This is a genomic window from Streptomyces lancefieldiae, from assembly GCF_031845825.1.
Taxonomy (GTDB): Bacteria; Actinomycetota; Actinomycetes; order Streptomycetales; family Streptomycetaceae; genus Streptomyces; species Streptomyces lancefieldiae.
In genome coordinates this window covers 170,594-228,264 of record NZ_JAVRFH010000005.1, presented here as the reverse complement: position 1 = coordinate 228,264, position 57,671 = coordinate 170,594, and the positions used below count along the sequence as shown (strand labels likewise).

At 72.7% G+C, this 57,671-nt stretch carries 35 protein-coding genes (2 of these 35 running past the window's edge); 24 read left to right on the top strand and 11 right to left on the bottom strand.

The genetic code is table 11. The annotated features are described in order from the left end of the window. The 9 genes from RM812_RS07345 to RM812_RS07305 form a co-directional block, all read left to right on the top strand. A protein-coding gene (locus RM812_RS07345) for a non-ribosomal peptide synthetase (protein ID WP_311571584.1) crosses the window boundary here: on the top strand, positions 1 to 10,241 show its 3' portion. It extends 10,111 nt beyond the left edge of the window; the window shows 10,241 of its 20,352 coding nt (coding positions 10,112-20,352); the start codon falls outside the window, past its left edge; its stop codon occupies positions 10,239 to 10,241. A gap of 264 nt (positions 10,242 to 10,505) precedes the next feature. After that, the gene (locus RM812_RS07340; RefSeq protein ID WP_311571583.1) at positions 10,506 to 11,780 is read left to right on the top strand and encodes an MFS transporter; all 1,275 of its coding nucleotides are present in this window, start codon (positions 10,506 to 10,508) and stop codon (positions 11,778 to 11,780) included. A 77-nt stretch (positions 11,781 to 11,857) separates the two neighbouring features. Continuing rightward, entirely contained in the window at positions 11,858 to 14,134 is a 2,277-nt protein-coding gene (locus RM812_RS07335; RefSeq protein ID WP_311571582.1) for an MMPL family transporter, read from the top strand. A gap of 5 nt (positions 14,135 to 14,139) precedes the next feature. Continuing rightward, the gene (locus tag RM812_RS07330) at positions 14,140 to 14,775 is read left to right on the top strand and encodes a DUF4097 family beta strand repeat-containing protein (protein ID WP_311571581.1); all 636 of its coding nucleotides are present in this window, start codon (positions 14,140 to 14,142) and stop codon (positions 14,773 to 14,775) included. Between the two features lie 238 nt (positions 14,776 to 15,013). Beyond that, positions 15,014 to 15,805, top strand: coding sequence for a thioesterase II family protein (locus RM812_RS07325; RefSeq protein ID WP_311571580.1), 792 nt, complete (start codon positions 15,014 to 15,016; stop codon positions 15,803 to 15,805). Further along, positions 15,805 to 16,017: an MbtH family protein gene (locus tag RM812_RS07320; RefSeq protein WP_311571579.1), complete on the top strand. Its 213-nt coding sequence runs from the start codon at positions 15,805 to 15,807 to the stop codon at positions 16,015 to 16,017. The genes RM812_RS07325 and RM812_RS07320 overlap by 1 nt, the downstream gene beginning before the upstream one ends. Before the next feature lie 36 nt (positions 16,018 to 16,053). Continuing rightward, entirely contained in the window at positions 16,054 to 19,260 is a 3,207-nt protein-coding gene (locus RM812_RS07315) for an amino acid adenylation domain-containing protein (protein WP_311571578.1), read from the top strand. Continuing rightward, entirely contained in the window at positions 19,257 to 25,178 is a 5,922-nt protein-coding gene (locus RM812_RS07310; RefSeq protein WP_311571577.1) for a non-ribosomal peptide synthetase, read from the top strand. Before RM812_RS07315 ends, RM812_RS07310 begins: the two co-directional genes overlap by 4 nt. Positions 25,179 to 25,413: 235 nt before the next feature. Continuing rightward, entirely contained in the window at positions 25,414 to 28,329 is a 2,916-nt protein-coding gene (locus RM812_RS07305; protein WP_311571576.1) for an AfsR/SARP family transcriptional regulator, read from the top strand. Between the two features lie 78 nt (positions 28,330 to 28,407). On the opposite strand, the gene RM812_RS07300 is transcribed toward RM812_RS07305, so the two are convergent. Beyond that, complete coding sequence (locus RM812_RS07300; RefSeq protein WP_311571575.1) at positions 28,408 to 28,623, bottom strand: hypothetical protein; 216 nt, start codon at positions 28,621 to 28,623, stop codon at positions 28,408 to 28,410. Between the two features lie 292 nt (positions 28,624 to 28,915). On the opposite strand from RM812_RS07300, the gene RM812_RS07295 reads away from it, so the two are divergent. Then, complete coding sequence (locus RM812_RS07295; protein WP_311571574.1) at positions 28,916 to 30,682, top strand: AfsR/SARP family transcriptional regulator; 1,767 nt, start codon at positions 28,916 to 28,918, stop codon at positions 30,680 to 30,682. 12 nt (positions 30,683 to 30,694) lie between these two features. Here the strand turns inward: RM812_RS07295 and RM812_RS07290 are convergent, their stop codons facing one another. Then, entirely contained in the window at positions 30,695 to 31,204 is a 510-nt protein-coding gene (locus tag RM812_RS07290; protein ID WP_311571573.1) for a GNAT family N-acetyltransferase, read from the bottom strand. A gap of 68 nt (positions 31,205 to 31,272) precedes the next feature. Between RM812_RS07290 and RM812_RS07285 the strand changes: the two genes are divergently transcribed. Then, positions 31,273 to 32,076 (top strand): exodeoxyribonuclease III, encoded by an 804-nt coding sequence (locus RM812_RS07285; protein WP_311571572.1) that lies wholly within the window; start codon positions 31,273 to 31,275, stop codon positions 32,074 to 32,076. Here the strand turns inward: RM812_RS07285 and RM812_RS07280 are convergent. Continuing rightward, complete coding sequence (locus tag RM812_RS07280) at positions 32,064 to 32,747, bottom strand: MerR family transcriptional regulator (protein WP_311571571.1); 684 nt, start codon at positions 32,745 to 32,747, stop codon at positions 32,064 to 32,066. The genes RM812_RS07285 and RM812_RS07280 overlap by 13 nt on opposite strands. A gap of 142 nt (positions 32,748 to 32,889) precedes the next feature. On the opposite strand from RM812_RS07280, the gene RM812_RS07275 reads away from it, so the two are divergent. The 4 genes from RM812_RS07275 (at position 32,890) to RM812_RS07260 (ending at position 36,513) form a co-directional block, all read left to right on the top strand. Continuing rightward, positions 32,890 to 34,419: a flavin-containing monooxygenase gene (locus RM812_RS07275; RefSeq protein WP_311571570.1), complete on the top strand. Its 1,530-nt coding sequence runs from the start codon at positions 32,890 to 32,892 to the stop codon at positions 34,417 to 34,419. Further along, a complete protein-coding gene (locus RM812_RS07270) occupies positions 34,416 to 35,354 on the top strand; it encodes an alpha/beta fold hydrolase (RefSeq protein ID WP_311571569.1) in 939 nt (312 codons plus the stop codon). Before RM812_RS07275 ends, RM812_RS07270 begins: the two co-directional genes overlap by 4 nt. After that, positions 35,351 to 36,244 carry an SDR family oxidoreductase gene (locus RM812_RS07265; protein ID WP_311571568.1) on the top strand — a complete coding sequence of 298 codons (894 nt, stop codon included), beginning with the start codon at positions 35,351 to 35,353 and terminating at the stop codon, positions 36,242 to 36,244. Before RM812_RS07270 ends, RM812_RS07265 begins: the two co-directional genes overlap by 4 nt. 86 nt (positions 36,245 to 36,330) lie before the next feature. Then, complete coding sequence (locus RM812_RS07260; RefSeq protein ID WP_311571567.1) at positions 36,331 to 36,513, top strand: hypothetical protein; 183 nt, start codon at positions 36,331 to 36,333, stop codon at positions 36,511 to 36,513. A 90-nt stretch (positions 36,514 to 36,603) separates the two neighbouring features. On the opposite strand, the gene RM812_RS07255 is transcribed toward RM812_RS07260, so the two are convergent. After that, entirely contained in the window at positions 36,604 to 40,281 is a 3,678-nt protein-coding gene (locus RM812_RS07255; RefSeq protein WP_394816427.1) for a S41 family peptidase, read from the bottom strand. A 182-nt stretch (positions 40,282 to 40,463) separates the two neighbouring features. Here RM812_RS07255 and RM812_RS07250 point away from each other — a divergent pair, with 182 nt between their 5' ends. The 5 genes from RM812_RS07250 to RM812_RS07230 all read left to right on the top strand — a co-directional run bounded on the left by RM812_RS07250 (position 40,464) and on the right by RM812_RS07230 (position 45,265). Continuing rightward, the gene (locus tag RM812_RS07250; RefSeq protein ID WP_311571625.1) at positions 40,464 to 41,066 is read left to right on the top strand and encodes a TetR/AcrR family transcriptional regulator; all 603 of its coding nucleotides are present in this window, start codon (positions 40,464 to 40,466) and stop codon (positions 41,064 to 41,066) included. Positions 41,067 to 41,197: 131 nt separating this feature from the next. Then, on the top strand, positions 41,198 to 43,444 hold the full coding sequence (locus RM812_RS07245; protein ID WP_311571565.1) for an MMPL family transporter: 2,247 nt from the start codon (positions 41,198 to 41,200) through the stop codon (positions 43,442 to 43,444). A gap of 125 nt (positions 43,445 to 43,569) precedes the next feature. After that, positions 43,570 to 44,082 carry a YbaK/EbsC family protein gene (locus RM812_RS07240; RefSeq protein ID WP_311571564.1) on the top strand — a complete coding sequence of 171 codons (513 nt, stop codon included), beginning with the start codon at positions 43,570 to 43,572 and terminating at the stop codon, positions 44,080 to 44,082. Further along, positions 44,079 to 44,933 (top strand): DMT family transporter, encoded by an 855-nt coding sequence (locus tag RM812_RS07235; RefSeq protein ID WP_311571563.1) that lies wholly within the window; start codon positions 44,079 to 44,081, stop codon positions 44,931 to 44,933. The genes RM812_RS07240 and RM812_RS07235 overlap by 4 nt, the downstream gene beginning before the upstream one ends. A gap of 56 nt (positions 44,934 to 44,989) precedes the next feature. After that, on the top strand, positions 44,990 to 45,265 hold the full coding sequence (locus tag RM812_RS07230) for a DUF1876 domain-containing protein (protein WP_311571562.1): 276 nt from the start codon (positions 44,990 to 44,992) through the stop codon (positions 45,263 to 45,265). A 9-nt stretch (positions 45,266 to 45,274) separates the two neighbouring features. Here RM812_RS07230 and RM812_RS07225 read toward each other — a convergent pair whose 3' ends face one another. From RM812_RS07225 to RM812_RS07210, 4 genes are all read right to left on the bottom strand, one after another. Then, the gene (locus RM812_RS07225; protein ID WP_311571624.1) at positions 45,275 to 46,486 is read right to left on the bottom strand and encodes a serine hydrolase domain-containing protein; all 1,212 of its coding nucleotides are present in this window, start codon (positions 46,484 to 46,486) and stop codon (positions 45,275 to 45,277) included. A gap of 77 nt (positions 46,487 to 46,563) precedes the next feature. Next, the gene (locus tag RM812_RS07220; protein ID WP_311571561.1) at positions 46,564 to 47,367 is read right to left on the bottom strand and encodes an energy-coupling factor ABC transporter ATP-binding protein; all 804 of its coding nucleotides are present in this window, start codon (positions 47,365 to 47,367) and stop codon (positions 46,564 to 46,566) included. Next, on the bottom strand, positions 47,355 to 48,116 hold the full coding sequence (cbiQ, locus tag RM812_RS07215) for a cobalt ECF transporter T component CbiQ (protein ID WP_311571560.1): 762 nt from the start codon (positions 48,114 to 48,116) through the stop codon (positions 47,355 to 47,357). Before cbiQ ends, RM812_RS07220 begins: the two co-directional genes overlap by 13 nt. Position 48,117: 1 nt before the next feature. After that, entirely contained in the window at positions 48,118 to 49,179 is a 1,062-nt protein-coding gene (locus RM812_RS07210) for an energy-coupling factor ABC transporter permease (protein ID WP_311571559.1), read from the bottom strand. Positions 49,180 to 49,344: 165 nt separating this feature from the next. Between RM812_RS07210 and RM812_RS07205 the strand changes: the two genes are divergently transcribed. Then, positions 49,345 to 49,740: an SsgA family sporulation/cell division regulator gene (locus RM812_RS07205; protein WP_311571558.1), complete on the top strand. Its 396-nt coding sequence runs from the start codon at positions 49,345 to 49,347 to the stop codon at positions 49,738 to 49,740. Positions 49,741 to 49,768: 28 nt separating this feature from the next. Here RM812_RS07205 and RM812_RS07200 read toward each other — a convergent pair whose 3' ends face one another. The 3 genes from RM812_RS07200 to RM812_RS07190 all read right to left on the bottom strand — a co-directional run bounded on the left by RM812_RS07200 (position 49,769) and on the right by RM812_RS07190 (position 55,173). Beyond that, positions 49,769 to 51,433 (bottom strand): penicillin-binding transpeptidase domain-containing protein, encoded by a 1,665-nt coding sequence (locus RM812_RS07200; protein ID WP_311571557.1) that lies wholly within the window; start codon positions 51,431 to 51,433, stop codon positions 49,769 to 49,771. A 220-nt stretch (positions 51,434 to 51,653) separates the two neighbouring features. After that, positions 51,654 to 53,276 carry a penicillin-binding transpeptidase domain-containing protein gene (locus tag RM812_RS07195; protein WP_311571556.1) on the bottom strand — a complete coding sequence of 541 codons (1,623 nt, stop codon included), beginning with the start codon at positions 53,274 to 53,276 and terminating at the stop codon, positions 51,654 to 51,656. 151 nt (positions 53,277 to 53,427) lie between these two features. Then, the gene (locus tag RM812_RS07190; protein WP_311571555.1) at positions 53,428 to 55,173 is read right to left on the bottom strand and encodes a dolichyl-phosphate-mannose--protein mannosyltransferase; all 1,746 of its coding nucleotides are present in this window, start codon (positions 55,171 to 55,173) and stop codon (positions 53,428 to 53,430) included. 402 nt (positions 55,174 to 55,575) lie between these two features. Here RM812_RS07190 and rsmI point away from each other — a divergent pair, with 402 nt between their 5' ends. From rsmI to RM812_RS07175, 3 genes are all read left to right on the top strand, one after another. Further along, positions 55,576 to 56,424 carry a 16S rRNA (cytidine(1402)-2'-O)-methyltransferase gene (rsmI, locus tag RM812_RS07185; protein WP_311571554.1) on the top strand — a complete coding sequence of 283 codons (849 nt, stop codon included), beginning with the start codon at positions 55,576 to 55,578 and terminating at the stop codon, positions 56,422 to 56,424. A 159-nt stretch (positions 56,425 to 56,583) separates the two neighbouring features. Further along, complete coding sequence (locus RM812_RS07180) at positions 56,584 to 57,006, top strand: hypothetical protein (protein ID WP_311571553.1); 423 nt, start codon at positions 56,584 to 56,586, stop codon at positions 57,004 to 57,006. 55 nt (positions 57,007 to 57,061) lie between these two features. Further along, positions 57,062 to 57,671, top strand: partial view of a TatD family hydrolase gene (locus RM812_RS07175; RefSeq protein ID WP_311571552.1) — the 5' portion only. The gene runs 281 nt beyond the window's last position; the window shows 610 of its 891 coding nt (coding positions 1-610); it begins with the start codon at positions 57,062 to 57,064; the stop codon falls past the right edge of the window.

Below are 57,671 nucleotides of genomic sequence, written 5' to 3'. Positions count from 1 at the left end.
TCGCCGACGACGGCTGGTGGCTGGGGCTCACGAGGTCCCACATGGTGACCGAGGGCTGGAGCCAGCACTCCACGCTGATGGAGCTGATCGGCTGCTACCGCGCCCTGCGTGACGGCCGCAGCCCCGCGGCGCACGTCCCGCCGCAGGTCCGCTTCGCGGACACGGTGGCGGCCGAACTCGCCGCGCTCGCCTCCACGGAGGACCGCGCCTACTGGGACGGCGTGGTGAACGGGCACACCCCGTTCGCCCTCCCGGACAGCTGGGCCGACGAGGCGGGTACGGCATCGGAGGCGTACAGCATCACAGTGCCGCTGGCCGACCTGGAGCAGCCGCTGCGGGCGCTGGCCGCCGAGGCGCGGGCATCGGCGAAGAGCGTACTGCTCGCCGGCCATCTGAAGGTGATGAGCCAGCTCACTCACGAAGAGGCCTTCCACACCGGCCTGGTGTGCGACACCCGGCTCGAAGTCCTCGGCGCGGACCGGGTACACGGCATGTTCCTCAACACGCTGCCGTTCGCCCACCGACGCATCGCCTCGACCTGGGGCGAACTGGTCAAGCAGGTCTTCGACACCGAGGTGGGGCTGTGGTCGCACCGGCGGTTCCCGCTGCCGGAGGTGCAGCGGCTCGCGGGCAGCGCGGACCGGCTGATCGACGTGATCTTCAACTACCAGGACTTCCACAACCTGGACGAGGAGCAGATCGATCTCGCCGCGGGCTTCGGCTCGGGCTCGAACGAGTTCGCCCTGACGGTCACCACGTCCGGTGGCGGTCTGACGCTGAAGACGCACACCTCGGTGCTCTCGCGGGTGCGGGGGGAACGTCTGGCGGGGATGTACCGGGCGGTGTTCGAGGCGATGGCGCTCGGTGGTGGGGGTGACGCGTCGGCGGTGTTCCTGCCGGAGTCGGACTCCGGGGTGCTGAGTGGCTGGGAGGCTGCCGGCGGGGGTGCTGTGGCCGGTGATGTGCCGGTGCCGGTGGTGTTCGCCGGGCGTGCGGCGCTGGTTCCGGATGCGGTCGCGGTCGAGGGTGCGGGTTTCTCGTTGTCGTTCGGTGAGCTGGACGCGGTGGCGAACCGGTGGGCCGCGTATCTGGGTTCGGTGGGTGTGGGTCGTGGTTCGGTGGTGGGTGTGCTGCTGGGGCGGGGGGTGGATCTGCATGCGGTGATGCTGGGTGTGTGGAAGGCGGGTGCGGCGTTCGTGCCGTTGGATCCGTCGTTCCCGCCGGCCCGGGTGGCCGGGATGCTCGCGGATGCCGGAGCCGCGGTGCTGGTCACGGAGCTGGCGCTTGCTCCTGAGGGGTTCGGGGGCCGGCTGGTGTCTGTGGACGATCCCGAGATCGTGGACGCGGTCGCGGCTGTCTCCGACGCGGCTCCTGAGAGGGTTCCGGATCCGGATGAGCTGGCGTATGTGATCTATACGTCGGGTTCGACGGGGCGTCCGAAGGGGGTGGCGGTCACGCATCGGGGTCTGGCCAATCATCTGGGCTGGGCGGTGCGGGATCTGCTGGGTGCTGGTGCTGGTGCTGGTGCTGGTGCTGGTGCTGGTGGTGGTGCGGTGTTCTCGTCGGTGGCGTTCGATCTGGTGGTGCCGAATGTGTGGGCGCCGTTGCTGGCGGGCCGGCGTGTGTATCTGCTGCCGCAGGATCTGGATCTCTCGGAGCTGGGCGGGCGTCTGGTGGAGGCGGGTCCGTTCGGTTTCCTGAAGCTGACTCCGGGTCATCTGGAGGTTTTGGGGCAGCAGCTGGATGACGAGGAGATCGCCGGCTTGGCGTCGGTGGTTGTGGTGGCGGGTGAGGCGCTTCAGGGGTCGCTGGCGTCGCGGTTCGCGCGGGTGCTGGGTGAGGGGCGTCTGGTCAATGAGTACGGGCCGACGGAGGCGTCGGTGGGTACGTGTGTGTATCCGGTGCCGGTGGATGCGGGGCCGGGTGTGGTGCCGATCGGTGTGCCGTTGCCGGGCATGGTGATGCGGGTGCTGGATTCTTCGTTCCGGCGGGTTCCGGTCGGTGCGGTGGGTGAGCTGTTCGTGTCGGGTGTGGGGGTGGCGCGGGGGTATCTGGGTCGTCCTGGGCTGACGGGTGAGCGGTTCGTGCCGGATCCGTATGGTGCGGCGGGGTCGCGGATGTATCGCACCGGGGACCTGGCGCGCTGGGTGGAGCCGGGTGTGGTGGAGTTCCTGGGCCGTACCGATCATCAGGTGAAGGTCCGTGGCTACCGGATCGAGACCGGGGAGATCGAAGCGGTCCTCCACGACCACACCCACATCGCCGAAGCACGGGTCCTCGTCCACGAGGACACCGACGGAGGCAAGCGCCTGGTGGCCTACCTGGTCGGCGCCGAGCAGGCCGATCCGGCCGAGCTGGCGGCGTACTGCGCCGAGCACCTGCCGTCGTACATGGTCCCCTCGGCCTATGTGCAGCTGCCGGCTCTCCCGCTCAACGCCAACGGCAAGCTGGACCGCGCCGCCCTGCCCGCCCCGGACGAGGACGCGTCCCGGACCGAGTACCTCGCCCCGGGCACCCCGGCCGAGCACGCCGTCGCCGAGGTCTGGCAGCGCGTGCTCGGCATCGAACGGGTCGGCACCGCCGACCGGTTCTTCGACCGCGGAGGCGACTCCATCCGTGCCGTCGGCGTCGTCGGCGCCCTGCGCGGCCGTGGCTACGACCTGTCCGTACGCGATGTCTTCGAGCAGCGCACCGTCGCCGCCCTCGCGGAGCTGATCGACAGCCGCACGCGGGTGTCCGGACAGACCGCGGCCACCGAGCCGTTCGCGCTGATCAGCGCCGCCGACCGGTCCCTGGTGCCGTCCGGTGCCGCCGACGCCTACCCGCTGGGCCAGGTCCAGCTGGGCATGGTCGCCGAGCTGATGTCGGGCAGCGGCCGGAACAGCTACCACACGGTGATCTCCAAGCGGATCAAGGACGACCGCCCCTTCGACGAGGCGGCACTGCGCTCCGCCGTCCGGGCGGTCACCGACCGGCACGACTCGCTGCGCACCTCGGTGCACGTGACGGGATACTCCGTTCCCCTGCAGGTGGTGCACCGCACCGCCGAGGTGCCCGTGGCGGTGTACGACTACCGCGGCATCGACGTCGTCGAGGGAGAGAAGGAGCTCACCGCCCGGGTGGACGAGGAGCGTGCCGCGCTCTTCGACCTGCGGACCGCCCCGCTGCTGCGGGTCGCCGTCTATCTGGAGAGCGACGGCGCCTGGTGGCTGACCCTCACCACCTCGCACGTGATCATCGACGGCTGGAGCACCCACACGCTGGACATGGAGCTGGTGCACACCTACCGGGAGATCCGCGACACGGGTGCGCCCGCCACCAGCACCGCGCCGCCCGTTCGCTACGCCGATGTCATCGCGGGCGAACTGGAGTCGCTGGACAGCTCCGCCGACCGCGTGTTCTGGCAGGACGTCGTCACCGGCCGGCCGCGGCTGCTGCCCCCCGCCTCCTGGGCCGGGGACGGCGTGCCGGAGAGCTACGGCGTGGACGTGCGGGTCGCCGACCTCGCCCCGGTGCTGCGCACCCGCGCGGCGGAGGCGGACGTGCCGTTCAAGACGCTGATGCTCGCCGCCCACCTGGAGGTGATGAGCCGGCTCGGTGGCGAGGACGCCTTCCACACCGGAGTGGTCTTCCACACCAGGCCGGAACTGACCGGCGCCGAACAGGTGGTCGGCATGCACCTCAACACCCTGCCGTTCCCGCACGAGCGCGGCGCCCGCACCTGGCGCGAGCTGCTCACCCGGGTCTTCGGCCGGGAGACCGAGGTCTGGGCGCACCGCCGCTATCCGCTGCCCGCGATCCAGCGGCAGCTCGGCACGGGTGAACGACTGGTCGACGTGTTCTTCAACTACATCGACTTCCACCAGGTCGACGCCGACCTGATCGACACCGGTACGGGTGTCAGCCAGGCACCCAACGAGTTCGGCCTCGCCGTGCACGCCTACGGCGACCAGAAGATCGGCATCCGTACGGGCACGGGTCTGGTGGCCCGGGACCGCGGGGACGAACTCGCGGTGCTGTACCGCGAGGTGCTCGAGGCCATCGCGGCAGGGCTCGACGGCGACACCAACGGCCGAGTCGTCAACGGCCGATCCAACGACGACACCGAGTCGCGGAACACCGAGGGGCCGGCCGCCGGCACCTCGGAGGAGCGGCACCTGCCTGAGGAGACGGGCTTGACAGCACACGAGTTGTTCGAGGCGCGGGTGGCGGAGACACCGGACGCCGTCGCGGTGACCGCCGGCGGCCAGGAGCTGTCGTACGCGCAGGTCAACGCCCAGGCCAACCGGCTCGCCCGGCACCTGCGGGCGCTCGGTGCGGGGGCGGAGGACCTGGTCGGCGTCCACCTGGAGCGCGGCGCCGAACTGATCCCCACCCTGCTCGGCGTACTCAAGTCGGGAGCGGCGTACCTGCCCCTCGACCCGGCGAACCCCGCCGAGCGCCTCGGCTACGTCCTGTCCGACGCCCGGGCGGACATCGTGGTGACCACGAGCGAGCTGGCGGCGGGCATCTCCGAGGTGTACGACGGGACGCTGATCGTCCTGGACGACCCGGAGACCGCCACCGAACTGGCCGGGTGGGCCGCGGACGACCTGCCGAAGCTCTCGGGACCGGACAACCTGATCTACACGATCTACACGTCGGGTTCGACCGGCCGCCCCAAGGGAGTGGCGCTGACCCACCGCAACGTGGTGCGGCTCCTGGAGACCGCGCAGGAGCACTACGCCTTCGACGAGACGGACGTCTGGTCGATGGCCCACTCCTACGCGTTCGACGTCTCGGTGTTCGAGATGTGGGGTGCCCTGGCCCATGGCGGCCGCGTGGTGGTCGTGCCGCACGCGGTGACCCGTTCCCCGGAGGACTTCCTCGATCTGCTGGTCGAGGAAGAGGTGACCGTTCTCAGCCAGACCCCCACCGCCTTCCGCTCGCTGGTGACGGCGGTGGCCGAGGGAGACCGGCGGGTCAAGTACCTCTTCCTCCGCGCGGTGATCTTCGCCGGGGAGAAGCTGGAGACGGCCGAGCTCAAGCCGTGGGTCGACCGGGTGGGTCTGGGCCGGATCTCGCTGGTGAACATGTACGGCATCACCGAGACCACCGTCCACACCACCTACCACCGCCTGACCAAGCGGGACTTCACGCCCGAGGCCGGAAACCCGATCGGCCGCCCGCTGGCCGACCTCACGGTGCACCTCCTCGACCCGGAAGGCCGTCCCGTGCCGGACGGAACCGAGGGTGAGATACATGTCGCGGGTCCGGGTGTGGCCCGTGGCTACCTCGGCCGTCCCGCGTTGACGGCGGAGCGCTTCGTGCCCGACCCGTACGGTCCGGCCGGCAGTCGCATGTACCGCAGTGGCGACCTGGCCCGCAGGCGCCCGGACGGTGGGCTCGACTTCCTCGGCCGTATCGACGACCAGGTGAAGATCCGTGGTTTCCGGATCGAGCTGGGTGAGATCACCGCGGCGCTCTCGAAGGAGGCCGCGGTGCGGCAGGCCGTCACCGTGGTGCGTGAGGACGCCCCGGGGGACAAGCGGCTGGTGGCGTACGTCGTGCCGGCCGAGGGTGCGGTGGTCGAGCCGCGTGCCCTGCGGGCGGCGCTCGCGCAGGACCTGCCGGACTACATGATCCCGGCGGCGTTCGTCGAGCTCGGGGCGATTCCGCTGACCACCAACGGCAAGCTCGACAAGAAGAACCTCCCCGCCCCCGAGGCCGGACAGCTGCGCAGCGCCGGCGAGTTCACCGCCCCGCGCACCCCGCTGGAGGCGCATGTCGCCGAGATCTGGCAGCAGGTGCTCGGCGTAGACAAGGTCGGCGTCCACGACAGCTTCTACGAGCTCGGCGGCGACTCCATCCGCGCGGTCATCCTGGTCGGCACCCTGCGCGACGCCGGCTACCGGACCGAGGTCCGTGACCTCATGGAGCACCCCGTCCTCGAACGCCTCTGCGGTCTGATCGCCGCACGCGAGGGTGGCGACTCCGCCCCCCGCCGTCGTGCCGAACCGTTCGCCCTGATCCCGGAGGCGGACCGGGCGCTGCTCCCTGAGGGCCTCGACGACGCGTACCCGCTGACCCAGAGCCAGCTGGGCATGCAGATCGAGATGCTGTCCGACCCCGAGAACCCGGCCTACCACATGGTGAGCAGCCTGCGGATCCGCGACCAGCGGGCGTTCGACCCGCGGCTCTTCCAGGAGGCGGTGGACACCCTCGTGGCCCGGCACGACGTGCTGCGCACCGGGATCAGCCTCAACCGCTGCTCCGTACCCCTGCAGCTGGTGCACAGCACGGTGCGCACCGAGGTCAAGGTCGTGGACCTGACAGCGCTCAGCGACGAAGGGGCCGAGGCGGCGGTCAGGGAGTACGCGGACCGGCTGTCCCACGCGCCGCTCGACCCCGAGTCCGTGCCGCTGGTGCGGTTCACCGTGCATCTGTGCGCGGGCGGCAGCTGGCAGCTCACCGTGGTCAACTCCCATGTGATCCTGGACGGCTGGAGCACACGGCAGTTGTTCACCGAGCTGTTCCAGACCTACCACGGACTGCTCGCGGGCGAAGCCCCCGCGTACGAGCGGCCGGCCCTGCGGTTCGCCGACACGGTCGCCGCGGAGCTCGCGGCCCTGGAGTCGGCCGGGGAACGGGACTACTGGCGGACGCTGGTGACCGGTACGGAACGGTTCACCGTCCCGGCCGGCTGGGGGTCCGAACAGGAGGAGGACGGCGGGCTGTACGTCCTGAGCGTGCCGTACGCCGATCTGGAGACCGAACTGCGCCGGCTGGCCGTGCAGTCCGGGGCACCGTTCAAGAGCGTGCTGCTCGCCGCGCACCTCAAGGTGCTCAGCCAGCTCACCCCGGAAGAGGCGTTCCTCTCGGGTCTCACCCACCACGTACGCCCCGAGGCGCCCGGTGCGGACCGGATCGCGGGCATGTTCCTCAACGTGCTGCCGATCCCGCACCACCGGACGGCCCGCACCTGGCGGGACCTGGTCGCGCAGACCTTCGCCACCGAGCGGACCACCTGGACCCACCGGCACTTCCCGATGCCGGTGATCGAAGGGGAGTACGCCGGTGGCGGCCGGCTCATCGAGGCGTACTTCAGCTTCCACGACTTCGAGGGGGCCGAGGAGGCGGCAGGCGGAGCCATGGTCGACTCCACCGCGGCCCTCGGGTCGAGCACCAACGAGTTCGGCCTGGCCGTGTCGACGGCCCCCGGACGACTGCAACTGCGGTGCTCACCGCGGCTGGTGTCGCGGGTGCGGGGGGAGCGTTTGGCTGGGATGTACCGGGCGGTGTTCGAGGCGATGGCGCTCGGTGGTGGGGGTGACGCGTCGGCGGTGTTCCTGCCGGAGTCGGACTCCCGGGTGCTGAGTGGCTGGGAGGCTGCCGGCGGGGGTGCTGTGGCCGGTGACGTGCCGGTGCCGGTGGTGTTCGCCGGGCGTGCGGCGCTGGTTCCGGATGCGGTCGCGGTCGAGGGTGCGGGTTTCTCGTTGTCGTTCGGTGAGCTGGACGCGGTGGCGAACCGGTGGGCCGGGTATCTGGGTTCGGTGGGTGTGGGTCGTGGTTCGGTGGTGGGTGTGCTGCTGGGGCGGGGGGTGGATCTGCATGCGGTGATGCTGGGTGTGTGGAAGGCGGGTGCGGCGTTCGTGCCGTTGGATCCGTCGTTCCCGCCGGCCCGGGTGGCCGGGATGCTCGCCGATGCCGGTGCCGCGGTGCTGGTGACGGAGCTGGCGCTTGCTCCTGAGGGGTTCGCGGGCCGGCTGGTGTGTGTGGACGATCCCGAGATCGTGGACGCGGTCGCGGCTGTCTCCGACGCGGCTCCTGAGAGGGTTCCGGATCCGGATGAGCTGGCGTATGTGATCTATACGTCGGGTTCGACGGGGCGTCCGAAGGGGGTGGCGGTCACGCACCGGGGTCTGGCCAATCATCTGGGCTGGGCGGTGCGGGATCTGGTGGGTGCTGGTGCCGGTGGTGGTGCCGGTGGTGGTGCTGGTGCTGGTGGTGGTGCGGTGTTCTCGTCGGTGGCGTTCGATCTGGTGGTGCCGAATGTGTGGGCGCCGTTGCTGGCGGGCCGGCGTGTGTATCTGCTGCCGCAGGATCTGGATCTCTCGGAGCTGGGCGGGCGTCTGGTGGAGGCGGGTCCGTTCGGTTTCCTGAAGCTGACTCCGGGTCATCTGGAGGTGCTGGGGCAGCAGTTGTCCGATGAGGAGATCGCCGGCTTGGCGTCGGTGGTTGTGGTGGCGGGTGAGGCGCTTCAGGGGTCGCTGGCGTCGCGGTTCGCGCGGGTGCTGGGTGAGGGGCGTCTGGTCAATGAGTACGGGCCGACAGAGGCGTCGGTGGGTACGTGTGTGTATCCGGTGCCGGTGGATGCGGGGCCGGGTGTGGTGCCGATCGGTGTGCCGTTGCCGGGCATGGTGATGCGGGTGCTGGATTCCTCGTTCCGGCGGGTTCCGGTCGGTGCGGTGGGTGAGCTGTTCGTGTCGGGTGTGGGGGTGGCGCGGGGGTATCTGGGTCGTCCTGGGCTGACGGGTGAGCGGTTCGTGCCGGATCCGTATGGTGCGGCGGGGTCGCGGATGTATCGCACCGGGGACCTGGCGCGCTGGGTGGAGCCGGGTGTGGTGGAGTTCCTGGGCCGTACCGATCACCAGGTGAAGGTCCGTGGCTACCGGATCGAGACCGGGGAGATCGAAGCGGTCCTCCACGACCACACCCACATCGCCGAAGCGCTCGTCATCGGCTACGAGCCGACCCCGGGGGACGGCAGGCTCGCCGCCTACGTGGTGGCCCGGCCCGGAGCCGATGTGCTCGACACCGCCGGGCTGACGGCGTACTGCCGTGACCACCTGCCCGACTACATGATCCCGGGCAGCTTCACCCAGCTGCCGGCCCTGCCGCTCAACGCCAACGGCAAGATCGACCGGGCCCAGCTCCCCGACCCGGCCCAGGCGGTGGGACAGCGCGCCCACACCGCGCCGGAGAGTGAGACCGAGCAGCGGCTCGCGGCGATCTGGGCGGACGTGCTCGGTGTGGAGCAGGTCGGCCGGGAGGACGGGTTCTTCAGCCTCGGCGGACACTCGATCCAGGTGATCAAGGTGATCGCCGCCTCCCAGCGGGAGAAGCTGCCGCTGTCGCTGTTCATGCTCTACCAGCACGAGACGCTCGCCGAGGTGGCCGCGGCCGTGGACGCCGCGGCGGCCGAACCGGCACCGCCCGCCTCCGCGCCCGGCCGGGCACGTGTGCCCGCGGGCAGCGAACTGGCCGCGCTGCTCGACGACTACGCCGTGCCGGGTGCCTCCGTCGCCGTACTCGAAGGCGGCGACCTGGTGGCGGTGGAGACCGCCGGCCAGGACGGTCAGGGGCGCCTGGTCGGCCCGCGGACGAGGTTCCAGGCAGGCTCGATCAGCAAGCACATAGCGGCACTTGGCGCGATGCGGCTGGTCGAGGAGGGGGTGCTGCGGCTCGACGAGGACGTGAACCGCTACCTCACCGGTTGGCAGGTGCCGGGTGTCCCCGGCGACACCCCCGTCACCCTGCGGCATCTCCTGGGCCACCGCTCGGGCCTCACCCCGACCCCGGGCCACGGCGTCGTGCCGGGCGGCCACGTGCCCTCGCTGCTCGACCTTCTGACCGGCAGGGCCGATCAGGAGGTGGCCCCCGTGTCCCGCGGGGTGGAACCCGGCACCGGGTTCCGCAAGGCCAACGTGCACTACGTCGTCCTGCAGAAGGTGATGGAGGACGTCACCGGTGAGTCGTTCGACGAGCTGATGCGGCAGTTGGTCCTGCTCCCGGTCGGCATGAACGACAGCAGCTTCGCCGTCGACTACCCGGAGCGGTCCGGCGTCCTCGCGGCGTACGGACACGACGCCCACGGACGGCCGATCGAAGGCGGTCGGCGGATCAGGCCCGACGCCGCGGCGGCCGGGCTGTGGACGACGGCGTCCGACCTCGCCCGGGCGGCGCTGGAGCTGCGGCGCTCCGCGCTCGGCAGACCGCTCGGCTTGCTGGGCAAGGAGACCGCCGAGCTGATGCTGACGCCGGCCACCGACAGCCTCTACGGCCTCGGCACCGTCGTCGACGTGCTGGGGTCCGACACCGAGTTCGGCCACGGCGGCACCCCCGTCGGTTACTACGGCGCGTCCGTGCTGCGCCTCGGTACCGGTCGTGGCCTGGTGGTGCTCACCAACGGTGAATCCGGTGAGCACGTGGCCAAGGCGGTCGCGGCCCGGCTGCGCAACGGGGCGGGCGACCCCCACTGACCCGGCGCAGCCCGACGACCGCCACCGCCCGGTGACCCCGGGCACGCCGGGACGGCCCGGCCGACTGCGACCCAGTCGGCCGGGCCGTCCCGGGTCCCGGCGCCCGTGCGCCGCACGCCGACCGCCCGTGCGCGGCACACCCATCACCCGTGACCCGCACACCCCCGTGTCCCGTACGCCGACCCCCCGTGCCCCGCAGGCCGACCACTCGCCCGGCAACCCGCGAGCGGGCCGGCCGCCTCTTCCCAGACACCGGAAGCACCCATGACATCGACCGGCACCGTTCCCCCCGAGTCCTCCGTCCTCCCTCCGCTGCGCCGCAACCGCGACTTCCGGCGGCTGTGGCTCGGCGCCGGCGCCGCCCTGCTCGGCAACCGCGCCGCCGTGACCGCGTATCCGCTCCTCTACCTCTGGGCCGGCGGGAGTCCGGCCGAGGCCGGGATGGTGGGCTTCGCCTCCCTGCTGCCCCAGCTCCTCGTCCTGCTGCCGGCGGGCGCCCTGGTCGACCGCCTCGATCGCCGCCGGGTGCTCATCACCTGCAGCCTTACCGGACTCACCGCCATGACCACCCTGGTCGCCGCGCTCCTCACCGGCCGGCTGTGGCTGTCCCACGTGATGGCCGTCGCCTTCGTCCAGGGCGCCGCGGGCATCCTGCACCGGCTCGCCGAGCGGGCCGCCGTACGGCATGTCGTCCCCGCCGACCAGCTCCGTACCGCCCTGTCGCAGAGCGAGGCCCGCGGCCACGGCGCGGGACTCCTCGGACAGCCCATGGGCGCGGCGCTGTTCAGCGCGGCGCGCTGGCTGCCCTTCTGCGCTGCCGCCCTCGGCCATCTGATCGCCCTGTCGACGGTGTTCGGGCTCCGGGCCGATCTGCAGGACAAGGCGCGCCCACAGCCCCACTCCCTGCGCCGGGAGATACGCGAAGGCCTGGTGTGGGTGTGGCGGCAACGCTTCATGAGAGCCGCCATCGCCCTGGTCGGCGGCAGCAACCTCGCCTTCCAGCTGATCACTCTGGCCATGGTGCTGATCGTCAAGGAGAACGGGCACAGCGCCGCCATGGTCGGTGTCCTGGGCGTCCTCGGCGGCCTGGGCGGTCTGACCGGCGCCCTCGCGGCCCCCTGGATCAACCGCCGTCTTCCCGTGCAGGGGATCCTCATCGGGGCGCTCGCCCTGTGGTCCGCCCTGATGGCCGCCGTCGCCGTGGCCGACCATCCCGTCCAACTCGGCGCCCTGATGGCCGGAATGAGCGGTACCGGCGCGTTGCTCAACGTCGCCGCCGGCAGCTACCAGGTACTGGTCACCCCGGATGCCATGCAGGGCCGGGCCACCAGTGTCTTCACCCTCATCGGCTCCGGCCTCAACTCCCTCGGCGCGCTCCTGGGCGGCTTCCTGCTGCACGCCCTCGGCAGCACCACCGCCGTCCTCGTCGCCGCGGCCGCCATGGCGCTGCTCGCGCTCACGGCGCTTGCGTCCCCCGTCGTCCGGCGGGGCGGAGCCGACCGCACGAACGGCGCAGAACAGCGGATATCGATCCGATAGAGAACCCCCGTGTAGGACCGGTAAGGAACCGCTACGGCGCCGAACCGCCGGAGCACGCACGCACCGTAGGAGACTTCATGCCCACGAATCCCCCCACCGAGGCCGGAGTCCCGCCGGCCCGCGCGCCGCTCACCGAGCGGATCGCGGGCTGGTCGGCCCGTAACGCCAAGAAGTCGATCGCCGGCTGGCTGCTGCTCGTGGTCCTCGCCGTGCTGGCGGGCTCGGCCGCCGGCAGCGGCGCGAAGACCTCGGACGCCGGCGAGTCCGGCCGGGCCCAGCGGATCATCCGCGAAGAGCAGACCATCGCGTCGTACTCCGAGAACATCCTGGTCGAGTCCGAGCGGCGCGACAGCCGCTTCTCCGAGGACCCGCGGGTGCAGGCCGCCGTCAAGGACGTGGCCGAGGCGCTGCGTGGCTCGGACGGCGCGGCCGAGCAGGTGCACAGCCCGCTCGACGGTGCCGAGGCGGCCGCCGAACTGGTCTCCGAGGACGGCCGCTCCGCGCTGGTCACCTACGAGATCCCGGGCCCCGGCCCGGAGGCCGACGCCCGGTTCGCCGCGATCAAGAAATCGGTGGCGCAGCTGCGCGACCGGCACGCGGACGTACGTCTCGCCATGGCCGGCGACCTGTCGCTGACCGCGGCGGTCGACCAGGCCGCCGACGAGGACCTGGCCCAGGCCGAGACGCTGTCCCTGCCGGTCACCCTGATCATCCTCCTCGTGGTCTTCGGCGCCCTGGTCGCCGCCGCGGTGCCCGTGCTGCTCGCCGCGACCGCGGTGTTCGCGGCGACCGGCCTGCTCGCGGTGGCCGGCACGGTGGTCCCGGCCAACAGCACCGTCTCCTCGGTGGTGCTGCTCGTCGGCATGGCGGTCGGCGTCGACTACTCGCTGTTCTATCTGCGCCGGGACCGCGAGGAGCGGGCGGCCGGACGCACCCCCGCCGAAGCACTGCGGATCAGCGCCCGCACCTCCGGGCACGCCGTCGTGGTGTCGGGCCTCACCGTGATGCTCTCCATGGCCGGGCTCTTCCTGACCGGCGTCGACGTGTTCAACGGCATGGCCGTCGGCACCATCATCGTGGTCGGTCTCGCCGTCCTCGGCTCCGTCACCGTGCTGCCCGCGATGCTCGCCCTGCTCGGCCACCGGGTCGACGCCCTGCGCGTGCCGTTCCTGGGCCGCCGGCGCACCACCGCCACCAAGTCCACGGTGTGGACGGCCACCGCCGCCGCCGTGGTCAGGAAGCCGCTGCTGCTCGGCGGCGCCGCGCTGCTCGCACTGGGCGCGCTGGCCGTCCCGGCCCTCGACATGAAGCTCAGCGAGCCGGGCCGCCTCGACTCACTGCCGCGCAGCATCCCCGAGGTCGACGCGGGCATCCGGCTGCAGGCGGCCTTCCCCGGCGGCCCGGACCCGGCGCAGATCGTCATCTGGGGCCGGGGCGCGGTCGACGGCAAGGCGGACGCCGCCGTCGCCGCCGTCCGCGAGGCGGCCGCCGACAGCGAGCTGCTCGGCGAGCCGGTCACCGTGCAGCCGGTCGGTGACGTGCTGAGCGTCAAGGTGCCCCTGGCCGGCAAGGGCACCGACGTCCAGTCGGTCGAGGCGCTCACCGAGTTGCGCGAGGACGTGCTGCCGCGCGCCTTCGAGGGCACCGACGGCCTCGACTACGGGGTCACCGGACGCACCGCCGGACTGCACGACTTCGCGGAGGTCCTTGACGAGCGCTCCGCGTGGGTCATCGGCTTCGTCCTCGCCATCTCCCTGGTGCTGCTCGTCGTCGCCTTCCGCGCCCCGGTGGTGGCCGTCGCGTCCGTGCTGCTCAACCTGCTGTCCATCGGCGCGGCGTACGGCGTGATCGTGCTGGCCTTCCAGCACGGCGGACTCTCCGGCCCGCTGGGCTTCACCGCGTTCGGCGGGGTCGTCAACTGGCTGCCGCTGTTCATGTTCGTGATCCTGTTCGGCCTGAGCATGGACTACCACGTGTTCATCCTGAGCCGGATCCGCGAGCGCAGACAGCGCGGTGAGAACGCCAAGGAGGCGGTCATCCAGGGCGTCGGCGCCAGCGCCGGCGTGGTGACCAGCGCCGCGGTCATCATGATCGCCGTGTTCGCGCTCTTCGCCACGCTCTCCGGCATCGAGTACAAGATGCTCGGCGTCGGCATGGCGACCGCCATCCTGCTCGACGCGACCATCGTCCGCGGGATCCTGCTGCCCGCCGTCCTCGCCCTGCTCGGTGACCGGGCCTGGGGCCGTAACCGTCCCGGCGCGGACCCGTCCGCGGACGAGCCGGCCACCGAGCCGGCCGTCGAGCCGGCCGAGGAACCCGAGAACGCCCGGACATCTACCCTGCTAAGGACCTGACACCCATGCGCAAGCTCATCACCACCGCTGTCGCCGTAGCCGCTCTCGCCACCCTCTCCGGCTGTGAAGTGGACGAGGCGTTCGGCAACGACAAGTCGCAGTCCGAGTCCAGCTACACCGTCACCGAGCCGGTCCGGGCGCTCGACCTCGACACCAAGGGCGGTCACGTCGAGCTGATCGTCTCCGACTCCAAGACCGTCAAGGTCACCGAGAAGTTCTCCTACAGCGACGACAAGCCGGCCACCAGCCACAAGGTCGACGGCGGCGAGCTGCGGCTGAGCGGCGGCGGCTGCGACACCGGTGACTGCTCGGTCAGTTACCGCATCGAACTGCCCGCCGACACCGAACTCCGGGTGGACAGCGGCGGCGGCCACATCACCGGCAAGGAACTCGCCGGACCGGCCCGGCTGCGTACCGAGGGAGGCCATGTCGACGTCTCCTTCACCCGGGCCCCGGACCGCATCTACGCGGCGAGCGGCGGCGGTGACATCACGGTGCAGGTCCCCAGCGGCCCCTACAGCGTGAGCACCGACGCCGAGGGCGGCAAGAGCGAGACGGCCGTCGACAACGACCCGAAGGCCAAGCGGAAGATCGAGACCCGCAGCGGCGGCGGTGACGTGAAGATCGCGTACACACAGTGACCGGGCGGTTCCGTCGCTCGGGCCGCTTCCCGGCATAACGGAAAAAATATAGCCACTCCTGGCACAGTCCGGTCCCGGACGGATCCCTCCGTCCGGGACCGGAGCCGTCTGCGGCCCCGGCGTGCCGTCCGGCTCACCGCGTTCTTCGGCCCACCACGTCCTGTGCCCACTTCGCTGTCCAGCCCACCACGTCCTGTGCCTACTGCGCTGTCCAGCCCACGACCAGGGAGCACTCCCCATGACTGTCTCGAGCACCACGACGGGCGGTGACTGGCTACGGGTGTTCAACCCGCGGCCCGCGCCCCGGATGCGACTGTTCTGCTTCCCGCACGCCGGGGGCGCCGCGAGCGCCTTCCACCAGCTCGCCGGCCTGCTGCCGGAGTCGATCGAGGTGGTCGCCGTCCAGTACCCCGGACGGCAGGACCGGTACGGCGAGCCGATGCCCCGCTCCATGGGGCACCTCGTCACCGAGATCACCGACGCGGTCGCCGGCCGGCTCGATGTGCCTGCCGCCTTCTTCGGCCACAGCATGGGTGCCACGGTCGCCTTCGAGACCGCCCGACGGCTGCGCGCCACCCACCCCGCCGCCGTCCGCCGGCTGTTCGCCTCCGCCCGCCGCGCCCCGCACATCGACACCAGCCGCGCGCTGGACTTCGCCGACGACGCCGCGGCCATGGCGTACATCGACGCGCTCGGCGGCACCGGAGCCCAGCTGCTCAAGGACGCCGAGCTACGCGGTCTCGTCCTGCCCGTGCTGCGCGCCGACTTCCGTCTGATCGCCGGCTACCGCTACGTCCCCGGCGCCCCGCTCACCTGCCCCATCACCGCGATCGCCGGCGATGCCGACGCCTCGTTCGCCCTCACGGACGCGGCCCAGTGGAACCGCCACACGATCGCCGGCTGCGACACCCGGGAGCTGCCCGGCGGCCACTTCTACCTGGAGGACGAGATGCCGGCGCTGGCCGGGCTCGTGCTCGACGTGCTCGTCGCCGATCTCCCCGTCCTGCAGACCCCCGCAAGGAGCCTGTGATGAGCAGCAACCCCTTCGACGACGCCGACGGGCAGTTCCTGGTCCTGGTCAACGACGAGGACCAGCACTCCCTGTGGCCCGCCGCGGTCGCCGTGCCGGACGGCTGGCGGACCGTGCTCGAGCGCACCGACCGTGCGGTCTGCCAGACGTACATCGAATCCAACTGGACCGACATGCGGCCTCGCAGCCTGCGCGAGCAGCGCATCAGCTGACCGCCGTAACCGACGCCCGACTCCTGGGGAAGCACCGTGACATCTCTGACCCGCCTGCCGCTCTCCGCGGCGCAGACCGGCATCTGGTTCGCGCACCACCTGGATCCGACCGGCCACGCGTACAACATCTCCGAGTACGTGGAGATCGAGGGCCCGGTGCGGCCCGACCTCTTCGCCGAGGCATGGCGGCACGTGATCGACGAGGTGGAGACGCTGCGGGTGCACTCGCTCGCCGAGGACCCCGACGGCACGTTGTGGCAGCTGGTCGGCCCCGGCCACGAGCACGGTCTGCGGCAGGTCGACGTCTCCGCGGCCACCGATCCGCACGCCGCGGCCCTGGAGTGGATCCACCGCGACCTCGGTACGGCCGTCGAGCTCACCCGGGGCGGCCTGTCCACCTTCGCGCTGCTGCGGCTGGCCGCCGACCGCTTCTACTACTACCAGCGCGCCCACCACGTGCTGATCGACGGGTACGGCGGCTCGCTGCTGTCCCGCAAGGTGGCGGAGACGTACACGGAGCTGGCCACGGGCGAACGGCCGGCGGACGCCACCGAGGCGTCCGCGCCGCTCGCCGAACTCCTGGGCCAACAGGCGGCCTACCGGGCCGGTGCCGAGTTCACCGCCGACCGCGACTTCTGGCGGCAGGAACTCCGGGACCTGCCCGCCCCCGCCCGCCTCCACGACCAGATCGCCTGCCCCACCCCTGGCCCCGCCGACCCCGGTGCCGTCCACATCCGGCGCAGCGCGCACCGCCCGCAGGAGTTCGCCGACCGGCTCGCCGCCGCGGCCCGTGCCGTCCGTACCCGCTGGCCGGTCCTGGTCATCGCCGCGGCAGCGGCCTTCGTGCACCGGTGCACCGGCGCCCGCGAGGTGATCCTCGGGCTTCCCGTCGCCTGCCGTGACTCCACGGCGCTGCGCAGCACTCCGGTCCTGGCGTCCAACGTGGTGCCGCTGCGCATCCCCGTCAGCCCCCAGGACACCTTCGCCGAACTCGTGCCGAAGGTCACCGCCCGTACCCGGCAGGCGCTGAAGCACCAGCGCTACCGCTACGAGGACATGCGCCGCGACCTGGGCCTGACCGACAGCGACACGGGACTCACCGGCCCGGTGGTCAACATCATGGCGTTTCCGTACCGGCTCGGCTTCGCGGGCGTGCCCGCCACCGCGCACAACCTGGCCCTCGGACCGGTCGACGACCTCTCCATAGCCGTCTACGACCGCGGTGACGGCAGCGGCCTGCGCTTCGACTTCGACGGCAGCCCCGAGCGCTACGCGGCCGCGGGCCTCGACGGCTGCCGGGACCGGTTCCTGCGGTTCCTGGAGCGGGTCACCGAGCAGCCCGCCGCCCCTCTCGGCCGGATCGACCTGCTCGACGCCGGGGAACTGCGCCGGGTCACCGCCGACTGGAACGCCACCGAAGGCCCCGTGCCGGACGGCACCCTCGCCCAGCTCTTCGAGGAGCAGGCCGCCCGCACCCCGGACGCGATCGCCGTGGCCGGCGAGGACACCGAGCTGAGTTACGCGGAGCTGAACGCCCGCGCCAACGCGCTGGCCCACCAGCTCATCGCGCTCGGCGTCGGGACCGAAACCCCGGTCGCCGTGCTCCTGGAGCGCTCCGCCGCAGTGGTCGTCGCCACCCTCGCCGTGCTCAAGGCCGGCGGTGCCTACGTCCCGCTGCACTCCGGCTACCCGGCCGAGCGCATGGCCTGGGTGCTCTCCGACACCGGCGCCCCCGCGCTGATCACCGACCGTCCGGAGGCCGACCTGGACTTCGCCGAGGGCCGTGCCGTGCTGCGCGTCCCCGAGCACGGCGGCGCCGATCCCGACCCCGGCCGCCGCGCGTCGCCCGGGCAGCTCGCGTACATCATGTACACCTCGGGCTCGACCGGCGTCCCCAAGGGCGTCGCCGTCGAGCAGCGCGACGTCGTGGCCTTCAGCGCCGACGTCCGCTGGCGCGGTGGCGCCCACGACCGCCTGCTCATGCACTCCCCGCACGCTTTCGACGCCTCCACGTACGAGCTGTGGGTACCGCTGCTGTCCGGCGGCACGGTCGTCGTCGCACCCGCCGCGGGCCTCGACGCCGGACGGCTGCGCGAGCTGTGCGCGCGGCACCGCGTCACCGGTGCCTTCCTCACCGCCGCGCTCTTCAACCTGATCGCCACGGAGGACCCGGCCGCGTTCGCCGGTCTGCGCACGGTCATCACCGGTGGCGAGGCGGCCGCGCCCGCCTCCTTGCGCCGGGTCCGCGACGCCTGCCCGGACCTCGAACTGGCCAACGGCTACGGGCCGACGGAGACGACGACGTTCGCGGCCGTCTTCCCCCTGGACGAGATCGACGAGGTGCCGCCGATCGGCGGCCCGATGCAGAACATGCGGACGTACGTACTGGACAGCGCGCTGCGTCCGGTACCGGTGGGCGTCGCCGGCGAGCTGTACATCGCCGGGGCCGGCCTGGCCCGCGGCTACGTGGGGCGTGCGGCGCTGACCGCGGAGCGCTTCGTGGCCTGCCCGTTCGGTGCTCCGGGCGGGCGCATGTACCGGACCGGGGACGTCGTGCGGTGGCGGGCGGACGGGGTGCTCGAGTACCTCGGCCGCAGCGACGACCAGGTCAAGATCCGCGGCTTCAGGATCGAACTCGGCGAGATCGAGACGGCTCTGGGCAAGGTCCCCGGGGTGGACCAGGCCGCTGTCCTGGTACGCGGGGACGGGCCCGGAGCCCGGCAGCTCGTGGGCTACGCCGTGGGAAGCGGACTCGACCCGCGCACCGTCCGCCAGACGCTGGCGCAGACCCTGCCGGAGTTCATGGTGCCGCAGGCCGTGGTCGTCCTCGACGCCCTGCCGCTCACCGCGAACGGCAAGGTCGACCGGGCCGCCCTGCCCGCGCCGGAGCTCGTCGGAGCCGGCGGGGGGCGCGCTCCGGCCACGCCTGCCGAGCAGGTGTTCGCCGCCGCCTTCGCGGACGTGCTCGACGCCCCCCGGGTCACGGCCGACGACGGCTTCTTCGACCTCGGTGGCGACAGCATCCTCGCTCTGCGCGTGGTCACCATGGCCCGTGCGGCGGGCTTCGAGGTCAGCGCGCGCGACGTCTTCCGCCTGCGTACCCCCGAAGCCCTGGCCGCGGCCGCGCGACCGGTGTCCGCCGCCGTCACCTTCGACGACGAGGCTCCGCTCGTGGACCTCGACGACGACGAGCTCGCCCTGCTCACCGCGGGCCTGACCACCGAGGCCGGTGACCTCCGATGAGTACGCTGCCCCCCGGCATCGCCGACCTCCTTCCGCTCACACCGCTGCAGGAGGGCTTCCTGCTGCACGCCGCCCGGGACGTGCCGGGCGCCGTGGACGTCTACGCCACCCAGATCCGCGTGGACCTGGACGGTGCCCTCGACACGACCCGGCTGCACGCCGCCGCCCGCTCCCTGGTCGCCCGGCACAGCGCCCTGCGCGCCTCCTTCCGCCACCACGGCCTCAAGCGGCCGGTGCAGCTGGTGCACCAGGAGGTCCGACCGCCCTGGACCGAGTACGACCTGACCGTCGTGCCCCCGGACGAGCGCGAGAGCGCCGCGGCCCGCTACGCGGCGGACGAACGCCGCCGCGGCTTCGACCTCACCGCTCCTCCGCTGCTGCGCTTCGCCGTGCTTCGGCTGGCCGGGCGGCGCCACCGGCTCGTCGTCACCGTGCACCACATCCTGTGGGACGGCTGGTCGGTGCCGGTGGTACTGGCCGAACTGTTCCGGCTGTACGCCTCCGGGGACCGTGCGGGGCTACCGCCCGCGCCCCCCTTCCGCTCCTTCCTCGCCTGGCACAAGGCCCAGGACCGCCCGGCCGCGGAACAGGCCTGGGCGGCCGCCCTCGCCGGACTCGACGGGCCGACGCTCTACGCCCCCCAGGCGGCCGATCTGCCGGCGGTGCTCCAGCACGAGGCCCGCGCGGAGGTGCCGGCCGCGGTCGTGGCCGGTCTCGCCGAGGCGGGCCGCAGACACGGCTTCACCCTCAACTCCGTGGTCCAGTTCTGCTGGGGGCTGCTGCTCTCCCGGCTCACCGGCAGCGACGACGTGGTCTTCGGCGGCACGGTCTCGGGCCGTCCGCCGGAGCTGCCCGGTGTGGACCGGATGGTCGGCATGCTGCTCAACACCCTGCCGGTCCGGGTACGCGTCGACGCCGCCGAGCCGGCCACCCGCGCGCTGACCCGGCTGCAGGGCGAACAGGCCGAACTCCTCGACCACCAGCACCTCGGCCTGCCGGCCGTCCAGAAGCAGGCGGGCCACGGCCCGCTCTTCGACACGACCACGGTCTTCCAGAACTTCCCGGTCGACTACGCGGCGATCGCCGCCCCGCTCACCGAGGCGGGCCTGACCCTGGTGGACGCGGCCGTCGCCGACTCCACCCACTACCCGCTCCGCCTCGCCGCCACCCTGGACGGCGGTGCCCTGGACCTGCGTCTCGGCCACCGGCCCGACCTGGTCCCCGATGCCGAGGCCCGGCTGCTGCTCGACCGGCTGACCGGGCTGCTGACCCAGCTCTCGGAGCGACCTGGTCTCCCCGTGGGCGAGCTGACGCTCCTCACCCCCGGTGAGTACGAGACCGTGGTCGGCCGCTGGAACGACACCGCGGGCCCGCTGCCCACGGGAACCCTCATCTCCCGCTTCGAGGAGCAGGCCGACCGCACCCCGGACGCCGTCGCGGTGGTCTTCGAGGGACGCTCGCTCAGCTACCGCGACCTCGACACCGCCGCCAACCGCCTCGCCCACCGACTGCTCGCCATGGGAGCGGGGCCCGAACAGCTGGTGGGCGTGGCCGTACCGCGCTCCCTCGAACTGATCACCGCGCTGTACGCCGTGCTGAAGACCGGCGCCGCCTACCTCCCCGTGGACCCCGACTACCCGCGCGGGCGCATCGCCCAACTGCTCGAGGACGGGCGGCCGGTGTGCACGCTCACCACCACGAGGACCGCCGCGCGGCTGCCGGCGGACGACCGCCTGCTGCTGCTCGACGAGCCGGATCCGGTGGCGTACCCCGAGCACCGGCCCGGCCCGGCGGCGGACCCGGCGGACACCGCGTACGTCATCTTCACCAGTGGCTCCACCGGCCGGCCCAAGGGCGTCGCCGTCCCCCACACGGGCATCGTCAACCGCCTCGCGTGGATGCAGGACCGCTACCGGCTGCAGCCGGGCGAACGGGTCCTGCAGAAGACCCCGGCGGGCTTCGACGTCTCCGTGTGGGAGTTCTTCTGGCCGCTGCTGTACGGCGCGACACTGGTCGTCGCCCGGCCGGAGGGGCATCGCGACCCCGCGTACCTCGCCGAGGTGATCCGGCGGGAGCGGGTCACCACGGTGCACTTCGTGCCTTCGATGCTGGGTGCCTTCCTGGGCGACCCGGCGGCCGCGGGCTGCACGGGACTGCGCCGGGTGGTGTGCAGCGGCGAGGCGCTGCCGCCGGAGCTGCAGCGCCGGTTCTTCGAGCTGCTGCCCGGTGTCGAACTGCACAACCTGTACGGGCCGACGGAAGCGGCGGTGGACGTCACGGCCTGGGAGTGCGGGCCCGCGGAGCAGGCGCGGTCCGTGCCGATCGGGGCGCCGATCCGCAACGTGAGCACCTATGTGCTCGACGCCGCGCTGCGGCCGGTACCGGTGGGTGTGGCGGGGGAGTTGTACCTGGCCGGGGTCCAGCTCGCCCGCGGCTACGTGGGCCGGCCGGCGCTGACGGCCGAGCGCTTCGTGGCCTGCCCGTTCGGTGCTCCGGGCGGGCGCATGTACCGGACCGGGGACGTCGTGCGGTGGCGGGCGGACGGGGTGCTCGAATACCTCGGCCGCAGCGACCACCAGGTGAAGATCCGCGGGTTGCGGATCGAGCTCGGTGAGGTCGAGACGGCGCTGGCCCAGGCCGCGGGGGCCGCGCAGTGCGTGGTGGTGGTGCGCGAGGACCGGCCCGGGGCGCAGCAGCTGACGGGCTACGTCGTCGGCTCCTCACACGACCCGCAGGCCATCCGCCGGACCATGGCCGAGACGCTGCCCGAGTACATGGTGCCGCAGGCGGTGGTGCGGCTCGACGCGCTGCCGCTGACACCGAACGGCAAGGTGGACCGCGCGGCGCTGCCGGCGCCGGAGCAGCCGGCCGCCGCCGGTCACCGCGCGGCCCGTACCGACGCCGAGCGGGTGTTCACAGCGGTCTTCGAAGAGGTCCTGGGGCTGACCCGGGTGTCGGCCGAGGACGGCTTCTTCGACCGGGGAGGGGACAGCATCCTCGCCATGCGCGTGGTCTCCCTCGCCCGGGCGCAGGGCTTGGAGATCACCGCGCGCGAGGTCTTCCGGCTGCACACGCCCGAGGCACTCGCCGCGGCCGCCCGCCCCGTGCGCGCCGCCCGGGCCGCCGAGCCGGCGACCGGCCCCGCGCTCCTGCCGCCGGTCGCCCACGAAGCACTGGCCCACGGCGGGCCGGTCGACGGCTTCCACCAGGCCGTGCTCCTCGAACTGCCGTCGGCGGTGGAGGACTCGGCGCTGGTCCGGGCCCTCGGCGCGGTGGTGGACCGGCACGATCTGCTGCGGGCCCGACTTGTCCGCGAGGACCGTGCGGGCGGCGAAAGCAAGGGGCGCGGTGAGAGCAGCGGGAGCAGCGGGCGCAGTGCGGGCAGCGAGGCCGGCATCCGCTACGAGATCACCGCTCCCGGCACCGTCGACGCCGCCCGCTGGTTCCGCCGCGACAGCGCGTCGGCCTCCGTCCCGGCCGTGGCCCGGGCCGCCCGCGACCGCCTCGACCCCTGGTCGGGCGACACCCTGCAAGCCGTACGCATCGGCGCCGACCGGCTGCTGCTCTGCGTCCACCACCTCATGGTGGACGGCGTCTCCTGGCGCGCCCTGCTGCCGGACCTGGCCGCCGCCGTACGCGACCCGGACGCACTCGCCCCGGTCCCCACGCCGTACCGTGCCTGGGCCCTCGACCTGCAGCGACGTGCCGCCGACGGAGCCTGGCGCCACGAGCTCGACTACTGGACCAAGGTGCTCGGCCCAGCGGCGGAACCTCTGCTCGGCGACCGCCGGCCGGACCCGGACCAGGACACCGCCGCCACTGCCCGGCACACCAGGATCACGGTGCCGCCGCAGCTCGCCGGCCCGCTGCTCGGCGAGGTACCCGGCGCCTTCCACTGCCGACCGGACGAACTGCTGCTCACCGCACTGGCCAGGGCCGTCGCCGCCTGGCGGGTCCGGCACGGCAGAGCGGCGCACGACGCCCCGGTGCTCATCGACATCGAGGGCCACGGCCGCGACGGAGACCTCGACCTGTCCCGTACCGTCGGCTGGTTCACCAGCGTCCACCCGGTCCGCGTCACCGGCCACGACGGGACCGCGGCGGCCGCCGTGAAGCAGGTCAAGGAGGAGCTGCGGGCCCACGCCGGACCCGGCTTCGGCGCCCTGCGCCGGTACGACCCGCAGGCGGGTGCCGTCCTCGCGGACCTGCCGCGGCCGCAGATCCTCTTCAACTACCTGGGCCGGATCGGCGACGAGGAGATCGCCCCCGGCTGGCGTGTCCTGAACGGCGACGAACTGCCGTACGGCCTCGACCCGAGGATGCCGCTGCGCCACTGCGTGGAGCTGAACGTGCACAGTGACGGGCAGCGGCTGCACGCGGTGTGGACCACCGCGGGCGGGGTGCTCACCGACGGGCAGGCCGCCGAACTCATCGACCTGTGGCAGGCGGAGCTGCGCACCCTCGCAGCCCTCGCCGAACAGCCGGGCGCGGGTGGCCGCAGCCCTTCGGACCTGCCGCTGCTCGGCCTCACCCAGGACGAGATCGAGCAGATCGAACGGGCCGCTCCCGGTCTCACCGAGATCCTCCCGGTCACCGCGCTGCAGGAGGGCTTCCTCTTCTACGCGGAGCAGGCGAGGTACGGCGGGGTCGACGTCTACACCAACCAGGTGCGGCTCGACCTCGAGGGCCCGGTGGACAGCGCCGCCCTGCTCGCCGCGGGGGAGCGGCTGGTCGCCCGGCACACCGCGCTGCGGTCGTCCTTCCACACCACGGAACGCGGCACCGCCGTGCAGACGGTCCTCGGCGAAGCGGCCCTGCCCTGGGCGGAGACCGACCTGTCCGGTCTCCCGGCCGAGGACCAGGCCGCCGAGGCGGCGCTCATCGCCGAAGGCGACCGCGTACGCCCCTTCGACATGACAAGGGCCCCGCTCCTGCGGCTCACGCTGATCCGCTTCGGACCGCACCGGCACCGACTCGTGATCACCGGCCACCACATCATCTGGGACGGATGGTCCACCCCCATCCTGGTCGGCGAGCTGCTGCGGCTCTGGGCCGACGGCCGCGAGGCCGTGCTGCCCAGACCCGTGGCGCACCACGAACATCTGCGGTGGCTGTCCGCCCAGGACGAGGCCGCCGCGGAGCGGGCCTGGGCCGGCTATCTGGCCGGCGGTGCCCAGCCGTTGCTCGTCGCGCCCGAGTCCGAGCACCGCCCGGCCGTGCTGCAGCACACGCTCACCGCGGAGCTGCCGGCGGCCGTGACCGCGGCGCTCACCGAGCGGCTGCGACCGCACGGCGTCACGCTCAACACGGCGCTGGAGTTCGCCTGGGGGCTGGTGCTCGCCCGGGCGACCGGCCGCGACGACGTGCTCTTCGGCACCACCGTCTCGGGCCGCCCGCCCGAACTGCAGGGCGCCGAACGGATGGTGGGGCTGTTCGTCAACACCGTCCCGGTGCGGATCCGGGTGCCCGCCGAGGCGAGCCTCCTCGACGCCCTCGTCCGCGCCCAGCACGAACGCGCCGAACTGCTCGACCACCTGCACCTGGGTCTCGGCAGGATCCAGCGCCCGACCGGGCACTCGCGGCTCTTCGACACCACGACCATGCTCGTCAACTACCCCGTCGACAGGGACTCCCTGAATCCCGCCGGAGCCCGGGCGAACGTCACCGGCTTCGGCCTCGACGATGCCACCCACTACCCCCTGCGCCTGGTGGCCGTACCGCAGCAGGACGGTGCGCTCGCCGTACGACTGGGGTACCGGCCCGACGTGGTGCCGCGCCAGGAGGCGACGGTGTATCTCGACCGGACGGTGCGCGCGCTCACCGAACTGGCCGGGGACCTGCGGCAGATGACCGGCCAGGTGGACCTGCTGAGCGAGGAGGAGAGGACGATGCTGCTGGCGCAGTGGGGCGGTTACTGACCGGGTCGAGTCACCCCCCGGTCACAGAGAGTGCCGACTGGTCCGGTCATTCTTCCTGTACTACCCAAGTAACCGCTGCGTAGCGTGAGTTTGCCTGATCGGCATTTGTCATGCCTGCACGGCGGCCACAGAATGACCACGGGAACGGCACATCTGGGGGAGGGAGCGGGGGATGCCACCTGGCCTGATGTTTCAGCTGCTCGGAGCGTTGAAGGTGTGTTCCGACGGTCGGCCGGTGCCGATCCGCAGCGCTCGTCAGCGCACGGTGCTGGTGATGCTCCTGCTCACCCCCGGCCGGGTGGTCTCGGTCGACGCACTGGCGGCGGCCGTCTGGGACGGAGCCCCGCCGACGACCTCGCGCAACCAGATCGCCATCTGCATCGCGGCGCTCAGGAAGATCCTGCGCGAGGAGGCGGGCGTCGACGGCCTGATCGAGACCGCCCCACCGGGCTACGTACTGCACCCCGGGCACCACCGCATCGACCTGGCGGAACTGGAGGAGCTGGTCGCCCGCGCCCGGCAGGCCGCCGAGTACGAGGAACACGCGGCCGGCGCCGAGCACTTCGAGCAGGCCCTGTCCCTGTGGCGCGGCCCCGTGCTCGACGGCATGACCGGTGACGGGATCGACGGCGCCGTCACCCGGCTCACCGAACTGCGGCTCGACCTCGCGGAGGAGCTGGCGGCGCTGCAGCTGCGCCTCGAGGCCTACCGGCGGGTGATCGCCGACCTGGCCCCCCTCGTGGCCGAGCACCCGCTCCGGGAGGAGGCACGCGCCCTGCTCATGCGGGCCTATCACCTCTCGGGGCGGCGGGCCGACGCCCTGGAATGCTTCCGTGAGGGGCGGCGGGTCCTGATCGACGAGCTCGGGATCGAGCCGGGCCGGAAACTGCAGGCCCTGCACAGTGAGGTACTGGCCGGGGCCCCGGTCACGGAAGTGCCGCGCGCCGAGCGGCAGCGGCAGGTGCCACGTCAACTGCCCCGGCCGACCGACCCGTTCGTCGGACGCCTGCCGGAGATGAGGCTGCTCGACGAACTGCTCGAAGCCTCCGGCCCGCCCCTCGCGGTGCTCTGCGGAGTCGCGGGGGTCGGCAAGAGCGCGCTCGCCGTGTACTGGTCGGGCAGGGCTGCGGAGCGCTTCCCCGACGGGCAGCTCTTCATCGATCTGGCCGGCTTCCACGAGCGGGGCGCGCCGGTGACCCCGCTCGCCGCGCTCGATCAGGCGCTGCGCGGGCTCGGCGTGCCCGGCGCCGCGATCCCCGGCGAACTGCACGAGCGGGCCGCGCTCTACCGCAGCACCCTCGACGGCCGCCGCGTGCTGATCGTCCTGGACAACGTCGGCTCGCCGGAGCAGATCCGGCCGCTGCTCCCCGGCCCCGGCCCCAGCCGGGTGCTGATCACCAGCCGCGCCCCGTTGTCCGCACTGGCCGGCGAGTACGGCGCGCGGCGGATCGAGCTCAGCCGGATGACCGAGCGGGAGGCCCGCGAGCTGCTGGTCGCCGTGATCGGCGCCGAACGCGTCGAGGCCGAACCCGAGTCGGCCCGCCGGCTCGCCGACCTCTGTGACCGCCTGCCGCTCGCTCTGCGCATCGTGGCCACCAGGCTGATCTCCGACTGGCAGTGGTCCCTGCGCCAGTTGGCGAGCCGACTGGAGGACCGGCGCGGCCGGCTCGACATGCTCAGCCCCCACGAGGGCGGAGTACGCTCCGGCGTCTGGCTCAGCTACCGCGAGCTGTCGGTCAAGGCGGCCACGCTCTACCGGCTCCTCGGCCAGCTCGCCGTACCCGACTTTCCCGTGTGGGTCGCGGCAGCCGCTCTCGACGTGGACCTGAGCGAGGCCGAGGAACTGCTGCGGCAGCTCGTCGGCGCGCAGTTGCTGGAGTTCGGCTCGGGGCCGGAGCGGGCCGAGCCCCGGTTCCGGTTCCAGGACCTGTTGCGCCTCTACGCCTGGGAACGCTGCCAGGCCGAGGACCCCGAGCCGGCCCGGAGAGCGAGCCTGGCGCGGGTGCTCTCGGCGATGCTCGGTCTTGCGGATGAGGCACATCGGCAGATGTACGGCCCCGACGAAGTACTCCCCGACGACCTCGACCGCACCATGCGCCTGCCCGTCGGCTTCGCCACCGAACTGCTCGTCGACCCGGTCGACTGGCTGGAGTCGGAGCGCGAGTCCCTGTCGGCCCTGATCCGCCAAGCCGTGCAGAACGGTTTCAGCGCGTATGCCTGGGCGTTGACCACGCGTGCCGAGCCGCTCTACGAAATCCGCAACTACCTCGCCGACTGGCGGCAGAACGCCGAGCTGGCCCTGGAGGGCGCCCGGGCGGCGGGCGACCTGCGTGGGGCGGGCACCATGCTCAGCAACCTCGGCACGATCTGCGTGTACCAGCGTCAGTACGCGGAGGCGCAGCGACTGGTGAGTGAGGCCATGGTCCTTCTGGACCGGGCCGACTACGTGCAGGGGCGGGCCGTGGTCCGGCGCAATCTGGCCATCTGCCTGCGCTACACCGGTGATCTCGAGGCGGCGGCACGCCACTGCACCGATTCCCTGGAACTGTTCCGCAGGTCGGGCGATGCCGCGGGCCTGTCGCACGCCCTCGGCCTGCTGGCACAGATCGAACTGGACTCCGGAGACCCCGAGCGCGGCATCGAGATCAGCACCCAGGCCATCGAGGCCAGCTACCAGGCGGGCTCGATGCGCAATCGGACACAGAACCTCTACCGGCTTGCCGAGTCGCTCATCGGCGCCGGCCGGGTGGACGAGGCGGAGCAGGTCTGCCACGACGTGATCGGCCTCAGCCGCGGTCAGGGCGACAGACTGGGTGAGGCCTACGGACTGTGTGCCCTCGGTGAGGCGCACTGGCGTCAGGGCAAGACGCACCAGGCACGTGCGGTGCTGGTCAAGGCCCTGCGGGCCACCGAGGAGATCGGGGACCGTTTTCTGCGGGCCCGTATCAACACCAGCCTGGCCTGTGTCGAGGCCCTCTCGGGCACGGACACCGCCGCGGATCGGCTGGAGCGGGCACGCGACGAGTTCCACGTACTCGACGCACCGGTCTGGCAGCGACGCACGGAGCGACTGCACAGGGCCATCATGGAGGGTGGTGCGGGCCCGGCCGTGGACCGGGAGGCGCTGGCGCACCTGCTGAACGGGCGGTGAACGGCCCCGGCTGAGCGGGCCTGCGGTGGGCCCGGCCCGCACTGCGTCGGCCGGGCCCACCCCTCAGTCGGCGGGGAATCAGGTCCAGGGGTGGTCGCCCTTGGGCTCGATGTCCAGGATGTCGTCGACCTGACCGACGAGATCAAGCAGACGGTCCACCGGTTCACCGGCTGTTGCGACCTCGGCCTTCGTCCCCTGGAGGCCGTTGTCCTCCGCGTGGGCCGTGCCGGTCAGCAGCGCGTGCAGTGCGACAGCGGTGAGAGCGCCGGCTGCGATCTTGCGGGTCTTGTGCACGGTGTGATTCCTCCGTAACGGGGACTGCCGGATGTCTTGAAACGGATCTTAGGAACCGTCGGTATTGCCTCGATTTCCCCGCTCTTTCGCCTCCTTTCGCGACGCGATATCGCTCCGAAACCCCGCCTTTGTACGGTCCTTTTCGACCATCGGCCGCTCGGTGAGCGGCTGCGTCATCCCGACCAGATGCGCGCGTCCTGTGCGCCGGAAACGGACGATTGCTGTGATTGCTTCGACGACCACACCCGACATCGCGGCAGGTGTATCCGCCAACTCCCTGACCCCTCCGCGTGTGCATCTGCCCTTGCAGTTCCGGCTGCTCGGCCCGGTCTCCGCGGTCCGCCACGGCGTGCGGCTCCCGCTGTCCGGGACGAAGATCCACACGGTGCTCGCCGCACTGCTGCTGGCCGGGGGCCGCGCGGTTTCCGACGACCGTCTCAGCGACATGCTCTGGGGCGACACCCCGCCCCCTACGCACAGCGCGCAGATCTATACGTACGTCTCCCGTCTCCGCAAGCAGTTCGGCGGCGGTGTCGAGATCCTCCGGCAGGGCCCCGGCTACGTTCTGCAGGCCGAGGCGGGGCAGGTCGACTTCTTCGTCTTCGACCGCCTCAGGCGCAAGGGGCAGCAGGCGCTCGAGGAAGGCCGGCATCCGCAGGCGGCTCAACTCCTCGCGGACGCCCTCGCCTGCTTCACGGGCGACCCGCTGGAGAACACCACCGAGCACCTTCTCCAGGCCGAGCGCCCGCGCCTGGAGTCGCTGCGCACCGAGGTACTCGAACAGCGCATCGAGGCCGATCTCGCCTGCGGCCGGCACCGCGCCCTGATCGCGGAACTGACGGCGCTGGTCTCGCAGTTCCCGATGGCCGAGCCGCTGCGGGCTTACCTCATCACCGCCCTCTACCGCTCCTCCCACCAGGCCGAGGCCGTCCGGGTCTACGAAGAGGGCCGCCGCGTTCTCGACGAGCAGCTCGGTGTGGCACCGGGTCCGCAACTGAGCGAGGCGTACCTGAGCATGCTGCGCGGCGAACCCCTGCCGGTCCAGGTGCGGCAGCCGACGCCGCTGCCGTCCCGCACCACGGCGTTCACCGGCCGGGCGGTGCAACTGGCCCGGCTGCGGCTGCTGCTGCGCAGCGGTGGTCCGGGGCCGCGCACGGCACAGATCACCGGGATGGCCGGCAGCGGCAAGTCGGCCCTGGCCGCCGAGGTGGCGCATGAACTCGCCGCGGACTTCCCGGACGGCGTGCTGCACGCCGTCCTGCAGGACTCGGACGGCGCCGCCCGGCCGCTGACGGAGGTGGTCACCGAACTCCTCCACGACCTGGGAGAACCGGGTGTCCCCGGCCGGGCGGACCGGGCGGACCTCATGGGTCTCATCCGGCGCTACCGGGCGCGTACCGCACGCGGCAGGCTGCTCGTCATCCTCGACGGCGTGGCATCCGACTCCAGGGTCGCCCCCCTGCTGCCCACCGACCCCACGGCTGCCGCCCTGATCACCGGTCGCACCCGGCTCGCCTCGGTGCCCGCGGTGCACACCGTGGCGCTGGACCCGCTGCCCGACGAGGAGGGCCTCGCCCTGCTGTCCGCGCTGGTGGGTCCGGGCCGTGTGGCGGCGGAGCCCGACGCCGCCCGGGACGTGGTGCGCTACTGCGCGGGGCTTCCGCTGGCGCTGCGCATCGCCGGCGCCCGGCTCGTCTCCCGCCCGCACTGGTCGATGAGCAGGCTGTCGGCCGTCCTGCGCGAGCCCGCCGGCCGGCTGCATGCCCTCTCGCACGGCGACGCCGATGTGCGCCGCTCGCTGGAACAGGGGCTGCACCAGCTGTGCCCGGCCACCAGAACCGCGCTGCCGTGGGTGAGCCTGCTGGGACAGGGCCCGTTCACGGCACGGCTGCTCGCGGACGCGACGGGTCTTGCCGAAACCCAGGCCCAGCGCATCCTCGAGGACCTGGTGGACGCCACCCTGCTGGACGTCGAGCCGCCGGCGGGGGACGACGTCCACCGCTACCGGTTCCATCCACTGGTGCTGCTGTTCGCGGAGTCCCTTCCGCGTGACCGCTGACGCCGTCCCCTGTCAGCCGTCACTGGCAGGGGACGCACCGTGTGCACCGAGGGCCTTCGCGTAGCAGAGGCTGTCCTCGTGGAAGCGGTAGTAGCCGAACTTCTCACAGGGCTCGTAGCCGCTGGAGAGGTACAGGGCGACGGCCTCGGGCTGCTTGGTGCCGGTCTCCAGGACCATGCGGGACCGCCCCGCAGCACGGGCGTCCTCCTCCAGGGCGGCCAGGATGCGCCGGGCGAGCCCCCGGCCGCGCACCTGCTCGATCACGAACATCCGCTTGAGCTCGGCGTCCCCGTCGCGGTTGCCCTCGTCGTTGGCGTCCTGGCTGCGCCAGCCGCCGGAGCCGACCGGGACGTCGTTCTCGTCGTACGCGACCAGGTACAGGCCGTTCGGCGGCGCGAAGTCCGACGGGTCCAGGGGCGTGGCGTCGCCGCCGTCGCCGTAGCGGACGTCGTACTCGGCCTGGACCTCGTCGTTGAGCTTCACGGCGTCGGGGTGGTCGAAGGGCACCCGGCGTATGTTCATGCTTCCTACCGTATATCTATGTGAAATCCTGGGCGGGACAACGTCCAGTGTGCCGGTATCGTGCCCTGATGCTCACCGTGACCACCGCGAATGTGAACGGACTGCGCGCCGCCGCGAAGAAGGGCTTCGTGGAGTGGCTCGCCAGTACCTCCGCCGACGTGCTGTGCCTCCAGGAGGTGCGGGCCGAGCCCCAGCAGCTGCCCGAGCACGTCCGCACCCCCGACGGCTGGCACGTGACGCACGCCCCCGCCGCCGCCAAGGGCCGCGCCGGCGTCTCCCTCTACACCCGCCGCGAGCCCGACCGGGTCCGCGTCGGCTTCGGCTCGTCCGAGTTCGACGGCAGTGGCCGCTACGTCGAGGCCGACCTGCCCGGTGTGACGGTCGCCTCCCTCTACCTCCCCTCCGGCGAGGTCGGCACCGAGCGCCAGGACGAGAAGATCCGCTTCATGGGCGAGTTCCTCGCCCACCTCAAGGAACTGCGCGAGCGCGCCGCCGCCGACGGCCGCGAGGTCGTCGTCTGCGGCGACTGGAACATCGCCCACCGCGAGGCCGACCTGAAGAACTGGCGCGCCAACAAGAAGAACTCCGGGTTCCTGCCGGAGGAGCGGGAGTGGCTGAGCCGCGTCCTCGACCCGGCGGAGGGCGGGTACGTGGACGTCGTGCGCGCCCTGCACCCCGACGTCGAGGGGCCGTACTCGTGGTGGTCGTACCGGGGGCGGGCCTTCGACAATGATTCGGGATGGCGCATCGACTACCACGTCGCCACCCCGGGTCTGGCCGCCAGGGCCGTCAAGGGCCACGTCGAGCGGGCCGCCACGCACGCCGAGCGGTGGTCCGACCACGCGCCGGTCACCGTGGTCTACGACCGCTGAGGGCCGGCGGCCCCCACGCTCCCTCCGTCCGTCCGCTTGCGGATCCGCCGGTCCAGCGCCAGGGACAGTTCCGCCTCCACCACGCTGCGGGCCAGCGGGCGCAGGCGGTGGAGTTCCTGTTCCGGGGCGTGGCGCAGGATCAGGTCGGCGAAGAGGTCGGCGAGGGCGTCGGCGTGGTCGCGGACGCGCTTGCCGGCGTCGAGGACCTCGGCGAGCGGTATGCCCTCGCGGACCAGGGCGGAGGAGACCTCCAGCAGGCGGCGGCTGATGTGGACGAGTTCGTCGCCGTCGGTGCCGAGGTAGCCGAGGTCCATCGCGGCGGCCAGGTTCTCGGCGCTGACCTCGCCCTCGAAGCGGGCGGCGAGTTCCTCGGGGGTGAGGCGGACCGGGGTCTCCTCGGTGGGTTCGCCGAGGCCGAGCAGGTCGCCGACGTCGCGGCCGTGGTCGAAGGCGTCGGCGAGTTCCGCGATGCCGTTCAGGGTGTGGCCGCGCTCCAGCAGCGCCGCGATGGTGCGCAGGCGGGCCAGGTGGTGGTCGTCGTACCAGGCGATGCGGCCCTCGCGGCGGGGCGGCGGTATCAGTTTGCGTTCGCGGTAGAAGCGCAGGGTGCGCACCGTGATGCCGGCCCGCCGGGCCAGTTCCTCCATGCGGTATTCACGCTTCTGGGTCACGCCTCCGACCATAAGTCGTACCGGGGGTAACTTTCCTCGGTCCACCCCCTACCCATCAGTACGGAGCTGTCCTACGCTCCCATTGCGCCAGTGTTCACTGGCAGGGTTCCAGACGGTCCAGGCGACGCGTGGAGGCTCCGGGATGGCCGAGCACGAGCAGGTTCAGGAACACGTACGGGTGGCGGTGATCGGGTCCGGCTTCGGAGGACTGGGGGCCGCCGTGCGGCTGCGCCGTGAGGGGATCACCGACTTCGTCGTGCTCGAGAGGTCCGACAGCGTCGGCGGCACCTGGCGGGACAACAGCTACCCCGGCTGCGCCTGCGACGTGCCCTCCCACCTGTACTCCTTCTCCTTCGCGCCCAACCCCGAGTGGCCCCGCACCTTCTCCGGGCAGCAGCACATCCGCGCCTACCTGGAGCACGTGGCCGACACCTTCGGGCTGCGCCCCCACCTCCGCTTCGGCTCCGAGGTGAAGCGGATGGCGTGGGACGCCGAGCGGCTGCGGTGGGAGATCGAGACCGCGAGCGGCAACCTGACGGCCGACGTCGTCGTCTCCGCCACCGGGCCGCTGTCCGACCCCAAGGTGCCGGACATCCCGGGGCTGGACTCCTTCCCCGGCAAGGTCTTCCACTCCGCCCGCTGGGACCACGACCACGACCTCACCGGCAAGCGGGTCGCCGTGATCGGCACCGGCGCCTCCGCCATCCAGATCGTGCCGGCCATCCAGCCCAAGGTCGGCCGCCTCACCCTCTTCCAGCGCACCCCGGCCTGGGTGATGCCCCGCATGGACCGGGCGATCAGCGGCGCCGAGCGCGCCCTGCACCGGGCGCTGCCCGTCACCACCAAGCTGCGCCGCGGGCTGCTCTGGGGCATCCGCGAGCTCCAGGTGCAGGCCTTCACCAAGCACCCGAACGAGCTGGGCTTCGTCGAGCAGATCGCCAAGCGCAACATGGCCGCCGCCATCAAGGACCCGGCCCTGCGCGCCAAGCTCACCCCCGACTACCGCATCGGCTGCAAGCGCATCCTGCTGTCGAGCGAGTACTACCCGGCGCTCGCCAGGCCCAACGTCGACGTCGTCACGGGCGGACTCCGCGAGGTCCGCGGCAGCACCCTCGTCGCCGCCGACGGCACCGAGGCCGAGGCCGACGTGATCATCTTCGGCACCGGCTTCCACGTCACCGACATGCCCATCGCCGAGCGCGTCGTGGGCGCGGACGGCCGGACCCTCGCCGAGACCTGGAAGGGCGGCATGGAGGCGCTGCGCGGGGCCACGGCGGCCGGTTTCCCCAACTGGATGACGATCATCGGGCCCAACACCGGCCTCGGGAACTCCTCCATGATCCTCATGATCGAGTCCCAGCTGAACTACCTGGCCGACTACCTGCGCCAGTTGCGCGTCCTCGGCGGCACGGCCGCCCTCGACGCCCGCCCCGCCGCCGTGCGCAACTGGAACCACCGGGTGCAGGAGCGCATGAAGCGCACGGTCTGGAACACCGGGGGCTGCACCAGCTGGTACCTCGACCCGAACGGCCGCAACACCACCATCTGGCCCGGCACGACCGCCGAGTTCCGGCGGGAGACCCGGCGCGTGGACCTGGCGGAGTACGAGGTGCTGCGGCCGGCCGTGGCCGGGCCCGCCGCCGCCGACGCGAACGCCGAGGTGGGCGCGTGAGCCGGCTCCCGCACGTCACCAGCGGGATCTACGCCCCGCCGGTCCCCGACCGCGAGCTGACCGTCACCGCCGCCGACGGTGCCCGGATCCACGTCGAGGTGCACGGCCCCGAGCACGCGCCCGCGGTCGTCCTCGCGCACGGCTGGGTGTGCTCGACCGCCTTCTGGGCGGCGCAGATCCGCGCCCTGGCCGCCGACCACCGGGTCATCGCCTACGACCAGCGCGGCCACGGCCGCAGCCCGGCGAACCCGGCGTGCGGCACCGAGCCCCTCGCCGACGACCTCGAAGCCGTGCTGCGGGCCACGCTCGCGCCGGGCGAACAGGCCGTGATAGCCGGGCACTCCATGGGCGGGATGACGGTGATGGCCGCCGCCGCCCGGCCCGCGGTGCGCGATCACGCGGCGGCCGTCCTGCTGTGCAGCACGGGCAGTTCGCGGCTGGTGGCGTCCTCCACCGTGGTGCCGCTGGGGGAGGGCCGGGTGCGGACCTGGCTGACCCGGCGCGTCCTCGGCTCCCGGGCGCCGCTCGGGCCGGTCACGCCCCTCGCCCGCAGGATCCTCAAGTACGCGACGATGGGCCCCGGTTCGGCCCCGCACATGGTCGAGGCCTGCGCCCGCATCGTGCACGCCTGTCCGCGCCAGGTGCGCCACGCCTGGTCGCGGGTGCTCGACCTCCTCGACCTCGACCACGGCGTACGGGAGTTGAGGATGCCGGTCGAGGTCGTGGTCGGCACGGCCGACCGGATGACCCCGCCCGCGCTCGCCCGCTCGCTGGCCGCCGCGCTGCCCCGCTGCGTGGGTCTGACGGAACTGACGGGCCTCGGCCACATGACGCCGGTGGAGGCGCCGGAGCTGGTCACCGGGAAGATACGAGCCCTCGCCGCCACCTACATATCCGCCGACACGCACGCCGTACACGCCGAGGAGAGCGCATGAGCAGGGTGAGCCTGGAAGGGCGGGTCGCCGTCGTCACCGGAGCCGCGCGGGGCGTCGGGGAACTGCTGGCCCGCAAACTGTCCGCGCGCGGGGTGAAGGTGGCCCTGGTCGGGCTGGAGCCGGACGGGCTCAAGCAGGTCTCGGCCCGGCTGCACACCGAGAGCGAGGTCTGGCACGCCGACGTCACCGACCACGAGGCGATGGCCCGGGTCGCCAAGGAGGTGAGGGAACGGTTCGGCAAGGTCGACATCGTCGTCGCCAACGCGGGCGTCGCCACCGGCGGCCCTTTCGTCGACTCCGATCCGGAGTCCTGGCGGCGGGTGATCGAGGTCAACCTGATCGGCTCCGCGGTGACGGCCCGCGCGTTCCTGCCGGCGCTGCTGGAGAGCCGCGGCTACCTGCTCCAGATCGCGTCGCTCGCCGCCCTCACGCCCGCGCCGATGATGACCGCCTACTGCGCCTCCAAGTCCGGTGTCGAGGCCTACGCGCACAGTCTGCGCGCCGAGGTCGGCCACCGGGGTGTGAAGGTCGGCGTCGGCTATCTGTCGTGGACCGACACCGACATGGTGCGCGGCGCCGACCAGGACGACGTCATGCGGGAGCTGCGGCAGCGGCTGCCGTGGCCGTCCAACAAGACGTATCCGCTGGGCCCGGCGGTGGACCGGCTCGTGGAGGGCGTCGAGCGGCGGTCGAGCCATGTGTACGGGCAGTGGTGGCTGCGCGGCATGCAGGGCGTGCGCGGCTACCTGCCCGGCGTCATCGGCACCGTGGGACAACGCGAGATGCGGCGCTTCGCGGACCGGCTGAACGGCATGCGCACGGGCCTGGTCGGCGCGGGCGGAGCCGCCGACGAACAGCAGCGGAACTCCCCCGCTACGGTGCGTAAGTGATCGACGTGCGTACGGTCACCGCCCATGTGAATCTGATCGGGCCAGGCCGACCCGGCCGGGCCCGAACACCACAGGAGTGAACCCACATGGGTATCAAGGACCAGTTCCAGGACAAGGCCGAGCGCATGCAGCAGCAGGGCAAGCAGCGGGCCGAGCAGGCCAAGGGCCAGGCGCAGAACCGCAACCGCCGTCGCGTCGAGGACGAGACGGACCCGTCCTCGCGCCGCCGGGACGCGGACGAGCGCCTGGACGAGAACTACGACGCCTGACGCGCCGCCGCTGACCCGAAGGGGCGCCCTCCGTCGCACGGAGGGCGCCCCTTCTCATGTGTCCGGCTCCGGGTCCGGAGCCCCGAGTTCTCACGTCCTGGGCGGCAGTGGTGGCCGTGAGCGGTCCGGCACGTCCTCGTAACCGGGCGGCGTGGCGGGCGGGTTGGTCTCCAGTAGCTCCAGGGCCAGTCGGACCGCGCGGTCCAGTACCGGGTAGCGGCCCTCGGCCCAGTCCAACGGGGTGCGCAGCGCCTCCACGTCGGGGTCGACGCCGTAGTTCTCCACGGACCAGCCGTAGGTGTCGAACCAGGCCGCGTTCATCGGCACCGTGATCACCGTGCCGTCGCCCAGGCGGTGCCGGCCGGTCATGCCGACCACCCCGCCCCAGGTGCGCTGCCCGACCACCGGGCCGAGGCGCAGCAGCCTGAACGCGGCCGTGATCATGTCACCGTCGGAGGACGTCGCCTCGTCCGCGACCGCCACGACCGGCCCGCGCGGGGCGTTGGAGGCGTACGACACCGGCTGGGCGTCGCGCGTGAGGTCCCAGCCCAGGATGGTGCGGGTCAGTTTCTCGACGACGAGTTCGCTGATGTGGCCGCCCGCGTTGCCGCGCACGTCCACGATCAGCGCGGGCCGGGAGACCTCCATGCGCAGGTCGCGGTTGAACTGCGCCCAGCCGGAGCCGCCCATGTCGGGGATGTGCAGGTAGCCGCACTTCCCGTCGCTCAACTGCCGCACCACCTCGCGGCGTTTGGTCACCCAGTCCTGGTAGCGCAGCGGCCGTTCGTCGACGAGCGGTACGACGGCGACCCGCCGGGCCGGCCCCGGCCCCGCCCCGCCGTCCGCCGACGCGAAGGTCAGCTCCACGGTCGTACCGCCCGCGCCCGCCAGCAGCGGGTACGGCCCGGTCACCGGATCCACCGGGCGGCCGTCCACGTGGGTCAGTACCGCTCCTTCGCGGATGCCCGTGCCGGCCAGCGGGGAGCGGGCCCTGGAGTCGGAGGAGTCTCCGGGCAGGATGCGCTTGACCAGCCACCGGCCGTCCCGGCAGGCGAAGTTGGCGCCGAGCAGGCCCTGCCAGCGCTGGTAGTGCGCCGGGCCCTCGTTGCGCCGGGCGGCGGCGACATAGGCGTGCGAGGTGCCCAGCTCGCCCAGGGCCTCGCGGAGCAGGTCGGCGAACTCGTCCGGGGAGGCGACGCGGTCGACCAGCGGGCGGTACTGCGCCAGCACCGCGTCCCAGTCGATGCCGCACATGCCGGGGTCCCAGAAGTAGGCGCGGGTCAGGCGGCCGGCCTCGTCGTAGGCCTGGCGCCACTCGGCGGCCGGGTCGACCTCGTGCAAGATGCGGCGCAGGTCGATCCAGGTGATGGAGTCCGCGTCACCCACCTCGGTCGCCGGCACCGCGCGCAGGTCGCCCTCGTCGAGCACGACGAGGCGGGTGGCGTCGCCGCTGACCCGGAACCAGTCGAGGTGGTCGACCAGTTCGGACTTCTTGGCCTTGGCGAGGTTGAAGTGCTCCAGCGTGGGCCGCTCGCTCGGGTCCGCCGGGTTGGCGAAGGTCTCGCCGAGCGCGCCGGAGATCGGCCAGCGCAGCCAGACCAGGCCGCCGCCCGCGACCGGGTGCAGCGCCGAGTACTTGGAGGCGGTGACCGGGAACGGCGTCACCCGGCTCTCCAGCCCCTCGACCTCGACGGTCACCGCGCCGCCCTCGCCGGGCTCGTCCTCCAGCGGGTCCAGTCCACCGGCGGCGGGGCGGCCCTCGGGGTTCAGTGCGAACGGGGACGGGGTCGCGGACGACAACGGCACCAGGTAGGGGCGGCAGCCCAGCGGGAAGGACAGGTCCCCGGTGTGCACGTCGTAGACCGGGTCGAAGCCGCGCCAGGACAGGAAGGCGAGGTAACGGCCGTCCCGGGTGAAGACCGGGTTCTCGTCCTCGAAGCGGCCGTTGGTGACGTCGATGACGACGGGCGCGTCCGGTCCGCCGATCCGGGCCATCTTGATCTGCCGGAGCGAGCGTCCGATGCCCGGGTGGGACCAGGTCAGCCACGCCCCGTCCGGGGAGAAGGCGAGGTCGCGCACGGGGCCGTTCACGGACCGGATCAGCTCGGTGACGTCACCTCCGGCGGTACCGGTGACACCCGCGTCCCCCACCGTGCCGGCACCTCCGGCGCCCCCGGCACCCTCTGCCGCGCTGCCGGTGCTGCCCGTGCGGTCCGTGTGGTCCGCGTTGCCCGTGCCGCCGCTGGTGTCCGTGCGGCCCGCGCTGCCCGTGCCGTCCGCGCGGTCCGGGCCGCCGGGGCCGTCCGTGCCGCCGGCGGCCGGTCCGGAACCGGCGTCGTCCGTGCCACCGGCGGCCGGTCCGGAACCGGCGTCGCCGTGCGGGACGCCTGCCTCCGGGACGTCGGGCGCCGGGCCGTTCCCCGCGGTGCCGGTGTCCGACGGGGCCGCCGCCTCGGCCGGACCTCCCGGGGCCACCGCGTCCGCCACGCCCCCCGCGCCCACCGCGTCCAGCGCCCGGGCGACCTCCGCGTCCCCCTCCGCGACGTCGAGCAGCAGCAGCCGCCCGTCGTGCGAGGCGACGGCGAGCCGCTCGCCCGCCGGGTCCGAGACCAGCTCCAGTACCCGGCCCAGTCTCCCGGAGGCCAGCCGCCGGGGCGCACGGCCCCCGGTCGCCCGCGGCAGGTGGGCGATCTCGACGGCGTCCTCGCCCTCCGCGTCCGTCACGTACGCGATCCGGCCGCTCGCCCCGAGCATCTCCGGCAGCCGCACCCGCACCCCCGGGGTGTCGGCGAGGGTGCGGGCCGGGCCGTCGCGGTGGGTGAGCCAGTACAGGCTGCCGCGTACGACGACGGCACTCGCGCGGCCCGTCTCGTCCACGGAGATGCCGCCGACGTTCTGGGCGGCCGGCACCTGGTACGTACGCCGTCCCGCGCGCGGCCCGCTCAGCCGGACGTCCAGCCGGCGCGGCGCCGAGCCGGACGAGAGGTCGTCGACGATCCACAGGTCGCCCGCGCACTGGTACACCACCCGCGTGCCGTCGCTCGCCGCGTGCCGGGCGTAGAAGGCGTCGTGGTCGGTGTGGCGGCGCAGGTCGGAGCCGTCGTGGGCGCACGAGTAGAGGTTGCCGACGCCCTCGTGGTCGGAGAGGAAGGCGATCCGGCCGCCGACGAACATGGGCGAGTCCAGGTGCCCGCCGATGTCGGGCAGGAGCCGTTGTCCGTGCAGCCACAGGCGGCCCGTGGCACCGCCCCGGTAGCGCTTCCAGGCGGCGGGCTCGTGCGGCGGGGTGCCGGTGAGGAGAAGGGTCCGGCGCTCCCCGTCGACATCGAGGGCCTGGATGTCGGCGACCGGCCCCCAGGGCAGCTTGCGGCCGGGGTCGCCGTCGGGGGTGACCTTGTAGGCCCAGGTGAGGTGGGAGAAGGGCTCACCGTGGGAGGCGACGGCGAGGATGGCGGTGCCGCCGTCGGGATCGGGCGGGGACCAGCCGCAGACCCGGGTGTCGAAGCCGCCCCAGTGGGTGAGCTGCCGTCCGGGACCGCCGTCCACCGGTACGAGGTGGACCTCCGGCACCAGACTTCGCCAGCTGGTGTACGCGATGTGGCGGCCGTCGGGCGAGAAGCGGGGGTGACCGGTCTTGGTGCGGTCGACGGTGAGCCGCCAGGCGCGGCCGGGACCGTCGAGGTCCGCGAGCCAGAGGTCGTCCTCGGCCACGAAGCACAGCTGGTCGCCACTGAGGTGCGGAAGGCGCAGATAGCTCACCCACCCCATGCTTTGCCCGGGTCCGGGACCCGGCAACTTATGCGTAGCCGACAACCGTGACCCAGGCCACGTACGAAACCGTTTCGTTTCGCTAAGGCGGGGGGTACATTCATCGTGTAGGAAACGGTGTTGGTCCGATGGATCCGATGAGTCCGGTGGATCCGGTGGAGCAGAAGAGAGAAGTGAGCGAGATGACCGAGGTCGCCACCGCGCGCCGCAGTCGGATCACTCCCGAACGCGAGGCCGAGCTGTACGGCGCCGTGCTCGACCTGCTCCGGGAAGTCGGCTACGACGCCCTCACCATGGACGCCGTGGCCGCCCGCACCCGGTCCAGCAAGGCGACGCTCTACCGCCAGTGGGGCGGCAAGGCCGAGCTGGTCGTCAAGGCCGTCCGGCACGACAAGCACGCCGAGATCGCCTCGATCGACACCGGCTCGCTCCGCGGCGACCTGCACGCCCTGGTGGCCCGCGAGGACGACTGCACGATGGAGCAGAACTCGGCGCTGATGCGGGGCCTGGCCATGGCACTCCATCAGAACCCGGACCTGCGTCAGGCGTTCCGGGAACAGCTCGTCGAACCGGAGTCGGCGGAGTTCGGGCGTCTGCTGCAACGCGCCGTGGACCGCGGTGAGATCAGAGCGGACTGCCCGGCGCTGGAATTCCTCGTGCACATGATGGTCGGCGGCGTCGCCACCCGCACGCTGCTCGACGACCAGCCGCCGACCAGGGACTTCCTCCTCTCCTACATCGACGCCGTGGTCCTCCCCGCCCTCGGCGTCTCCACCACCTCCTGATCCGTCCCCCCTCCCTCAGCTCCCCCCAGCCCCCACCCCTCCATCCGAGCCCCACCTGACGTCACCGCTCACGTCGTCGGGCTGATCACCCCTGCCCTGAAGAACCACGACCTGACCGGGAGTACGCCCTCGTGGCCACGTTCCTCTACAAACTCGGCCGGCTCGCCTTCCGCCGACGACACTTCGTCGCCCTGATATGGGTGGCCCTGCTGACGCTCGCGGGCGTCGGCGCGGCCAGCGCGCCGCCCGCCGGCACCACCTCCTTCTCCATCCCCGGCACCGAGGCCCAGAAGGCCTTCGACCTGCTGGAACAGCGCTTCCCGGGCCAGAGCGCCGACGGAGCGACCGCCCGTGTCGTCTTCAAGGCGCCGTCCGGCGAGAAGATGACGGACGCCGACAACAAGGCGGCCGTCGAGAAGACCGTCGGCGAACTGGCCGACGGCTCCGAGGTCGCCTCCGTCGCCGACCCGTACACCGGCAACGCCGTCAGCAAGGACGGCACGATCGCCTACGCGTCGGTGAAGTACGACGTCTCCGGCATGGAGCTGGAGGAGTCGACCAAGGATGCGCTGGAGGACGCCGCCCAGCAGGCGCGCGACGCCGGGCTGACCGTCGAGATCGGCGGTGACGCGCTCCAGGCCGTTCCGGAGACCGGTGCCACGGAGATCATCGGCATCGCGGTCGCCGCCGTGGTCCTCGTCATCACCTTCGGCTCGCTGGTCGCGGCCGGGCTGCCCCTCCTCACGGCCCTGATCGGCGTCGGCATCGGCGTCGCCTCGATCACGGCCCTCGCCGGCGCGCTCGAACTGGGCTCCACCACCTCCATCCTGGCGATGATGATCGGCCTCGCGGTCGGCATCGACTACGCCCTGTTCATCGTCTCCCGCTACCGCGCCGAACTCGCCGAGGGGCGGGAACGCGAGGAGGCCGCGGGCCGCGCGGTCGGCACCGCCGGCTCGGCGGTCGTCTTCGCCGGCCTCACGGTCGTCATCGCCCTGGTGGGCCTCGCGGTCGTCAACATCCCGATGCTGACCAAGATGGGCGTCGCGGCGGCGGGCACGGTCGCCATCGCCGTCCTGATCGCCCTGACGATGGTCCCCGCGCTGCTCGGCTACGCCGGCCGCAGGGTCAGGCCGGCCGGCGCGAAGGGCAGGCTCCTGGGCGGCCGCAAGGGCGCGGAGAAGAACGAGGGCGCGCCGGGCGAGGAGCGGCAGCCCAAGGCCAACCTGGGCACCCGCTGGGCGAGCTTCGTCGTGCGCCGCCCGCTGGCCGTCCTCCTCCTGGGCGTCGTCGGCCTCGGCGCCGCCGCGGTCCCCGCGGCCTCCCTGGAACTGGGCCTGCCCGACGACGGCTCCCAGCCGACGTCCACCACCCAGCGCCGGGCCTACGACCTGCTGTCGGAGGGCTTCGGCCCCGGCTTCAACGGCCCGCTGATGGTCGTGGTGGACGCCAAGGGCAGCGACGCGCCCAAGGAGGCGTTCACCGACGTCTCGAACGGGATCAAGGACCTCGAGGGCGTCGTGGCGGTGACCCCGCCGCAGCCCAACAAGGCCGGCGACACCGCGACGATCACCGTGATCCCGGACTCCAAGCCGTCCTCCGTCCAGACCGAGGACCTGGTGCACGCCATCCGTGACGCGGGCGGCGACATCAAGGCGGACACCGGAGCGGAGACCCTGGTCACCGGCTCGACGGCGATGAACATCGACGTCAGCCAGAAGCTGAACGACGCGCTGGTGCCCTACCTGGTCCTGGTCGTCGGCCTGGCCTTCCTCCTCCTGATCGTGGTCTTCCGATCGATCCTGGTCCCGCTGAAGGCGGCCCTCGGCTTCCTGCTCTCCGTCATGGCGGCGCTCGGCGCGGTCGTCGCGGTCTTCCAGTGGGGCTGGCTGTCCGGCCTGATGGGCGTCGAGGAGACCGGCCCGGTCATGTCGATGATGCCGATCTTCATGGTCGGCGTGGTCTTCGGCCTGGCCATGGACTACGAGGTCTTCCTGGTCACCCGCATGCGGGAGGCCTACGTCCACGGCGAGAAGCCGAACCAGGCGGTCGTCACCGGCTTCAAGCACGGCGCGAGGGTCGTCACGGCCGCGGCGGTCATCATGATGGCGGTCTTCGCGGGCTTCATCGGCTCCAGCGAGTCGATGGTCAAGATGATCGGCTTCGGCCTGGCGATCGCCGTCTTCTTCGACGCGTTCGTCGTCCGCATGGCCATCGTCCCGGCGGTCCTCGCCCTGCTCGGCAAGAAGGCCTGGTGGCTGCCGAAGTGGCTGGACCGCGCCCTGCCCAACGTGGACGTCGAGGGCGAGGGCCTGCGCACGGCCGGGGAGGGCAAGCACACCGACCCGGACGGGGACAGAGTGCCGGCCCACACCTGAGGCACACCCGGCAGACCAGCCGGTGAGGGCTCCGTGGGGACGGGGCGGCCCTCACCGGCTTCCCGCGTCGCGGCCACGCCACAACCAGTCGCCCGCCGGCCGCACGTACCGCTACGGTGCCCTCCATGGCGACGACCGACGACGCCTCCGGAACCCCCGCCGCCCACCCCCGTTTCGCCGAGGCCCTGCGCGCACTCGGCCTCGGTGACCTGGCCGGACGGGCCCGGCGCTTCCCGGAGGCCACCCGCACCGCCACCGAGGCCGCCGCCGCCCTCGGGTGCGAGCTGAGCCAGATCTGCAAGTCGCTCGTCTTCGCCGCCGACGGCGTCCCCGTACTGGTCCTGATGGACGGCGCCTCCCGCGTCGACGTGGAGCGGGTCCGGGAGGAGCTCGGCGCCGGGAAGGTCACGCGGGCCAAGGCCGACGTCGTACGGGAGACCACCGGGTACGCCATCGGAGGCGTGCCGCCCTTCGGGCACCGGACCAGGACCCGGGTGCTCGCCGACCGGTCCCTCCTCGCGCACGAGGTCGTCTGGGCCGCCGCCGGCACCCCGTACGCCGTCTTCCCGATGGAGCCGGGGGACCTCGTCGCCACCGCCGGCGCCGCACTCGTGGACGTGCGCGAGCGCCCCGCGTGACCCCCCTGGTCACCGCCGCCGTCCTGCTCGCCGCGGTGACGCACGCCGCCTGGAACGCCATCGCCCACCGGATCACGGACAAGCTGACCGGCTTCGCGCTGATATCCGGCGGCGGGATGCTCATCGGGCTCGCGCTGCTGCCGTTCACGGCGTTCCCGGCGGCCGGGGCGTGGCCGTACCTCCTCGTCTCCGCCGCCATCCACATCGCGTACTACGCCCTGCTGATGCGGTCCTTCCGGCTGGGCGACTTCGGCCAGGCCTACCCGCTCGCGCGCGGCTCCGCGCCCCTGCTCGTCACCGTCCTCGCCGCCGTCTTCGCGCACGAGGTGCCGGACGGATGGGCGACCGGCGGCGTCCTGCTGTCCTGTGCGGGCCTGACCGGCGTCGCCCTGTGGGGACTGCGCGGGCGCCGGCCCGACTGGGCGGCGATCGGCGCGGCCCTGGCTACCGGGGTGACCATCGCGGCGTACACCGTCGTCGACGGACTGGGCGTGCGCGCCTCCGGCTCCTCCCTCGGGTACATCGCCTGGCTGATGGCGGTGCAGGGGACGGTGCTCCCGGCGTACTTCCTGTACCGCCACCGCGCCGGAGCCTGGGCGCTGCTGCGCCCGCGGGCCGGGCTGGGGCTGGCCGGCGCGGCCTTGTCCGTCACCGCGTACGCGCTGGTGCTGTGGGCGCAGACCCGCGCCGAACTCGCGCCGATCGCCGCGCTGCGCGAGTCCTCGATCCTGGTCGGCGCGGCGATAGGAGCCCTCTTCTTCAAGGAGCGGTTCGGCGCGCCCCGGATCGCGGCGGCGGGTCTCCTCGTCGTCGGGATCGGGCTGATGCTGCACACGGGACAGCCGGGATAGTGCGTGCGGCGGCTGCGGGGGGCACCCTGGAAACAGGTATTCCGGAGGTGAACGTCATGATGCACACCGCAGTGGGATGGCATGTCGAGCTGGAGTTCCTGGAGGACGACCAGCACACCCGGGCGGTCGCGATGGTACGGCTACCGGACGGCACCGAGGTCCGCGGCCACGGCCACGCCAGCCGCCACCGCGTCGACGCCCACCAGCCCAGGGTCGGCGAGGAGGTCGCCGGCGCCCGGGCGTTGAACGAGCTGGCGATGCAGCTGCTCACCAAGGCGCACGACGAGATCGACACGGCGTCGGGGAGGACCTCCCACCCGATCCACGTCTGAGAGGAGCGCTCAGCCCGCGCCCAGCGACGCCCGCACCGCCCGCACCAGCGCCTGCGCCCGCGGGTCCGCCGTCACGGTCTTGCGGAAGCCGTTGGTGACATAGCCGAAGGCGAGGCCCGCCTCGGGGTCGGCGAAGCCGAGGGACCCACCGCGGCCCGGGTGGCCGAAGGAGCCGGGGGACAGGAACGGGGACGCGCTGCCGTGCAGCATGTAACCGAGCCCGAAGCGGGTGTTGACGACGAGGACGCGGTCCGGGCCCGCCGACTCCTCGGCCCGCGCCCGGCGCGTGGTGGCCGGGTCGAACAGCCGGGTGCGCCCGGTCACGCCGTCGGCCTCGCCGATCAGCGCCGCGTAGAACCGGGCCAGCCCGTCCGCCGTCGCGATGCCGTTGGTCGCGGGCAGGGCCGAGGCGCGGTACGCCGGGTCGTTCTGGTCCGGGAACGGCGTGATCGCGGCGAAGGCGCGGCGGGTGAGGGAGGCCGGGTCCTCGTAGGCCTCGGTGACGGAGCGCTTGGGGCGCAGGCGCGGACCGCCCGACGGCTCGGGTCCCTCGACGCGCCCGACCCGTCCGGCCCGGCCCGCCGCCTCCTCCGCGGCCGGCAGCCCCAGCCACAGGTCCAGCCCCAGCGGCCGGGCGATCTCCTCGGCGATCCACTCGCCCGTGCTCCGCCCGCCCGTCACCCTGCGGACCAGTTCGTCGAGCAGCCAGCCGTACGTCAGCGCGTGGTAGCCGTGGTCGGTGCCCGGCTCCCAGACGGGTGCCTGGGCGGCGACGGCCTCGGGGCCCCGCAGCGGGTCGAGGGCCTCCTCGGGAGTGAGCGGGCGGTCCAGGACCGGCAGCCCGGCCCGGTGGTTCAGCACGTGCCGGACCCGCACCTGTTCCTTGCCGTGCGCCTTGAACTCGGGCCAGTACTCGCCCACCGGCGCGTCCAGGTCCAGCTCCCCGCGCTGGTGCAGCAGCAGCGGTACGGCGGCGGCGACGCCCTTGGTCGCCGAGCGCACGACCTGGGCGGTGCCCCGGCGCCACGGCTCGGCACCGTTCGCGCCGGCCGTGTCGGCTGTGCCGTCGACGTGCTTGGTCCCGCCCCACAGGTCGACGACCTTGCGTCCGTCCCGGTAGACGGCGACCGCCGCTCCCCGGTCCCCGAGCGCCGCGAAGTTGCGTGCGAACGCGTCCCTCACCGGTTCGAAGCCCTCGGCCACCGTGCCGTGCACGTCCACGTCCGCGTCCACCTCTGCACGTCCCTTCCGCTCGCCTGTGACAGTGGGTGCAACCGCCACCGGCCGCCTGCGATTCCTCACCCGCCCGTCGTCACCGACCGCGGGTCGAAGCCGAAGGGGAGCTCCAGGCGGTGGGCGCGCATCAGCTCCTCGTCGGAGAGCAGGGCACCGGTCGGGCCGTCCGCCGCGATCACGCCGTCGCTCAGGATCAGGGCGCGGGGGCACAGTTCCAGCGCGTACGGCAGGTCGTGGGTGACCATCAGGACCGTGACGTCGAGGGAGCGCAGGATGTCGGCGAGCTCCCGGCGGGAGGCGGGGTCGAGGTTGGAGGAGGGCTCGTCCAGGACCAGGATCTCCGGCTCCATGGCGAGCACGGTCGCCACCGCGACCCGGCGCCGCTGACCGAAGGACAGGTGGTGCGGGGGGCGGTCCTTGAACTCGGCCATGCCGACCAGGCCCAGCGCCCGGTCCACGCGCTCCTCCAGTTCCGGTCCCTTCAGCCCGGCCGCCGCCGGTCCGAAGGCCACGTCCTCACGCACGGTCGGCATGAAGAGCTGGTCGTCGGGGTCCTGGAAGACGATGCCGACCCGGCGCCGGACCTCCGCCATGTTTCGCTTGTCCACGGGCAGCCCGGCGACCGTGACCGTGCCGGTGCCGCCGGTCAGGATGCCGTTGAGGTGCAGGACCAGGGTCGTCTTGCCCGCGCCGTTCGGGCCGAGCAGCGCGACCCGCTCGCCGCGGGCGACGGAGAAGTCCACGCCGAAGAGGGCCTGGTGCCCGTCGGGGTAGGCGAAGGCGAGGCCGGACACGTCGAGGGAGGCGGGGGAGTCGGGGGACGCCGGGAAGTCGGGGGACGCGGGGGAGGGAGTCACGCCGTCCATCCCAGCAGACAGACGACCAGCGCCGCACACGGGAGGGCCAGCGCGTACGACCACTGCGCCCGGGACGCGGTCACCTCGTCGATCACCGGCATGGAACCGGCGTATCCCCGGCTGACCATGGCCAGGTGGACGCGCTCGCCGCGCTCGTAGGAGCGGATGAAGAGGGCTCCGGCGGACTTGGCGAGCACCCCCCAGTGCCGGACGCCCTTCGCCTCGAAGCCCCGTGACTGACGGGCGATCCGCATCCGGCGCATCTCGTCCGTGATCACATCGCCGTACCGGATCATGAACGAGGCGATCTGCACCAGCAGCGGCGGGAGCTTCAGCCGCTGCAGGCCGAGCAGCAGTTCGCGCAGCTCGGTGGTGGCGGCGAGCAGGACGGAGGCGGCGACGCCCAGCGTGCCCTTGGCCAGCACGTTCCAGGCGCCCCACAGGCCGTTGACGCTCAGCGACAGGCCGAGCACCTCGACCCGCTCGCCCTCCGCCACGAACGGCATCAGCACCGCGAACGCGACGAACGGCACCTCGATCAGCAGCCGCTTGAGGAGGAAGCCGGCCGGGACGCGGGCCGCGTAGGCCACCGCCGCGAGCAGCAGTGCGTAGACGCCGAAGGCCCACATCGCCTCGCGCGGGGTCGACACCACGACGACCACGAAGGCGAAGACCGCGGCGAGTTTGGTGTGCGGCGGCAGGCCGTGCACGGGGGAGTGTCCGTGCCGGTAGAGCCGGTGTGCGTGCCCTGCGCCCATGTCAGACGCCCGTGTCCGTGGGGGTGCTCGTGGGGGACGTGTCGTCGTCGCGCCGCCTGCGCACCGTCCAGAACACCGCGCTGCCCGCGACGACCGTGACGCCGACGCCGATCACGCCCGCGAGGCCGCCGGAGACGCGGGCGTCGGTGATGTCCTCGACGCCGTAGTCGGCGAGCGGGGAGTCGGCGCTCGCGTGCTCCTCGGCCTTCTCGTCGATGCCCTTGTCGGCGGCGACCTTCTCCAGGCCGTCGGGGTCGGCGGAGGCGTAGAAGCTGACGAAACCGGCCAGGAGCAGCGAGGTGACCAGGCCGGTGATCCACAGCGTGCGGTGCGAGCGGGCGGCGGCGGGCGCGGGCGCCGGTTCGGCGGCGGGCGCGTCGACGAGTGCGCCGTTCACCCGCAGCTTCAGCCGCTGCCGGAGCCCGCGCGCGCCGTACACCAGGTCCGGGCGTACGGCGATGACGGCGCCGACGGTCAGCGCGGTGATCGCGGCCTCGCCGACGCCGATCAGCACGTGCACGCCGACCATCGCGGTGGCGACCTTGCCGATGGAGACGTCGGTGGTGCCACCGATCCAGTACAGGAGCGTGAAGGCGAGGGCGGCGGCCGGGACGGAGACGAGCGCGGCGACGAAGGAGGCGACGGTGACCGAGCGGCGGGTGCGCGGCAGGACCTTCACCAGGCCCCGGAAGAGGGCGTAGGCGACGACCGTGGTGACGATCGCCATGTCGGTGATGTTCACGCCGAGCGCGGTCAGGCCGCCGTCGGCGAAGAGGATGCCCTGCATGAGCAGGACGACGGAGACGCACAGGATCCCTGTGTAGGGGCCCACGAGTATCGCGGCGAGGGCACCGCCGAGCAGGTGCCCGCTGGTGCCCGCGGCGACGGGGAAGTTCAGCATCTGCACCGCGAAGATGAACGCCGCGACCAGGCCCGCCAGGGGCGCGGTCCGCTCGTCCAGTTCGCGGCGTGCGCCGCGCAGGCCGACCGCGATGGCGCCCGCGGCCACGACTCCGGTCACGGCGGAGGTCGGGGCGTCGATGAATCCGTCAGGTACGTGCACGAGTCGATGATAGGGACCAGTTGCAAACTCTTTGCAAGAGCGAGGTAAAGGCTGATCTCACACCCGACATGCGGCCCGAAGGGCGCGAACCGGGAAATGTGGGACATTGGAGTGGGGGCGGACGCACGGCTTTCGCAGAGGTGGCAGAGCGCAAGGGGCGATCCGATGTCCGTAGTCGAACAGTACGCACGAGCCCACATCCTGACGGACTCGGACCTTCCGGACGAGGACGACGGCGGAGCCATACCGGTCGTACTGCGCTACGACCCCGACGGCGATCCACGGTCGGTGTGCGTCGGCCTGCCCTCGCGGGGGCGGCGTCACGGCTCCCGCGAATGGACCTTCGCCCGGGCCCTGCTGGAGCAGGGACTCCGGGCACCGGCCGGGGCCGGCGCGGTGCGGGTGTGGCCGTGCGGGCGGGTGCAGGCCGTCGTCGAGTTCCACTCCCCGCAGGGCTGCTCGGTGGTCCAGTTCGACACCAAGGCGCTCATACGGTTCCTGCGCCGGACGTACACGGCCACGGCGACGGTCACGGCCACGGCGGAACCGGTGTCGCACTGATCCCACGGGCGTGCGGGGTGCCGCCCGGTCAGCCGGCCGCCTTCAGCAGTGCCGCCACGATCGGGCCCGCGCTGTCGGCACCGTGGCCGCCCTGCTGCACCACGCCCGCCGCGGCCAGGTCGCCCCGGTACGCGGTGAACCAGCCGTCGGGCTGCTCCTGGCCGTCGACCTCCGCCGAGCCGGTCTTCGCGCCGGCGTCCCCGCCCACCCCGGCCATCGCCTCCGCCGCGGTGCCGTGCGCCGCCGTGTAGGACATCAGCTGCCGCAGCTGCGCGAGCGTGGACGCGGACATCGTGCGGGAGGCCGTGGCGAGCCGCCGGCCGTCGACCGACGGGGCGACCAGGTACGGCTGGTGGAAGCTGCCCGACCTCACGGTCGCCGCCACGGACGCCATGTTCAGCGGGCTCATCCGCACCCCGCCCTGGCCGATGAGGGCGGCGGCCATCTGCGCCTCGCTCTGCACCGGCACGGCGCCGTCGAAGGTGGGCACACCGACCGACCAGTTGTTCATCGACAGGCCGAACACCTCCTTCGCCTGCTTGGCCAGGTCGTCGTCCTCCAGCTCGGGGGCCTGGCTGATGAAGGCGGTGTTGCAGGAGCGGGCGAAGCTCGCCCTGAAGGTGCCGTCCTTGATCTCGAACTCGTCGTCGTTCTGGAACTTCCAGCCGCCGTAGCTGAAGTACTTCGGGCACGGGTGCTTCCCGTCGATCGACGCCAGCTTCTTGTCGAGCAGCACCGAGGCGGTGATGACCTTCATGGTGGAGCCGGGGGCCAGCGAGCCCTGGAAGGCGGTGTTGAAGCCGTGGCCGCCGTTGGCGACGGCGAGGATCTCACCGGTGGACGCGCGCAGCAGGACCACCGACGCCCGCGCCTGGCCGGCCACCTGCTTCTCGGCGGCGTCCTGGAGGCCGGGGTCCAGGGTCGTCCGCACGGTGCCCGGCGCGCCCTCGCTCAGCTCCAGCAGGGTCTTGTCGGAGGCCTTGGCCGCCTTGGACTCCTTGCCGCGCACCACGCGCAGCTCGACGCCCGGCCTGCCGCCGGCCTTCTTGCCGTACCCCTCGCGCAGCCCGTCCAGGACGGTGCCCAGCGACGGGTACTTCGCGGCGGTGAGCTCCCCGCCGCCCCGGTCCAGCGCCTTGACCGGCGGGGTTCCGGCCTCCCCGGTGACGAGCCTGTCGCCGTCCTTCAGCTCGGGATGGACGACGGTGGCGTGCCAGCCGACGCGCGGCTCGCCGTCGCCCGCCCGGCGGACGACGGTCAGGGCGCTGTCGTACGCCAGCGGCTCGGCGGTCTCCTCGTAGGAGACGGTGCCCTTCACGGAGAACGGGACCGTGGCGCCGGCCGGGGTGCCCGCGGTGAGCTTGACGTCCTTGACCCGGGCGTCCTTGGTGTAGCCGGTGAGCAGGGCCTCGGCGGCCTCGGCGTCGTCGGTCGCGGCGGCGGCCGCCGCGACGTCGCCCTTCTGCCAGGCCGTGAGGAACCGTTGGGCCGTCGCGGTGACCTCGGTCGCCGAAAGGGGGCCCGACTCCACCTTCTCCGCCGCGGCCGTCCGCGCTCCCTCCTCGACCGCGGCCCCGCCGCCGTACAGCGTGTAGGCACCGAATCCGGCGCCGGCCACGACCACGGCTGCCACGCCGGTGACCACGGCGGGACCCGTCTTCCGCCGCTCGGCGGCGGCCTTTCTGCTGCCCACTGCGTTCCCGTTCCTCCGCGCTGCCCGTCACTTCCCGGGCCGGCGGTGCCCTCGTCGCTGCACGCTTCCAACGATGGCGCCCACCCTAGGGCTGTCCGGCCATCCCCGCCTGCCTCGCGGCGCGCCCTCCGGTCGGACGACGGGCAGGGTCGGACGGGATGGTCGGACGGGAATGGCCGGACAGGCCCTGGGGTCTCCCGCTCCGCCCGGCTGTCCGGATTCAGCCACCCGCCCGCAGCACGTCCGCCACGATCGGGCCGGCCGCGTCACCGCCGTGGCCGCCCTCCTCGACCATGGCCGCCGCCGAGACGTCGTTCCGGAAGCCGGTGAACCAGCTGTCGGACGTGGACTTCCCGTCGACCTCGGCCGACCCGGTCTTCGCGCCGATGTCGCCGCCGAGCCCGGACATGGCCTCCTGCGCGGTGCCCTGGGTGGCGGTGAGCCGCATCATCTGCTTGAGCTGGGCGGCGGTGCCCTGCGGCAGGCCCTTGGCGGTGGCCGGCTTCCGGTCGTCCAGGTCGAACGGGACCAGGTACGGCTGGCGGAACTCGCCGGTGATGGCCGTCGCCGTCACCGAGGCCATGTTCAGCGGGTTCATCTGCACCTGCCCCTGGCCGATGGCGTTGGCCGCGCGGTCCGGGCCGCCGGACGCGGGGACGCGGCCGTCGAAGGAGATGATGCCGGTCTGCCAGTTGTCCCCCTTGAGCCCGAAGCGCTCCTCGGCCTCCGTCGTCAGCGAGGCGTCCGTCAGCGGGTCCTCGTCGATGAGCTTGATGAAGCCCGTGTTGCAGGACCGCAGGAAGGTGTTGGCGAGCGTGGCGCTCTCGTTGGGCTCCATGCCGGTGATGTTCTTGAAGGCCTGGCTCTGCCAGACCGCCGTGGCCGGGCAGGGAGCCGGGCCGTTCATCGAGGTCACGCCGTTGTCGATGAGCATCGCGGCGGTGATGATCTTCATGGTGGAGCCGGGGGCGACCCGTCCCTCGAAGGCCGCGTTGAAGCCGTCCGCGCGGTTGTTCGCCACGGCCAGCACCTCGCCGCTGCTCGGTTTGACGGCGACCACCGAGGACTCGCCGTACCGCTTCACCGCCTTCTCGGCCGCCGCCTGGACGCCGGCGCTGAGCGTCGTCTCCAGCTTGCCGGGCTTGCCCTCGGTCACGGTCAGCAACGGCGTGTCGGGGGTGTTGGCGGTCGTGTGCCGGACGGCCAGCTCGACGCCGGGCGTGCCGCCCGCCTTGTCGCCGTACTTCTCGCGCAGCGTGGCGAGGACCGGTGCGAGCGAGGGGTACTTCTCCTTCGTCAGCACGGTGCCGTCGCGGTCGACGGCCTGGATCTGCGGGGTCGCCGACTCCTCGGTGACCAGTGTGTCGCCGTCCTTCAACCGGGGATGGACGACGGACGGCTTCCAGTCGACCAGTGCGCGCCCGGTCGTCTCGCCGCGCACCACCGTCAGCCGGCTCTCGTAGGTCAGCGGCTTGGTCGTGCCCTCGTACGACACCTTCGCCTTCACGGTGAACGGCACGGTGGCGCCGGTCGCCGTGCCGGGCGTGATCTCGACGCCCGTGATGTGGGCGCCCTCGCCGTAGGCCGTCAGGAGGGTCCCGGCGGTCGCGGCGTTGTTGGTGAGCGACGCCGCCGTGGTCGCGTCGCCCTTCTCCCAGGCCGCGAAGAACTTCTCCGACGTCTCCCCGATCTCGTCGCCGCTCGGCGGCCCGCTCCTGGGCGACCCCCCGGAGCCCCCGTCGCCGTCGAGCGCCGACACGACGTTGTAGGCGCCGTACCCCGCCCCGCCCACCATCACGGCGAACACGCCGCCTATGACGGCGACCTTCACCCCCCTGCCCATCGGCAGTCCCCTCCCGGCCGGATGCCCGTCAGAGCTTCCGCCCGCCCTCTTGAACGCGTTCAGAACTAGTGTGGTTGCACTCTATGTGCACGGCGTGACCGTCGGTACGGATGTTTCCGGATGGTGGCCGAACGGAGACCCGTCGGCGTGCTCAGACCCAGGTATCCAGCCACATCCGCGACCGCCAGTCGTCCATCGGGATCGCCGTACCGGTGTACAGCGGCCAGAAGTAGATGAAGTTCCAGGCGATCAGCAGCACCAGGACGCCCGCGGCCGTCGCCCCCGCGACCCGCCGGGTGTCGCCGCAGCCCGGCCGACCCACGATCGCCCCCAGCAGCATCGCCACCGCCAGGCACAGGAACGGCAGGAAGACGACGGCGTAGAAGAGGAAGATCGTGCGCTCCTGGTACAGGAACCAGGGCAGGTAGCCGGCCGCGAGGCCGCAGGCGATGGCGCCCGCGCGCCAGTCGCGGCGGAAGACCCAGCGCCACAGGACGTACAGCAGCGCGAAGCAGCCCACCCACCACAGCAGCGGCGTGCCCAGCGCCAGCACCTCGCGGGCGCACTTCTCGCCCGCGTCGGCCGGGCAGCCGTCCGAGCCGGGCGACGGCGACTCGTAGAAGTAGGAGACCGGGCGGCCCAGGACGATCCAGCTCCAGGGGTTGGACTGGTACGTGTGCGGCGAGGTGAGGTGGGTGTGGAACTCCAGCACCTGCGTCTCGTAGTGCCACAGGCTGCGCCACCAGTCGGGGAAGAGCCAGGACCAGGCGCTGTCCTTGCCGTCGGTCGCCGCCCAGTTGCGGTAGTAGCCGCCGGTGCCGTCGGTGGCCGAGAAGATCCACCCGGCCCAGGACCAGAGGTAGGTGATGAGCGCGACCGGCACCGTCGCCAGGAACGCCCAGCCCAGGTCGTACTTCAGCACCGCCAGACGCGGCCTGCGGGCGCCCGCCACCCGTCGGGCGCCGACGTCCCACAGCACGGTCATCACGCAGAAGGCCGCCATGATGTACAGGCCGTTCCACTTGGTGGCGAGGGCGAGGCCCATCATCAGGCCCGCCGCCCAGCGCCACGGCCGCCACCCGATGCGCAGGGTCCCGGCGATGTGCGCGTCGGGCCGGACCCGGCCGTCGGCGTCCACCGGCAGCGCGGCGGCGAGTTTCCCGCGGGCCCGGTCGCGGTCGACGACCAGGCAGCCGAACGCGGCCAGCACGAAGAACATCAGCACGCTGTCCAGCAGCGCGGTGCGGCTCATCACGAAGTGCAGCCCGTCCACCGCCATCAGCGCGCCCGCCAGGCACCCGAGGAACGTGGAGCGGAACAGCCGGCGCCCGATCCGGCACAGCAGCAGCACCGACAGCGTGCCCAGCAGGGCCGTCATGAACCGCCAGCCGAACGGATCGAACCCGAACAGCAGCTCGCCCAGCCCGATGACGTACTTGCCGACCGGCGGATGCACGACGTACGCCGCGTCCGTGGGGATCGGGACGTCACCGCCCGAGTTCAGGATCAGGTCGTTGGCGTCCTTGTCCCAGTTGACCTCGAAACCGCGGTGGATCAGCGCCCACGCGTCCTTGGCGTAGTACGTCTCGTCGAATATCACCGCCTTCGGGCTGCCCAGGTTCCAGAACCGCAGCACGCCCGCGAGCAGCGCCACCAGCAGCGGTCCGCCCCAGGCCGACCAGCGCACGGTCCGGTCGGCGAGCGGCTTCGACAGGCCGAGGAAGACCCACAGCCGCGGACCGGGGCGCGTGTACGGGGGCACCAGCCGGTCGCGGACGTCGTCCGCCGCGGGCCCCACCGTGTGGCCGAAGCGGCTCAGCCGCTGCTGCCAGGTGGACCGCCGGTCGTGCGGGGCCTGGTCCTGCCGGGTGTCCGTGGAGGACGCGGTACTGGTCACCGCGCCATCGTAGGGAACCGTGCTGTGCACGTCCCGCGCATGCCCCGGAGCGGTCCGGGTGCGTCCTGGTCCGTCGGTCCCGGGGGGGTCTGGTCGAGTCCTGGTTCGTCGGTCCCGGAGGGGTCTGGTCGAGTCCTGGTTCGTCGGTCCCGGGGGGGGGGGTCTGGTCGAGTCCTGGTTCGTCGGTCCCGGGGGGGGGTCTGGTCGAGTCCTGGTTCGTCGGTCCCGGAGGGGGGTCTGGTCGAGTCCTGGTTCGTCGGTCCCGGAGGGGTCCGGTCGGGTCCCGGTCCGTCGCCCCGGAGCGGTCCGGATGCGTCCCCGTCCGCCGCCCCCGGGACGACGCCCTTCCGCGGGGACGCACTCCCGGGAGGACGTCCGTCCGCGTCCTGGGAGGATGGGGGCGTGACTGGAACCCTTGTACTGGCGGGCACCCCCATCGGCGACGTCCAGGACGCCCCGCCCCGGCTCGCCGCGGAACTGGCCGGCGCGGACGTCGTCGCCGCCGAGGACACCCGGCGGCTGCGTCGGCTCACCCAGGCGCTCGGCGTCACGCCCAAGGGGCGCGTCGTGTCGTACTTCGAGGGCAACGAGTCCGCCCGCACGCCCGAGCTGGTCGAGGAGCTGGTGGGCGGGGCACGCGTGCTGCTGGTGACCGACGCCGGGATGCCGTCCGTGTCCGACCCCGGCTACCGGCTGGTCGCCGCCGCCGTCGAACGGGAGGTCCGCGTCACCGCCGTGCCCGGCCCGTCCGCCGTGCTCACCGCGCTCGCCCTGTCCGGGCTGCCGGTCGACCGGTTCTGCTTCGAGGGCTTCCTCCCGCGCAAGGCCGGCGAGCGGCTGAGCCGGCTGCGCGAGGTGGCCGGGGAGCGCCGGACCCTCGTCTACTTCGAGGCCCCGCACCGCCTCGACGACACCCTCGCCGCCATGGCCGAGGTCTTCGGCACCGACCGCCGCGCCGCCGTCTGCCGGGAGCTGACCAAGACCTACGAGGAGGTCAGGCGCGGAGGACTGGGCGAGCTGGCCGCGTGGGCCGCCGAGGGCGTGCGCGGTGAGATCACCGTCGTCGTCGAGGGCGCCCCGGACAAGGGCCCCGGGGAGGTCGGCGCCGAGGAACTGGTGCGCAGGGTGCGGGTGCGCGAGGAGGCCGGGGAGCGGCGCAAGGAAGCGATCGCCGCGGTCGCCGCCGAGGTGGGCGTGCCCAAGCGGGAGGTGTTCGACGCGGTGGTCGCCGCGAAGAACGCGGGAGCCTGAGAGCGGTCCGATCCGGCCACGCTTGACTCGTTCCTGACCTCCCGGCCCCTCGGCCAAGGGCACCCCAAATCGGCCCAAACACTCGACAGATCCGGTGCTTTCCCGCTGGTGGAGGAGTCCACTGAGGCAAGGAACAGCGAGCGAACCGGAGGAGCCGGGATGAGCATTGGTGAGAGCGGAACACGGGCCGGACTGCGCGCCGGGGCCACCGCCGTCGTCCACGAGTCGTACTCGTTCGCCTGCATGCGCTGCGGGCACGGCTGGGAGCAGTCCTTCGCGATAGAGCACCACAAGGACGCCGACGGCCACGAGTTCGTGCTCTACGTCACGGACGGCCGCATCGTGCCCTCCCCGCTCACCCGGCCGACCTGCGCCAACTGCGACAACCACGTCGTACGGATCATGCGGCCCGGCCGGGTCGCCTCGGTGCGCGGCGCCGCGCACGGCCTCCACCGGGTGCCGCCGGCCGGCCCCCTGGAGGTGCCGCAGGTGCCCCGGACGTCGTCAGGCCCCTCCGCGCGCCGGCACCGGCACCTGGGCGACCTCCTGCACGCCCTCCACCTCCACCGCAGGGCGGGCTGACCGCGCGGGGAGCCGACCGCGCGGGGACCCGCGGGACCTTTCGTAGGATCGGGGCATGCCTTCGAACACCTCGGGCCGCTCCGACAAGAACGACGCGCCGCCGCTCCCCGCACCCCTCCGGGTGCCGGTAGCCGACTCGCACACCCACCTCGACATGCAGTCGGGCACGGTGGAGGAGGGCCTCGCCAAGGCCGCGTCGGTCGGTGTCACCACGGTCGTGCAGGTCGGCTGCGACCTCGCCGGCTCCCGCTGGGCGGCCGAGACGGCGGCGGCGTACGACGCCGTCCACGCCACCGTCGCCCTGCACCCCAACGAGGCGCCGCGCATCGTCCACGGAGACCCCGACGGCTGGTCGAGGCAGGGCGCCCGGCAGCCCGGCGGGGACGCGGCGCTCGACGACGCCCTCGCCGAGATCGACCGGCTGGCGGCGCTGCCCCAGGTCAAGGGCGTCGGCGAGACGGGACTGGACTACTTCCGCACCGGCCCCGAGGGCAAGGAGGCGCAGGAGAGGTCCTTCCGCGCCCACATCGAGATCGCCAAGCGGCACGGCAAGACCCTGGTCATCCATGACCGCGACGCCCACACCGACGTCCTGCGCGTCCTCAAGGAGGAGGGCGCCCCCGAGCGCACCGTCTTCCACTGCTACTCCGGCGACGCGGAGATGG

Bases quoted from the DNA above. Each gene is read 5' to 3' on its own strand.
- RM812_RS07340 (WP_311571583.1), top strand. From the start codon at position 10,506: ATGACATCGACCGGCACCGTTCCCCCCGAGTCCTCCGTCCTCCCTCCG.
- RM812_RS07335 (WP_311571582.1), top strand. From the start codon at position 11,858: ATGCCCACGAATCCCCCCACCGAGGCCGGAGTCCCGCCGGCCCGCGCG.
- RM812_RS07330 (WP_311571581.1), top strand. From the start codon at position 14,140: ATGCGCAAGCTCATCACCACCGCTGTCGCCGTAGCCGCTCTCGCCACC.
- RM812_RS07325 (WP_311571580.1), top strand. From the start codon at position 15,014: ATGACTGTCTCGAGCACCACGACGGGCGGTGACTGGCTACGGGTGTTC.
- RM812_RS07320 (WP_311571579.1), top strand. From the start codon at position 15,805: ATGAGCAGCAACCCCTTCGACGACGCCGACGGGCAGTTCCTGGTCCTG.
- RM812_RS07310 (WP_311571577.1), top strand. From the start codon at position 19,257: ATGAGTACGCTGCCCCCCGGCATCGCCGACCTCCTTCCGCTCACACCG.
- RM812_RS07290 (WP_311571573.1), bottom strand. From the start codon at position 31,204: ATGAACATACGCCGGGTGCCCTTCGACCACCCCGACGCCGTGAAGCTC.
- RM812_RS07285 (WP_311571572.1), top strand. From the start codon at position 31,273: ATGCTCACCGTGACCACCGCGAATGTGAACGGACTGCGCGCCGCCGCG.
- RM812_RS07275 (WP_311571570.1), top strand. From the start codon at position 32,890: ATGGCCGAGCACGAGCAGGTTCAGGAACACGTACGGGTGGCGGTGATC.
- RM812_RS07265 (WP_311571568.1), top strand. From the start codon at position 35,351: ATGAGCAGGGTGAGCCTGGAAGGGCGGGTCGCCGTCGTCACCGGAGCC.
- RM812_RS07260 (WP_311571567.1), top strand. From the start codon at position 36,331: ATGGGTATCAAGGACCAGTTCCAGGACAAGGCCGAGCGCATGCAGCAG.
- RM812_RS07255 (WP_394816427.1), bottom strand. From the start codon at position 40,281: ATGGGGTGGGTGAGCTATCTGCGCCTTCCGCACCTCAGTGGCGACCAG.
- RM812_RS07250 (WP_311571625.1), top strand. From the start codon at position 40,464: ATGACCGAGGTCGCCACCGCGCGCCGCAGTCGGATCACTCCCGAACGC.
- RM812_RS07240 (WP_311571564.1), top strand. From the start codon at position 43,570: ATGGCGACGACCGACGACGCCTCCGGAACCCCCGCCGCCCACCCCCGT.
- RM812_RS07230 (WP_311571562.1), top strand. From the start codon at position 44,990: ATGATGCACACCGCAGTGGGATGGCATGTCGAGCTGGAGTTCCTGGAG.
- RM812_RS07220 (WP_311571561.1), bottom strand. From the start codon at position 47,367: ATGGACGGCGTGACTCCCTCCCCCGCGTCCCCCGACTTCCCGGCGTCC.
- cbiQ (WP_311571560.1), bottom strand. From the start codon at position 48,116: ATGGGCGCAGGGCACGCACACCGGCTCTACCGGCACGGACACTCCCCC.
- RM812_RS07205 (WP_311571558.1), top strand. From the start codon at position 49,345: ATGTCCGTAGTCGAACAGTACGCACGAGCCCACATCCTGACGGACTCG.
- RM812_RS07195 (WP_311571556.1), bottom strand. From the start codon at position 53,276: ATGGGCAGGGGGGTGAAGGTCGCCGTCATAGGCGGCGTGTTCGCCGTG.
- RM812_RS07180 (WP_311571553.1), top strand. From the start codon at position 56,584: ATGAGCATTGGTGAGAGCGGAACACGGGCCGGACTGCGCGCCGGGGCC.